The organism is Peribacillus sp. TE19612 (assembly GCF_056279465.1).
The window spans coordinates 1-55,199 of the sequence record NZ_JBWCCL010000017.1 but is presented as its reverse complement, the minus strand read 5'-3'; the positions used below and the strand labels follow the sequence as shown (position 1 = coordinate 55,199).

Below are 55,199 nucleotides of genomic sequence, written 5' to 3'. Positions count from 1 at the left end.
TCCAGTAATGATGAAAATCCCGAGGAAATCATTTTTAGGCTTCAAGAGTTGGCCATGCAGGAAAAACTGGATGAAAGCATTCTTCTTAAGGTGTTGGGCTATCATGGATATATACATCTTGATGAGTCAGTACATCCCCGTGGTTACCGTATTCTTCATAAAATCCCACGCTTGCCGGGTTTAATCATCGAAAATTTAGTGAAACAGTTCGGAAGCTTTAGTGAAGTCAATAAAGCTACGGTTGAAAACCTTGACGATGTGGAGGGTATAGGTGAAGTCAGGGCCAATAAAATTAAAGAAGGACTCCGAATTTTGAAAAATCAGCTGGTCACAAATAGAAGGATGTAAGGTGCAGCCGGCTTTTAAAAAACTCCTGAACGGGCTTGAAATTGATTGGTGTTTATTTTTGACACTCAAAACTCAGGGTGCTAGGCTAATATTACGAAAAAGAGAAGAATTCATATTTGTAAATCCACTAATTCCTTAAGTGAATTTAACGTATATAGTGAAAACGAATTTTCGAAGGTTTCATTTTATTTTATTGGTCAATAATGAGTAGAAGGAGGTGAAAGGGATGTTAAAACGCATTATACAAGCATGCTTCTTAATAGTCGGCGGAACACTTGGTATGTTGCTTATTCCGGAATTATTAATTGTTTTACATGCAGACGATATTGCTTTATTAAACAATCCTTATGTAAGTGTACTGTTGGGTGCCATTATCTTTTATCTTATAACTTTTTGGGCAGTAGATCATGTGATCTACTTTATGAAATGGCTGGAGGAACAGCTTGTAAAGATACCGATTACGGATATAATCTTTGGCAGCGTAGGTCTTTTAGTTGGACTGCTTGCAGCGTTCTTGGTTGGATCCGCATTCAGTGCCATCAAGGTTCCCATTTTGAATACAGTGGTTCCTATCATCCTTACGCTTTTATTTGGATATCTTGGTTTTCAGGTGGGCTTTAAAAAACGTGATGAGCTATTGAGTTTATTCACGAAAAGCAATAAGAAAAAGAACACGGATGGTGAAGCAAGCGAAGAGGATGAAGAGGGGTATAGCAAGCGCCTGAAGATTCTTGATACAAGCGTCATCATAGATGGCAGAATTGCGGATATTTGTCAGACAGGCTTTCTGGAAGGTACCATAGTCATTCCTCAATTCGTATTAAACGAATTGCAGCACATTGCCGATTCATCTGATGCATTGAAAAGGAATCGTGGAAGGCGCGGTTTGGATATCTTGAATCGGATTCAAAAAGACCTACCGATTAAAGTGGAGATGTACGAGGGGGATTTTGAAGACATTCAGGAAGTCGACAGTAAACTGGTGAAGCTTGCCAAAATATCGGGCGGAATGGTCGTTACCAATGATTTCAATTTAAACAAAGTATGCGAGTTTCAAAATGTGGCGGTACTTAATATCAATGACCTGGCCAATGCCGTAAAACCTGTTGTACTTCCTGGGGAAGAGATGAATGTTCAGGTCATAAAGGACGGGAAAGAGCAGAACCAGGGCATCGCTTATTTGGACGATGGCACCATGATCGTTGTCGAGGGTGGCCGTGACCATATAGGGAAACGGATCGATGTACTTGTCACAAGTGTATTGCAAACCTCTGCAGGCCGGATGATATTCGCTAAACCGAAACTATTAGAAAAAGCATTATAAAGAAGAGTAGGAGAAACCGTTATGTTTTATGAAGTAGTGATACCTGCAGCTGGACAAGGCAAAAGAATGAAAGCGGGCAAGAATAAACTTTTTATTGAACTATCGGGTGTCCCGATCATTGTTTATACACTGCGTGTCTTCGAAGAAGATCCTGACTGTCGGGGGATTATCCTTTCGATAAACCCGGCAGAAAAGGATTATTTCAATCAATTGATAGCAGCGAATGGGCTTAAAAAGGTCAAGAAACTGGTCATGGGTGGCAAGGAGCGCCAACAAAGCGTTTATAATGGACTGCAACATGCAGAAGAAGACATCGTCCTGGTCCATGACGGTGCCCGCCCTTTTATTACCCTAGGGCAAATCAGTGAATTGACTACTGCCGCCTCCCTTAATGGAGGTGCCGTAATTGCAGTGCCCGTTAAGGATACGATTAAAAAAGCGGCAAACAAAAAGGTATTGGAAACAGTGGAACGATCAAGCTTGTGGGCGGTGCAAACTCCACAAGCTTTTCGTGTATCCATATTAAAAAGTGCGTATGAACAGGCAGAAGCTGAAGAATTTTTAGGGACGGACGATGCAAGTTTACTAGAGCGGATCAATGAACAGGTAGTTATTATTGAGGGCAATTATGATAATATTAAGATTACGACTCAGGAAGACCTTTATTTTGCAGAAGCGATTTTACATAAACAACAACATGGAAAACGATGATTGGGGAGAATGATATGTTTAGAATAGGACAAGGATATGACGTTCATCAGCTTGTGGAAGGCAGGCCTTTGATAATTGGCGGGATTACGATTCCGTATGAGAAAGGACTGCTGGGTCATTCGGATGCGGATGTCCTTCTGCATACTGTTGCCGATGCCTGCTTGGGGGCAATTGGTGCAGGGGATATCGGTAAGCATTTTCCGGATACCGACCCTGAATTTAAAGATGCCGATTCTGCAAAACTGCTGCAGTATATTTGGGCGATCGTAAAAAAAGAAGGATATTCCCTAGGTAATGCGGATTGTACAATCATTGCACAAAGCCCGAAAATGGCACCGTATATCGAGGAAATGCGAGGCAGGATTGCAGAACTTTTAGATGCCTCGATAGACAGGATTAATGTAAAGGCGACCACTACGGAGAAACTTGGATTTACAGGCAGGGGCGAAGGAATCGCGGCACAGGCTGTTGTCTTATTGGTCAAATCAAACTAAATCGTTTTTAGAGTGGATGCCTTTATCCCAATGAATTTAAATGATAATATAAACAATAGAATAGAACGACTGGGAGGTCTATATATATCATGAGCAGCGATATTCGAGTTCGCTATGCACCGAGTCCGACTGGACATTTACATATTGGTAATGCACGGACTGCTTTATTTAATTATTTATACGCACGAAATAAAGGCGGGAAATTCATCATCCGTATTGAAGATACCGACCAAAAGAGAAATATTGAAGGCGGAGAGGAAAGTCAGCTTAAATATTTGAAATGGCTTGGCATGGATTGGGATGAAGGTGTTGATGTAGGCGGTGAATACGGTCCATATCGTCAATCCGAAAGGAACGACCTTTATCAGGAATTGTATCAAGAGCTTTTGGATAAGGGGTTAGCATATAAATGCTATTGTACGGAAGAAGAGCTGGAAGCAGAGCGTGAAGGGCAGGTCGAACGCAATGAAACGCCAAAATATTCTGGGAAGTGCAAGCATTTAACTGAGGAAGAGCAAGCGGAACTAGTGGCACAAGGAAGAAAACCGAGCATTCGCTTTGCCGTTCCAGCTGGGAAGGTCCTTACTTTCAAAGATATGGTCAAGGATGAGGTTTCATTTGAAACGGATGGCTTTGGTGATTTTGTTATGGTTAAAAAAGATGGCATTCCAACTTATAACTTTGCAGTGGCCGTCGATGATCACTTGATGAAGATTTCCCATGTCCTTCGCGGTGATGATCATATCTCCAATACTCCAAAACAATTGATGATTTATGAAGCTTTCGGCTGGGAACCGCCGGTATTCGGACATATGACGCTGATTGTAAACGAAAGTAGGAAGAAACTGAGTAAACGTGATGAGTCGATCATTCAATTCATTGAGCAATATGAAGAGCTTGGCTATGTACCTGAAGCATTATTCAATTTCATTACATTACTAGGATGGTCTCCGGTCGGGGAGGAAGAGATTTTCACAAAAGAAGAATTCATTAATCTTTTCGATGCTGACCGTCTGTCTAAATCACCTGCACTTTTCGATAAGCAAAAGCTTACATGGATGAATAATCAATATGTGAAGCAATTGGACGTCAATCGTGCAGTGGAATTGTCATTGCCTCACTTAATTAAAGCCGGGAAGGTTTCAGAGACACTGACCGCGGAAGAAGAAGAGTGGGTACATGGGCTTGTTTCACTTTTTCAAGAGCAGATGAGCTATGGAGCGGAAATAGTCGAGCTTTCTGAACTGTTTTTCAAGGATGAGGTCGAGTTCGAGCAAGAAGCTAAGGAAGTGCTGGCTGAAGAACAGGTACCGGAAGTCATGAATGCTTTCCTTCAGGAGATCGAAGGGCTTGAAGAATTTAATGCGGATGAAATCAAGAAGTCAATTAAAGCCGTACAAAAAAGCACAGGGCATAAAGGGAAAAAATTATTCATGCCGATAAGGGCTGCCGTCACGGGTCAAACACATGGTCCTGACTTGCCTAAGGCAATTTCATTACTTGGCAAAGAAAAAATTAAACAGCGTATTCAGAGTATTTTATATTAACAATTTGTCGAAAATGTAATATAGTATTTAATAATCTTACAAAAGAACGCGTAGATGGGGAGAAGTAAGTAAACGAAGCTTTTTAGAGAGAACCATAACCTGCTGAAAGTGGTTCAGGCCTCTCGTTTTCTGAAATGCACCCTTGAGTCCTTTGCTGAACTAACCTATAGTAGGCACAGGCGGAATGTCCTCCGTTACAGGGATTAAAGTTGGGGATGAAAAAACAGGAAAAAGCTTTACCTGGTTCGTACATTCCAAACAGAGTGGAACCGCGCTTCAAGCGTCTCTGTCTATTTGGACAGAGACGCTTTTTTATATGCTTTAAAAGCTTCAAAAGGGGATGTTGGAAAAGGACGGAACATAGGGGGGAATCATTTTGTTAAAGATGTTTAAAGAAGATATCGAAGTGGTTTTTGATCAAGATCCTGCTGCGCGCAGCTATTTGGAAGTCATATTGACGTACGCGGGTTTACATGCGATTTGGAGTCATAGGATGGCTCACGCACTATTTAAGAGGAAATTCTTTTTCCTGGCGAGAAGCATATCTCAAATCAGCCGGTTTTTTACCGGAATCGAAATTCATCCAGGGGCTACGATTGGCCGTCGTTTCTTCATTGATCATGGAATGGGGATCGTCATTGGCGAAACTTGTGAAATTGGCGACAATGTATCCGTCTTTCAAGGTGTAACCCTTGGGGGGACCGGAAAGGAAAAGGGAAAACGTCATCCTACGATAAAGGATAATGTTTTGATAGCTACAGGAGCAAAAGTGCTGGGTTCCATCACTGTTGGGGAAAACTCGAAAATCGGTGCGGGATCGGTAGTTTTAAAGGAAGTGCCACCTAATTCTACAGTGGTGGGCATTCCAGGTAAAGTGGTCATTCAAGATGGCATCAAAATCAATAAAGACCTAAATCATTGTGATCTTCCTGATCCAATCGCTGATCGCTTTAAGGAATTGGATAGTGAAATCAGGGCCTTAAGGGCGAGGTTGGCCGAACAGAAGCAGGAAGAAAGGAGTCTATAATATGGCGATTAAAATATATAACACAGCAACAAGAAAAAAGGAAACCTTCGTCCCGATTGAAGAGGGAAAGGTGAAGATGTATGTATGCGGACCCACTGTCTATAATTACATTCATATTGGCAATGCAAGACCGGCAATCGTATTCGATACCGTTCGTAGGTATTTGGATTACCGTGGATATGATGTGCAATTCGTTTCGAACTTCACGGATGTGGATGATAAGCTGATTCGTGCGGCAAAAGAATTGGGGGAAGATGTCCCGACCATATCTGAGCGTTTCATCAAGGCGTATTTTGAAGACGTGTCGGCATTGGGCTGCAAAAATGCGGATGCTCACCCGACCGTAATGGAGAATATGGATGCAATCATTGAATTCATCTCGGCGTTAATCGAGAAAGGATTCGCTTATGAATCGGAAGGGGATGTGTACTACCGCACTCGTAAGTTTGAGGGATATGGCAAGCTTTCACATCAGTCCATCGATGAGCTTCGAGTGGGGGCACGTATTGAAATAGGGGAGAAAAAGCAAGATGCCCTTGATTTTGCCCTTTGGAAAGCGGCCAAGGATGATGAAATATCATGGGAGAGCCCATGGGGTAAGGGGCGTCCTGGCTGGCATATCGAATGCTCCGCAATGGTCAAAAAGTATTTGGGGGATACCATCGATATTCATGCAGGAGGTCAAGATCTGGCATTCCCGCATCATGAAAATGAAATTGCACAATCCGAAGCATTGACGGGTAAGACCTTTGCGAATTATTGGATGCATAATGGGTATATAAATATTGAGAATGAAAAAATGTCTAAGTCCTTAGGCAATTTCGTCCTTGTGCATGACATCATTCAGAAGCATGATCCACAAGTGTTACGCTTCTTTATGTTATCAGTACATTACCGTCATCCGATCAATTATAGTGAAGAAGTGCTTGAAAATGTAAAAGCGTCCCTTGAACGCTTAAGGACATCATATCAAAATTTAAAGCATCGCCTTCAAGTAAGTGACGGATTGACTGAGAATAATGATGTTTGGTTGGAGAAGCTGAATGATTTACATGAACAATTCATTAAGGAAATGGACGATGATTTCAACACAGCTAATGCAATATCCATGCTTTTTGAACTTTCCAAACAGGCAAATTATTACTTGATGGAGAAAAACACAGACACGGAAGTGATCAATGCTTTCCTTGATAAATTCAACACCTTATTTTCTGTCCTCGGTTTGTCCCTTGAAGAAGAGGGGCTTCTGGATGAAGAAATTGAAGGGTTGATACAACAAAGGATTCAAGCGCGGAAAGACCGCAATTTTGGATTATCTGATGAAATTCGCGATCGCTTGAAAAACATGAATATCATATTAGAGGATACCCCTCAAGGTACAAGATGGAAAAGAGGGTAATTAATGCTTCATTACGATAGTAAGGTAGATGCAAAAATGCTGAACAGTCTTGCTTTAGCATATATAGGTGATGCTGTATACGAAACGTATATACGGCATCACCTCATTCAAAAAGGGGCGGTCAAGCCCAATCTACTTCACAAAAAAGCTACATCTTTTGTAGCTGCTAAAGCGCAAAATAAAATCATCCACTTCTTTCTGGAGTCAGATTGGCTATCGGAAGAGGAATCCGCTGTCGTTCGGCGCGGCCGAAATGCGAAATCCGGTACGGTACCGAAGAATACAGATGTGCAAACGTATCGCTACAGTACAGCCTTCGAGGCTCTTATGGGATTTTTGTATTTATCCGGTCGAATAGAAAGAATGGAAGAACTCATCAAAAAATCCATTGAATACATTGAAGAAGAAAAGGGGAGTAACCCATGAGCGAAGAATATATCATTGGCAGAAACCCCGTATTGGAAGCACTTCGCTCCGAACGGGAAGTTAATAAAATTTGGATAGCCGAGGGCTCGCAAAAAGGCTCGATGCAACCACTTATCGGTCTCGCGAAGGAAAAGAAGGTGCTCGTGCAAATCGTACCGAAGAAAAAAATTGACCAAATGGTAGAAGGCATCCATCAAGGCGTTATCGCACAAGTGGCTGCATATGAATATGTGGAGCTGGATGACTTATTCGCAAAAGCGGCTGAACGGGACGAAGCACCTTTTTTCATGATTCTTGATGAGGTTGAAGATCCGCATAATTTAGGTTCGATTATGAGGACGGCCGATGCAGTCGGGGCCCATGGAATCATCATTCCGAAAAGAAGAGCAGTGGGCTTGACGGCAACAGTGGCTAAAGCTTCGACTGGTGCAATCGAATATATTCCTGTAGCTCGCGTTACAAATTTGGCAAGAGCGGTGGAAGAATTGAAAGAGCGAGGGGTATGGATAGTCGGTACCGATGCGAAAGGCAGCGATGATTATCGTAACATGGACGGAAAGATGCCTATCGGACTTGTTATTGGCAGCGAAGGAAAAGGCATGGCCCGGTTAATGAAGGAGAAATGTGATTTTCTCATCCGTCTTCCAATGGCAGGAAAAGTAACTTCGTTAAATGCATCGGTAGCAGCCGGTTTATTGATGTATGAGGTTTATAGAAAAAGAAATCCCCTAGGGCAATGACGAAATGAATATTCTGTTGGTGGACGGTTATAACATTATTGGAGCTTGGCCGGAACTGAGAGAATTAAAAGAACGGAATCTTGCTGCTGCAAGGGACCGATTGATAGAAATGATGGCGGAATATCAAGCATTTACCGGATACCGTGTAATTGTCGTATTTGATGCTCAATATGTTCAGGGAATTGCCCGCATATTCAAAAATCACAAAGTTGATGTAATTTTTACAAAAGAAAATGAAACTGCGGATGAAAGAATAGAAAAGATGGCCATCGAACTGAATAATATCAAAACGCAAATTCAAGTGGCAACCTCTGACTTCACGGAACAGTGGGTGATCTTTGGCCAAGGGGCCCTAAGGAAATCCGCTCGTGAACTGCTAATTGAAATGGAAGAAATTCAAGGCGAAATCAAGAAAGATGTAAGAAAAACAACAACGATAAGACCTGTTGCTAAAATTCCTTTAAGTGAAGAAGTGGCAGAAATTTTCGAAAAATGGCGCCGGGGTAAAATTTGAACCATTGACGGGTAAAATTTACCTGCTGTATAATATTTCTATCTGAGTCAGGTCAGGGGGATATAATGTGGGTCTCAAATTCGGAATGAAGCTGAACGAAAAGTATCTTCAGTTTGAGGATGATGAATTGATAGGGTTGGTGCACACTGGAGACAGTGAAGCGCTTGATTATTTGATCCAAAAGTATCGTAATTTTGTAAGAGCGAAGGCAAGGACTTATTTCTTGATTGGTGCCGATAAGGAAGACATCGTGCAAGAAGGTATGATTGGTTTATATAAAGCCGTCCGTGATTTTAAAGGGGATAAGTTATCTTCTTTTAAAGCATTTGCAGAACTATGCATTACGAGGCAGATCATTACAGCTATCAAAACAGCAACACGTCAAAAACATATTCCGCTCAATTCCTATGTTTCCCTGGACAAGCCAATTTATGATGAGGAATCGGACCGAACTCTAATGGATATCATATCGGGTACGAAGGTTTTGGACCCGGAAGAACTGATCATCAACCAAGAAGAGTTTGACGATATCGAATTAAAGATGGCCGAGCTCCTGAGTGATCTTGAGAGAAAAGTGTTAGCTCTTTACCTGGATGGACAAACCTACCAAGAAATTTCGGAAGAGTTGAACCGGCATGTTAAGTCAATCGACAACGCCCTTCAGCGGGTGAAAAGAAAGCTCGAGCGCTATCTGGAAGTAAGGGAAATCAGTTTATAATCCCTCCGCTTTTTCCGCTTAATTTCATCTGTCCCTTCTCCACATGGAAGTTTTTTTATTCACTAAGATTTTTAGATGCAAGCCGATGTTTTGATTTACGTTGTCCATAATGGGTGAAACCCGCTTTGATATTGACAATAAAAAACAGTCGTGATAAGGTTTTATGGATATAGTAGATAGGATAGGTGTATCTAATGCGAAAAAAAATAGTTCTTGCCTGCAACGATTGCGGTTCAAGAAATTATAGTTATGAGAGCAAACAATCGACAAGCGGCGAACGGCTGGAAATCAAGAAATTTTGCAGTACTTGCAACTCACACTCGATTCATAAAGAAACGAAATAACCGTTTTATAAATAGATTGACAGAAGCTTCTAATGCTTGGAGGTACATTCATGAAACGTTTTACCGAATTTTTCAGCGGAGTCGCTCGCGAAATGCAAAAAGTAAGCTGGCCGAAACGCAAGGAGCTTACCAAATATACAATCGTGGTGGTAACGACTGTAGTATTTATGGCTTTATTCTTTACAGTGGTCGATTTGGGTATTTCCGAATTAATTCGCTTAGTTATTGAATAAGAGATTCGAAAATAAGGTATAATAGTGATAGAATAATATGTGTCAGCAGAAAAGCCCGGAAACGGGTTTTTTAATTTGTCTTTTTTAATAAGTGAAGAAGTTCAAAAACGAGTGCTGCTGTTATATGAATCATCACAATATATTCTAGTTAAGTTCGGGATGACGCCTGTATGGTTTTTTGGCTAAAACGTTCAAAGATAAAGATTAATAAAGAAAATGATCGATTGCAGGGAGGGAAGGACGTTAAAGTCCTAACACATGGAAAAGAATTGGTATGTAGTTCACACCTATTCAGGTTATGAGAACAAGGTTAAAGCTAACTTGGAAAAACGTGTTGAAACTATGGGGATGGAAGACAAGATCTTTCGCGTTGTAGTTCCAGAAGAAGAAGAAACAGAAGTGAAAGATGGCAAAAAGAAAGTGACCAAAAAGAAAGTGTTTCCAGGTTATGTGTTGGTTGAGATCATCATGACGGATGATTCATGGTATGTTGTCCGGAATACGCCTGGGGTAACAGGTTTCGTGGGTTCGTCTGGAGCTGGGTCAAAACCGACTGCATTGCTTCCGGAAGAAATTGAAGTCGTTCTTAAACGAATGGGCGTAGATGAAAGCAAAATCGAAGTTGATTTTGAAATCGGTGATACGGTTCAAGTTAAAGAAGGCCCATTTGCAACTTTTGCAGGACCGATTGAAGAACTTGATAAAGACAAAGGGAAAGTAAGGGTCCTAGTCAATATGTTCGGCCGTGATACACCGGTTGAACTTGATTTTAATCAAGTGGAAAAATTATAAACGGAAAAAAACTTGAAATTGCCTTTTGAAAGTGGTAAAATTTCAAAGGTCAGTATGTTTCAATTTTTAGGCCTCAACGATACAAGCATTCTTTATTAATATATAAAGAATTCAAGATGAGTGGGAGGGTATTACCCTATTACCACATCACGGACTTATAAGGAGGTGTGTCTCGTGGCTAAAAAAGTAATTAAAATGGTTAAATTGCAAATTCCTGCTGGTAAAGCGAATCCGGCACCGCCAGTCGGTCCTGCATTAGGTCAAGCTGGTGTAAACATCATGGGATTCTGTAAGGAGTTCAACGCTCGTACAGCAGATCAAGCTGGTCTAATTATTCCTGTTGAAATCACGGTATTTGAAGACCGTTCATTTACATTCATTACAAAAACTCCACCGGCTGCAGTATTGCTTAAGAAAGTAGCTGGTATCGAGTCTGGTTCTGGTGAACCTAACCGTAATAAAGTTGCTACAGTCAAGCGTGATCAAGTGCGCGAGATTGCTGAAACTAAAATGCCTGACCTAAACGCTGCAAGCGTTGAAGCTGCAATGCGTATGGTTGAAGGTACTGCTCGCAGCATGGGTATTGTCATCGAAGACTAATCCATGTAATTGCTATTTGTTTCTACGGGGTTGCGATTGATACTCGCAACCTTTATTCGTGGGAGGTCATTCCGTTAAAACCACAATTTAGGAGGATTTATATCATGGCGAAAAAAGGTAAAAAGTATCTTGAAGCGGCTAAGCTTGTAGAAGTTTCTAAGGCTTATGCTGTAACTGAAGCAATCGAAGTTGCTAAAAAAGCAAACTTCGCAAAATTCGATGCGACTGTTGAAGTGGCTTTCCGTTTAGGCGTAGACCCTAAGAAAGCTGACCAACAAATTCGTGGAGCTGTTGTTCTTCCGAATGGTACTGGTAAAACTCAACGCGTATTAGTGTTCGCTAAAGGCGAAAAAGCAAAAGAAGCGGAAGCTGCTGGTGCTGACTACGTTGGCGAATCTGACTACATCAACAAAATCCAACAAGGATGGTTCGAATTCGATGTAATCGTTGCGACTCCAGACATGATGGGTGAAGTTGGTAAACTTGGCCGTGTGTTAGGACCTAAAGGTTTAATGCCTAACCCTAAAACTGGCACAGTAACTTTCGATGTAACGAAAGCTGTTAATGAAATCAAAGCTGGTAAAGTTGAATACCGCGTAGATAAAGCTGGTAACATCCACGCTCCTATCGGTAAAGTATCTTTCGAAGATGCTAAGCTAGTGGAAAACTTCACTACTATCTATGATACATTATTGAAAGTTAAACCTGCGGCCGCTAAAGGAACTTACATGAAAAACGTTTCTGTAACAACTACAATGGGCCCTGGCGTGAAAGTTGATCCTTCTTCTTTCAAATAAATAATTGACATACCAAAACTATTATTGTTATAATAAGTTTTGTTGTGAATAAATGAATACTATTTGTACCGTAGACAGTAGGTGCTCATTACGAGCTTAATTCCCTGCCGAGGTAATTCGATAATAATAGTCCTGGACTATGACTTTTGAAATTACTGCCTTCATGTCTGCAATAGAGATGAAGGCTTTTTCTTTGAAACGGTATAAATGTTTTCAAGCAAATCTACAGGAGGTGTAAGGATGAACGCAATTATTGAACAAAAGCAAAAAATCGTTGCTGAGATTTCTGAAAAGTTAACTTCAAGCCAATCAACAGTAGTTGTTGACTACCGTGGATTGACTGTTGCTGAAGTAACAGAACTTCGTAAGCAACTTCGTGAAGCTGGCGTTGAGTTTAAAGTTTACAAAAACTCTATGACTCGCCGTGCTGCTGAAAGTGCTGAGCTTAGCGCTTTGAACGAATCATTAACAGGTCCAAACGCAATTGCATTCTCAACTGAAGATGTTATTGCGCCAGCAAAAATCCTTAACGATTTTGCGAAAAAACATGAAGCGTTAGAAATCAAAGCTGGAGTTATCGAAGGAAATGTTGCAACTGCTGAAGAAATTAAAGCTCTTGCAGAACTACCTTCACGCGAAGGCCTACTTTCAATGCTACTCAGCGTGCTACAAGCACCTATGCGCGGACTTGCTCTTGCTACAAAAGCTGTTGCAGAGCAAAAAGAAGAACAAGGCGCGTAAGCTAACCGCTTATTTAGCCTGCTGATTCAAAAAAAACCAACCATTTCGAGGAGGAAATAAAAATGACTAAAGATCAAATCATTGAAGCAGTTAAAAACATGACTGTTTTAGAATTAAACGACCTTGTAAAAGCAATCGAAGAAGAATTTGGCGTAACTGCTGCTGCACCTGTAGCTGTAGCTGCTGCTGGTGGCGCTGCTGCTGAAGAAAAAACTGAGTTTGATGTAGTTCTTACATCTGCTGGAGATCAAAAAATCAAAGTTATCAAAGCTGTACGTGAAGTTACAGGTCTTGGACTTAAAGAAGCAAAAGAACTTGTTGACAACACTCCAAAAGCAATCAAAGAAGGCGCTTCTAAAGAAGAAGCTGAAGAAATCAAAGCTAAACTTGAAGAAGTTGGAGCTGGCGTTGAAGTTAAGTAATCTTGCATAAACAAAAAGCTCGCTATCATTGGCGGGCTTTTTTTCTTCATTTTTAAAGAAATGACGGGAACTGGCCGTTAATGGTTTGGTAACGAGGATATCGTTACTGAAACATTCCGGCGTGCAAGCATCCATTCTTCAATTCTCTTCTCTCATTAAATCTTCAATATTCCTTTCTGATAGGGGGAGATGACTCTGACAGAGCATTACTACTCACATAAACCGGATGTCGTAAGCAATCCGAAATTTTGGGATTTCACATTAAAGGGACGTACATTTCGCTTCAAAAGTGATAATGGTGTTTTTTCGAAAAAGGAAGTTGATTTCGGATCGCGTCTTTTGGTTGAGAGTTTTAACCTTAATGAAGCTGTGGAAGGAAATATTCTCGATGTTGGTTGCGGGTATGGACCGATCGGAATATCGATTGCGGCAGCTTATCCCGATAGAACGATAGAAATGATTGATATAAATAGCCGGGCAGTTGAATTGTCAAAAGAGAATGCTGCTTCTAATGGGATTGCAAATGTGAATATTTACGAAAGTGATCGTTTTGACAAAGTTGCCTCCAATCAATTCGCAGCGATTCTTACGAACCCTCCCATTCGCGCAGGTAAAAGTGTAGTCCACGAAATTTTAGAAGAAAGCTATCGCAGTTTGGTAGCTGGTGGAGAATTATGGGTTGTCATTCAAAAAAAACAAGGGGCTCCATCCGCAATGGATAAAATGGAGCAATTATTTGGAAATGTTGAAGTGCCCGTTAAGAAAAAAGGTTACTATATACTATTATCCAAAAAGGTTTGACTCTAAATTTTCACTATGTTAATATTATAAAATGCATATATATAATTCCGTAACTATGCAATTTTTATACCATTGGTGTATAATCAATGGATAATATGGGAAAAATATATAAATAATAGTTCGTTTTATGAGAAATAGTGGTTTTTAAAATAAAAACCATTTTCTTTTTGTCTATGGAAATGATTCCTTTTCCGAGGCAAATGGATCCTTATAACGCTTGATTTAAGGGGTGAATCAGTTGACAGGTCAACTTGTTCAGTATGGACGACACCGCCAACGTAGAAGTTATGCAAGAATCAGTGAGGTTTTGGACCTTCCGAATCTGATTGAAATTCAAACAGCTTCTTATCAATGGTTTCTAGATGTAGGTTTAAAGGAAATGTTCCAGGACATTTCTCCTATTGAGGATTTTACAGGTAATTTATCGTTAGAATTCATCGATTACAGCTTAGCTGAGCCGAAGTATTCTGTGGAAGAAACAAAAGAACGCGATGTTACGTATTCTGCACCACTTCGTGTGAAAGTGCGCCTTGTTAACAAAGAAACAGGGGAAGTAAAAGACCAGGATGTATTTATGGGCGACTTCCCGCTGATGACTGAAACAGGTACATTTGTCATCAATGGTGCTGAACGGGTAATTGTATCCCAATTAGTGCGCTCACCGAGTGTTTACTACAATGGGAAAATGGATAAAAACGGTAAGCTTGGGTTCTCTGCGACCGTTATTCCTAACCGTGGCGCATGGCTCGAATACGAAACAGACGCCAAGGATGTTGTGTATGTTCGAATCGACCGCACCAGGAAATTACCGATCACGGTATTGATGCGTGCCCTTGGATTCGGAACAGATCAAGAAATCATCGATTTGATCGGTGACAACGAATACCTTCGCAACACTCTTGAAAAGGATAACACCGAGAGTGTGGAAAAAGCATTACTAGAAATCTATGAGCGTCTACGCCCAGGTGAACCGCCTACTGTCGAAAACGCGAAAAGTCTTTTAGTATCACGCTTCTTTGATCCGAAACGTTATGATTTAGCTAATGTAGGCCGTTATAAAATAAATAAAAAACTGCATATTAAGAACCGTTTATTCGGACAACGTATTGCAGAGACTTTGATTGATCCTGAAACGGGAGAAATCATTGTTGAAAAAGGTACAATGCTTGATCGTCGGACTCTTGATAGGATTCTGCCTCATATCGAAGGTGGAATAGGATTCAAAACATTCCATCCATCAGGTGGTGTAGTAGAGGAAGAAACTCTTCTTCAACCTATTAAAGTGTTTGCACCAAACGATGCTGAAGGCGAAAAAGTGATCAATATCATCGGTAATGCTTATGTGACCGACCAGGTCAAAAACATTACACCGGCTGATATCATTTCTTCCATCAGTTATTTCTTTAATTTATTGCATGGTGTGGGAATCACGGATGACATTGACCATTTAGGTAACCGTCGTCTGCGTTCCGTTGGTGAATTGCTGCAAAACCAATTCAGAATTGGTTTATCCCGTATGGAGCGTGTTGTCCGTGAAAGAATGTCCATTCAGGATACGAACACAATCACTCCACAGCAACTAATCAACATTCGCCCGGTCATTGCATCCATTAAAGAGTTCTTTGGAAGTTCACAGCTTTCCCAGTTCATGGATCAAACGAACCCGTTGGCTGAGTTGACGCATAAACGTCGTCTATCTGCATTGGGACCTGGTGGTCTGACACGTGAGCGTGCTGGCTTTGAAGTACGTGACGTTCATTATTCCCACTATGGCCGCATGTGTCCGATTGAAACGCCTGAGGGACCGAATATTGGTTTGATTAACTCGTTATCCAGTTTTGCAAAGGTTAACCCATATGGCTTCATTGAAACACCATACCGCCGTGTGGACCCTGAAACAGGTAAAATTACAAGCCAAATCGATTACTTAACAGCTGATGAGGAAGATAACTATGTAGTTGCCCAAGCGAATGTACGACTGTCGGATGACGGCTCATTCCTTGATAACGATGTTGTTGCACGTTTCCGCGGTGAAAATACCGTTGTTCCGCGTGACCGCGTAGATTACATGGATGTATCTCCTAAACAAGTTGTATCTGCCGCGACTGCATGTATTCCTTTCTTGGAAAACGATGACTCCAACCGTGCCCTTATGGGAGCGAACATGCAACGTCAAGCAGTTCCTTTGCTTCAACCGGAAGCCCCTCGGGTAGGAACGGGTATGGAGTATGTTTCAGCGAAAGACTCCGGTGCTGCCGTAATCTGTAAACACCCTGGTATCGTAGAGCACGTTGAATCACGTGAAGTATGGGTACGTAGGGTAAGTGAAGTAGACGGGCAGCAAGTAAAAGGAAATCTTGATAAATATCGTCTATTAAAATTCATTCGTTCCAACCAAGGAACGTGCTATAATCAACGCCCTATCGTAAGTGTTGGCGACAACGTCGTAAAAGGTGAAATTCTTGCTGATGGTCCTTCAATGGAAAAAGGTGAGTTGGCACTTGGACGTAACGTATTGGTAGCCTTCATGACATGGGATGGATATAACTATGAAGATGCCATCATCATGAGTGAACGATTGGTTAAAGATGATGTGTACACTTCCATTCATATTGAAGAATATGAATCTGAATCACGCGATACAAAATTAGGGCCTGAAGAAATCACCCGTGATATCCCTAACGTAGGGGAAGATGCGCTTCGTAATCTTGATGAGCGCGGAATTATCCGTGTGGGTGCTGAAGTGAAAGACGGAGACCTTCTCGTTGGTAAAGTCACGCCTAAAGGTGTAACGGAACTGACTGCTGAGGAACGTCTATTACATGCAATCTTCGGTGAAAAAGCACGTGAAGTAAGGGATACATCACTTCGTGTACCTCACGGCGGCGGAGGAATCGTTCTTGATGTTAAAGTATTTAACAGAGAAGACGGAGATGAACTGCCTCCTGGTGTAAACCAACTCGCACGTGTATATATCGTTCAAAAACGTAAAATCCATGAAGGCGATAAAATGGCCGGACGACATGGTAACAAAGGGGTAATCTCCAGGATTCTTCCTGAAGAAGATATGCCTTATTTACCGGATGGCACTCCAGTCGACATCATGTTAAACCCATTGGGTGTACCTTCACGTATGAACATCGGTCAGGTGTTGGAGCTACACTTAGGTATGGCTGCACGCGCACTTGGCATTCATGTAGCATCTCCTGTATTCGATGGTGCCACTGAGGAAGACGTTTGGGGTACAATTGAAGAAGCCGGGATGTCCCGTGATGCAAAAACTGTCCTTTATGATGGCCGTTCAGGTGAAGCATTCGATAACCGTGTATCAGTTGGTGTCATGTACATGATCAAACTGGCGCATATGGTCGATGATAAACTTCATGCACGTTCAACTGGACCTTACTCCCTTGTTACGCAGCAACCACTTGGTGGTAAAGCGCAATTTGGTGGACAGCGTTTCGGTGAGATGGAAGTATGGGCACTTGAAGCTTATGGTGCCGCTTATACATTACAAGAAATCCTAACCGTTAAATCAGATGATGTCGTGGGTCGTGTTAAAACGTACGAAGCGATTGTCAAAGGTGAAAATGTCCCTGAACCAGGTGTTCCTGAGTCATTCAAAGTATTGATTAAGGAGCTTCAAAGTTTAGGATTGGATGTTAAAATCCTCAATGCCGAAGATCGTGAAATCGAAATGCGTGATTTGGAAGATGAAGATGAAGCCAACCAAGCAGACAAATTAAGCCTTGATTCAGAAACTAAAGATATGGTTGCTTCCGAAGTAGGGGCACCTGTCAAAGAATAAAATTAAATATAAACATATCCAGTAATATATTACCTGCTCTGACTGGCAGCAAGATGTTCATTAGAATATCATGCTGCCTTGTTAGAGCCTTATTGATTCAATCAACCATCATCCGGTGTAAGATTGCCTCATAACGTGACGGCAATCAAGGGTTAAACCTGGAGATTAAAAGGGAGGTAGGCCCCTTGTTAGACGTTAATAATTTTGAGTATATGAAAATTGGTCTTGCTTCACCAGACAAGATTCGTTCTTGGTCCCATGGAGAAGTTAAAAAACCAGAAACAATCAACTATCGTACGTTAAAGCCAGAAAAAGACGGTTTATTCTGTGAGAGAATTTTTGGACCTCAAAAGGACTGGGAATGTCATTGCGGAAAATATAAACGTGTTCGTTATAAAGGCGTAGTCTGTGACCGTTGTGGCGTTGAAGTCACCCGTGCTAAGGTGCGTCGTGAGCGTATGGGTCATATTGAGCTGGCAGCACCAGTTTCACACATATGGTATTTTAAAGGAATTCCTAGCCGTATGGGACTTGTTCTTGATATGTCTCCACGGGCTTTGGAAGAAGTTATTTACTTTGCATCTTACGTAGTAACTGAAACGGGCGATACAACTTTAGAAAAGAAACAGCTTCTTTCTGAAAAGGAATATCGTACATACCGTGAAAAATACGGTAAGAAATTCCAAGCCGCCATGGGTGCGGAAGCTATTAAAAAACTTTTACAAGATATTGATACGGAAAAGGAAGTAGAGTCGTTGAAAGAGGAGCTTAAAACAGCTCAAGGACAACGCAGAACCCGTGCAATCAAACGCTTGGAAGTGCTTGAAGCATTCCGTAACTCCGGAAATGAGCCTTCATGGATGATCCTTGACGTGCTTCCGGTCATTCCACCGGAGCTTCGTCCTATGGTTCAACTTGATGGAGGACGTTTTGCCACATCTGATTTAAATGATTTATATCGCCGTGTTATCAACCGTAATAATCGGTTGAAAAGATTACTGGACCTTGGAGCACCAAGCATTATCGTTCAAAATGAGAAGCGTATGCTGCAAGAAGCTGTCGATGCTCTTATCGATAATGGCCGTCGTGGCCGTCCGGTAACTGGACCAGGTAACCGTCCGTTAAAATCTTTATCTCACATGTTAAAAGGTAAACAAGGCCGTTTCCGTCAAAACCTTCTTGGTAAACGTGTTGATTACTCTGGCCGTTCCGTTATCGTAGTCGGACCAAACTTAAAGATGTACCAATGTGGTCTTCCGAAAGAAATGGCGATTGAATTATTCAAACCATTCGTAATGAAGGAGCTTGTTCAGAGAGGTCTAGCGCATAACATCAAATCCGCTAAGCGCAAAATTGAACGTTTATCTCCTGAAATATGGGATGTCCTAGAAGAAGTTATTAGAGAACACCCAGTACTATTGAACCGTGCACCGACTCTTCATAGACTTGGGATCCAAGCATTTGAACCAACGTTGGTTGAAGGTCGCGCAATTCGTTTACATCCGCTCGTATGTACAGCTTACAACGCTGACTTTGACGGTGACCAAATGGCGGTCCACGTTCCTCTATCTTCTGAAGCACAAGCCGAAGCACGCATGCTTATGCTTGCAGCACAGAACATTTTGAACCCTAAAGATGGTAAACCTGTCGTTACACCTTCTCAAGATATGGTATTAGGTAACTATTACTTAACATTGGAAAGAGAAGGCGCTATCGGTGAGGGTATGATCTTTAAAGATACAAGTGAAGCATTACTTGCATACCAAAACGGATATGTACACTTACATTCCCGTTGTGCCGTACATGCATCGTCACTAAATAATGAAACATTCACTGAAGAACAAAACGGCCAACTTCTAATTACGACTGTTGGAAAATTGATCTTCAATGAAATTTTACCTAAATCATTCCCGTATATTAACGAACCGACACGTTATAATCTGGAAACCAAAACTCCAGAGAAATATTTTGTGGAAAAGGGCGCTAATATCCCTGAATTGATTAAGTCCCAACCTGCTATCGATCCTTTCAAGAAAAAAATTCTTGGAAATATCATCGCGGAAGTCTTTAAACGCTTTAAAATTACCGAAACATCCAAAATGCTTGACCGGATGAAAGATCTTGGATTCAAATATTCGACAAAAGCTGGTATTACCGTTGGTGTGGCTGATATTGTCGTTTTAAAAGAAAAACAAGAAATCATTACTGAGGCTCAAACCAAAGTGGATAACGTCTTGAAACAATTCAGACGCGGTCTTATTACTGAGGATGAGCGTTATGATCGCGTCATTTCAATTTGGAGTGCTGCCAAGGATACCATTCAGTCCAAACTTATGGACTCCCTGGACCGACGCAACCCGATCTTCATGATGAGTGATTCCGGTGCCCGTGGTAATGCTTCCAACTTTACGCAGCTTGCTGGTATGCGTGGTTTGATGGCCAACCCGGCTGGACGTATCATTGAATTACCGATCAAATCAAGTTTCCGTGAAGGTTTAACCGTGTTGGAGTACTTCATCTCTACACATGGTGCGCGTAAAGGTCTTGCCGATACTGCGCTTAAAACGGCCGATTCCGGTTACCTTACCCGTCGACTTGTTGACGTTGCCCAAGATGTCATCATCCGTGATGACGATTGTGGAACGGACCGCGGCTTGAAAATTTCAGCCTTGAGAGAGGGTACTGAAATAATTGAGCATCTTGAAGAGCGCCTAGTTGGCCGTTATGCAAGAAAAGCGATCAGACATCCAGAAACAAATGAAGTAATCGTGGCTGAAAATGATCTTATTACTGAAGATCTTGCTAACTATATTGAATCACTTGGAATCGAAACAGCATGGATCCGTTCTGCCTTTACATGTAACACCAGCCATGGTGTATGTAAAAAATGTTATGGACGCAACTTGGCTACCGGTCAAGAAGTTGAAGTGGGCGAAGCAGTCGGTATCATTGCCGCTCAATCAATCGGAGAACCTGGTACACAGTTGACGATGCGTACATTCCATACAGGTGGGGTTGCTGGGGACGATATCACTCAAGGTCTTCCTCGTATCCAAGAAATATTTGAAGCAAGAAACCCTAAAGGTCAAGCTGTCATTTCCGAAATTGAAGGAACGATTGTTTCCATCAATGAAATTCGGGATAAACAACAGGAAATCGTTGTTCAAGGTGCTGTTGAATCACGCACATATACTGCGCCGTACACAGCACGTTTAAGAGTAACTGTTGATACACCTGTCCGTCGTGGTGAAGAGTTGACAGAGGGTTCCATCGATCCGAAAGAATTGCTGAAGGTTACAGACGTGCTTACTGTTCAGGAATACCTGCTTCATGAAGTTCAAAAAGTATACCGGATGCAAGGTGTTGAAATCGGTGATAAGCACATCGAGGTAATGGTTAGACAAATGATGCGTAAAGTCCGTGTGCTTGATGCAGGCGAAACTGAAGTGCTTCCAGGAACATTATTGGATGTCAACCAGTTCACTACTGCAAACACTGATGCATTGCTGACCAACAAATTACCTGCTACAGGCCGTCCTGTATTGCTAGGTATCACAAAAGCATCTCTTGAAACGGATTCCTTCTTGTCCGCCGCGTCATTCCAAGAAACAACTAGGGTCTTGACTGATGCAGCAATAAAAGGAAAACGTGATGAATTGCTTGGGCTTAAAGAAAATGTCATTATCGGTAAACTTGTCCCTGCAGGAACAGGAATGCTTAGATACAGAAAAGCAAACCCTGTCGTTGTTGACGAAAATGCCGATACAGTAACAGTGGATTAATGGAAAAAGGACCAGCTCAATAATTTAAACTGAAAACCACACTCCCGTTTCCTATTGGAGGAGATGAAGGATCAGAATTTATTGAGCTGGTCTCTCTTATTACTCATGGCCGGCTGAAAAGCCTATGAGAATTTGATAATTTCCGTTTGGGCAAATTGAAAATCTTAATAGAATTATGTAAGGAAAACCTTTTGCTTGAATTATTTTTTTGAAAGAAGTTGACAGTATCCGACTTATAATGATACTATAGCAAAGGTGCTCCTATGTTACCCTGTAACTTTGGAGGATATGGACCATGTCTTATGAAAAAGTAATACAGGCAAAGTCAGTGATTATAGGGACGAAGCAAGCAGTTAGAGCTCTTAAAAACAATTTAATTCAAGAAGTTATCATCGCTGATGATGCAGATATATACTTGACTGGGCGTGTCGTAGAGACCGCCAAAGAATTGGATGTTCCTATCACATATGTTGATTCGATGAGAATGCTTGGCAAAGCATGTGGTATTGATGTCGGAGCAGCAACTGTTGCCATTAAAAAGTAAAAATGTTTTTGCAATAATATTTGCAAAGACTTTGTTTTTACCCATTTATGAACCACCTGGATGTGTGGTACTAGAAATGAAAACGTGAAGGGAGGAAAAATGTAATGCCTACTATTAATCAATTAGTGCGTAAAGGACGCGAGTCTAAAGAGGTTAATTCAAAATCTCCAGCACTTAACAAAGGCTACAACAGCTTTAAAAAAGCACAAACTAACGTATCATCTCCGCAAAAACGTGGTGTTTGCACTCGTGTGGGTACTATGACACCGAAAAAACCAAACTCCGCGTTACGTAAATATGCGCGTGTACGTCTAACAAACGGTATCGAGGTAACAGCTTATATCCCAGGTATCGGTCACAACCTACAAGAACACAGCGTGGTTCTTATCCGTGGCGGACGTGTAAAAGATTTACCAGGGGTACGTTACCATATCGTACGTGGTGCTCTTGATACAGCTGGAGTTAACAATCGTATGCAAGGCCGTTCTAAATACGGTACTAAGCGTCCGAAAGCAGCAAAAAAATAAACTAAAACCAAAATTGAACTTTCTTGAAAGGAGGAAATATAATGCCTCGTAAAGGACCTGTAACGAAAAGAGACGTATTACCAGATCCAATATATAATTCAAAACTTGTGACTCGCTTAATCAACAAATTAATGGTTGATGGACAAAGAGGTAAATCACAAAAAATTCTTTACTCTGCATTTGATTTAATCAAAGAACGTACTGGCAATGAGCCGATCGAAGTTTTCGATCAAGCACTTAAAAACATCATGCCTGTACTAGAAGTAAAAGCACGCCGTGTGGGTGGAGCTAACTACCAAGTACCAGTTGAGGTGCGTCCAGATCGTAAATCGACTCTAGGACTTCGTTGGTTAGTAAACTACTCTCGCCTTCGTGGAGAAAAAACGATGGAAGAGCGTTTAGCTTATGAAATCATGGATGCTGCCAACAATACTGGAGCAGCAGTTAAGAAACGTGAAGATACACACAAAATGGCTGAAGCCAATAAAGCTTTCGCGCATTATCGCTGGTAAGATTAATCACTATAAAATCCTTATAGAAGGAAGGAGAAAGACAAATGGCAAGAGAGTTCTCCTTAGCAAACACTCGTAATATCGGTATCATGGCTCACATCGATGCTGGTAAGACGACAACAACAGAACGTGTTCTATATTACACTGGTAAAATTCACAAAATCGGTGAAACGCACGAAGGTGCTTCACAAATGGACTGGATGGAACAGGAACAAGAACGCGGAATCACGATCACTTCCGCTGCAACAACTGCGCAGTGGAAAGGTCACCGTGTAAACATCATCGATACACCGGGACACGTAGACTTCACAGTTGAAGTTGAACGTTCTTTGCGCGTACTTGATGGAGCTGTAGCCGTACTTGATGCCCAATCAGGTGTTGAGCCTCAAACTGAAACGGTTTGGCGCCAAGCTACAACTTATGGTGTACCACGTGTCGTATTCGTAAATAAAATGGACAAAATCGGTGCAGACTTCTTGTATTCAGTTGGAACAATCCACGATCGTTTACAAGCTAACGCTCACCCAGTTCAGTTACCAATCGGAGCAGAAGATCAATTCTCTGCAATCATTGACCTTATTGAAATGAAAACTCATTTCTACGGCAATGACCTTGGAACTGATATCACTATCGGTGAAATTCCTGAAGAACACCGGGAATTAGCTGAAGAATACCGTGAAAAGTTAATTGAAGCAGTAGCAGAAGTTAATGAAGACTTAATGGAAAAATACCTTGGCGGCGAAGAAATCAGCATTGCTGAATTGAAAGCAGCTATCCGTACAGCAACCGTTAATGTTGAATTCTTCCCAGTTATCTGCGGATCGGCTTTCAAAAACAAAGGTGTTCAATTAATGCTTGATAACGTTATCGACTTCCTTCCTTCTCCATTGGATGTACCAGCTATCAAAGGTACATTACCGGATTCAGAAGATGAAGTTGAACGTCATTCAGATGATTCTGAACCGTTCTCTGCTTTAGCGTTTAAAGTTATGACTGACCCTTACGTTGGTAAACTTACATTCTTCCGTGTGTACTCTGGTACACTAGAATCAGGATCTTATGTAATCAACTCAACTAAAGGAAAACGTGAGCGTATTGGACGTATCCTTCAAATGCACGCAAACAGCCGTGAAGAAATTTCTACTGTATATGCAGGAGATATCGCAGCAGCCGTTGGTTTGAAAGATACTACAACTGGAGATACTCTATGTGATGACAAGAACCAAGTAATTCTTGAGTCCATGGTATTCCCAGAGCCAGTTATCTCTCTATCAGTTGAACCGAAATCAAAAGCAGACCAAGACAAAATGTCACAAGCTTTACAAAAGCTTCAAGATGAAGATCCAACATTCCGTGCGCATACTGACCAAGAAACTGGTCAAACGATCATCGCGGGTATGGGTGAACTTCACTTGGACATCCTTGTTGACCGTATGCGTCGCGAATTCAAAGTGGAAGCAAACGTTGGTGCTCCTCAAGTAGCATACCGTGAAACTTTCCGTGGTTCAGCTAAAGTTGAAGGTAAATTCGTTCGCCAATCTGGTGGTCGTGGACAATTCGGACACGTATGGATCGAATTTGGTCCAAACGAAGAAGGTAAAGGATTCGAATTTGAAAATGCTATCGTCGGTGGTGTAGTACCACGTGAATATATCCCTGCTGTACAAGCTGGATTAGTTGATTCACTTGACCGTGGTGTACTTGCTGGTTACCCGCTAGTCGACATCAAAGCTAAATTATTCGACGGATCTTACCATGACGTTGACTCCAACGAAATGGCATTTAAAATTGCTGCATCTATGGCACTTAAAAATGCAGCATCTAAATGTAGTCCTGTCATCCTTGAACCGATCATGAAAGTGGAAGTAGTTATTCCAGAAGATTACCTAGGCGACATCATGGGAGATATCACATCTCGTCGTGGTCGTGTAGAAGGTATGGAAGCTCGCGGTAACACGCAAATGGTTAAAGCGATGGTTCCACTATCTGAAATGTTCGGATATGCTACATCTTTACGTTCTAACACTCAAGGACGCGGAACATTCTCTATGCACTTCGATCATTATGAAGAAGTACCTAAGAGCATTTCTGAAGAAATCATCAAAAAAAATAAAGGTGAATAATTGATTTTCATCTCTTATTAAAGTATAACTATCTTATGTAAGCTGTGATGGAAGAATTAGTCTTCTTTCGCAGCCCCTATATACTTAATTTTTTATTTATAATTTTAAGGAGGAATTCCTAATGGGAAAAGCTAAATTTGATCGTTCAAAACCGCACGTTAACGTTGGAACAATTGGTCACGTTGACCATGGTAAAACAACTCTAACTGCTGCAATCACAACTGTACTTGCTAAATCTGGTGGAGCAGAAGCTCGCGCTTATGACCAAATCGATGGTGCTCCAGAAGAAAGAGAACGTGGTATCACAATCTCTACTGCACACGTTGAGTACGAAACAGCTACTCGTCACTATGCACACGTTGACTGCCCAGGACATGCTGACTATGTTAAAAACATGATCACAGGTGCTGCACAAATGGACGGCGGAATCCTAGTAGTATCTGCTGCTGATGGCCCAATGCCACAAACTCGTGAGCACATCCTTCTTTCTCGTCAAGTAGGTGTACCATACCTAGTAGTATTCATGAACAAATGCGACATGGTAGATGACGAAGAACTTCTTGAATTAGTAGAAATGGAAATCCGTGATCTTCTATCTGAATACGAATTCCCTGGCGATGACATTCCAGTTATCAAAGGATCTGCCCTTAAAGCTCTTCAAGGAGAAGCTGCTTGGGAAGAAAAAATCCATGAATTAATGACAGCTGTTGATGAGTACATCCCAGAACCAACTCGTGACACTGACAAGCCATTCATGATGCCAGTTGAGGATGTATTCTCAATCACTGGTCGTGGTACAGTTGCAACTGGCCGTGTTGAGCGTGGACAAGTTAAAGTCGGTGACGTTGTTGACATCATCGGTTTCAACGAAGAGTCTAAACCAACAACTGTAACTGGTGTTGAAATGTTCCGTAAACTTCTTGACTATGCTGAAGCTGGTGACAACATCGGTGCACTTCTTCGTGGTGTATCCCGTGAAGATATCCAACGTGGACAAGTTCTTGCTAAACCAAGCACTATCACTCCACACACAAAGTTCAAAGCTGAAGTTTATGTTCTTTCTAAAGAAGAAGGTGGACGTCACACTCCATTCTTTACAAACTACCGTCCTCAGTTCTACTTCCGTACAACTGACGTAACTGGTATTTGTAACCTTCCTGAAGGCGTAGAAATGGTTATGCCTGGAGACAACATCGAAATGACTGTAGAACTTATCGCTCCAATCGCTATCGAAGAAGGTACTAAATTCTCTATCCGTGAGGGTGGACGTACTGTAGGCGCTGGCGTAGTTGCTACAATCCAAGAATAATTGATTGATAAAACAATATTGGAAGGGACGCCTTCCGGAAGAAGCAGATGGGACGCCATCTGCTTCTTTTCTATTTGTAAAGAATATTCATTCTTTCTTCTATTATAACTGGAGTTTATTTAATGGGTTTCTCGATAATTCCAAATGAAGAAAATGGATATGAAAGACCACGTAGAATGTACTTGTAAATACTTGTGATAGTATGTATAATAATAAAAGTGTGTTGCACAAGAAAAATCTAAGTTTGACTTGCATTTCACTTGTGTTATATGTATAATAGACAATGTTGGTCTTTGACTGCGATGATATGGAAGGTTGCTGACACACCCGGCCGCTTTGCCATGGCGAGTGTGTGGGAAATTTCCATTGAGAAGGTCTATTTTAAAATAGGCGAAAAGGAGGGAAAATTATGGCAAAACAAAAAATTCGTATCCGTTTAAAAGCATATGATCACAGAATCCTTGATCAATCTGCTGAGAAAATTGTTGAAACTGCAAAACGTTCTGGTGCGGCTGTATCTGGTCCGATTCCATTACCTACTGAAAGATCGGTATACACGATCCTACGTGCGGTTCATAAATACAAAGATTCTCGTGAACAATTCGAAATGCGTACGCATAAACGTCTAATCGACATCGTTAACCCAACTCCACAAACAGTTGATTCATTGATGCGTTTAGATCTACCATCAGGCGTTGACATTGAAATCAAATTATAATTCATATAAATATGAACAATTACTCTAGGAGGTGTGACTTATGACCAAAGGAATCTTAGGAAGAAAAATCGGTATGACTCAAGTTTTTGCTGAAAACGGTGAACTTATTCCGGTAACAGTTATCGAAGCTGCTAATAACGTGATTCTTCAAAAGAAAACTGTTGAAACTGATGGCTATGAAGCAGTTCAAGTTGGTTTTGAAAACAAACGTGAAAAGCTTTCTAACAAACCTGAAAAGGGCCATGTTGAAAAAGCAAATACTACTCCTAAGCGCTTCATTCGCGAATTCCGCGGAACGGATCTTACTGAATATGAGATCGGTCAAGAAGTCAATGTTAGTATTTTCGCTGAAGGCGATTTAGTAGATGTATCAGGAATTTCAAAAGGTAAAGGTTTCCAAGGCTCTATCAAGCGTCATGGACAATCTCGCGGACCTATGTCTCATGGTTCTCGTTACCACCGTCGCCCAGGTTCAATGGGTCCTGTAGCTCCAAACCGCGTATTCAAAGGTAAACTTTTACCAGGACGTATGGGTGGAGATCAAATCACTGTTCAAAACTTAGCTATCGTTAAAGTTGATGTTGAACGTAACCTACTATTGATCAAAGGTAATGTACCTGGTGCTAGAAAAGCATTGATCAAAGTTAAATCTGCTGTTAAAGCAAAGTAATTTCTGAGAAAGGAGGAGCAATAGAATGCCAAAAGTTACATTGTTCAACCAAACAGGTTCACAAGTTGGCGACATCGAACTAAATGAATCCATCTTTGGTATCGAACCTAATAATCACGTATTATTTGAAGCAATCATCATGCAACGAGCTTCCTTACGTCAAGGAACTCATAAAGTTAAAAACCGTTCTGAAGTTGCAGGCGGTGGGCGTAAACCTTGGAAACAAAAAGGAACTGGACGTGCGCGTCAAGGTTCTATCCGTTCTCCACAATGGCGTGGCGGTGGCGTTGTTTTTGGACCAACTCCAAGATCTTACGCTTACAAGCTACCTAAAAAGGTACGTCGTTTAGCTATTAAATCTGCATTGTCTGCAAAGGCATTGGAAGAGAACATTTTGGTACTTGAAAGCTTGTCTTTCGAAGCTCCAAAAACAAAAGAGTTTGTAGCGGTACTTAAAAACCTTTCTGTAGATACTAAAACGTTAGTCGTTACTGACGGTTTAGATGAGAAAGTTGCTCTTTCTGCACGTAACATCCCTGGTGTTACTGTAGTTGAAGCTGATGGTCTTAATGTTCTTGATGTTGTTTCACACAACAAATTGATCTTGACTAAATCAGCTGTCGAAAAAGTAGAGGAGGTGCTTGCATAATGGATGCACGCGATATCATTAAGCGCCCCGTAATCACTGAACGCTCTTCAGACATAATGGCTGAAAAGAAATATACTTTTGAAGTTGATGTTAGAGCTAATAAAACTCAAGTTAAAGATGCTGTTCAAGAAATTTTCGGCGTTAAAGTTGAGAAAGTAAACATCATGAACTACAAAGGTAAATTCAAACGCATGGGCAAACATGCAGGCTATACTAACAAGCGCCGTAAAGCTATTGTTAAATTAACTGCTGACAGCAAAGAAATCGAGCTATTCGAGGCTTAATTCATTAGAGAAGGAGGGAAATACAAATGGCGATTAAGAAGTATAAACCTACCTCTAACGGTCGACGTAATATGACAACTTCCGATTTTGCTGAGATCACTACAGACAAACCGGAAAAGTCATTACTTGCTCCTTTACACAGCAAAGGCGGCCGTAATAACCAAGGTAAGTTAACAGTTCGTCATCAAGGTGGCGGCCACAAGCGTCAATACCGTATCATCGATTTCAAACGGAATAAAGATGGTATACCAGGACGCGTTGCTACTATTGAGTACGATCCAAATCGTTCTGCAAACATTGCATTAATTAATTACGTTGATGGAGAAAAACGTTATATCCTAGCTCCGAAAAACCTAGAAGTAGGTTTGGAAGTTATGTCAGGTCCAGAAGCTGACATCAAAGTGGGTAACGCACTTCCTCTTATTAACATCCCAGTTGGTACAGTAATTCATAACATCGAGCTTAAACCAGGAAAAGGTGGACAATTAGTCCGTTCAGCAGGTACATCTGCTCAAGTACTTGGTAAAGAAGGCCGTTATGTACTTGTACGTTTAAACTCAGGTGAGGTTCGTATGATTCTTGCTACTTGCCGTGCTTCAATCGGTCAAGTCGGTAATGAACAACATGAACTTATCAACATTGGTAAAGCTGGCCGTAACCGTTGGTTAGGTAAACGCCCAACAGTTCGTGGATCTGTAATGAACCCGAATGATCACCCACACGGTGGTGGTGAAGGTAAAGCGCCAATCGGACGTAAATCACCAATGTCTCCATGGGGTAAACCTACTCTTGGATTCAAAACTCGTAAGAAGAAAAATAAATCCGATAAATTTATCGTACGTCGTCGTAAAAAATAACGGGATTGAGCTACGGTTCATATATAGAACCGTAGAACAGTCACGAAGGGAGGTACTCGCATGGGTCGTAGCTTAAAAAAAGGGCCTTTTGTTGATGATCATTTATTGGTAAAAGTTGAAAAATTAAATGAAGCTGACAAGAAACAGGTAGTAAAAACTTGGTCTCGTCGCTCAACAATCTTCCCGCAATTCATCGGACACACAATCGCCGTTTATGACGGTCGTAAGCACGTGCCGGTTTATGTAACAGAAGATATGGTAGGTCACAAACTAGGCGAATTCGCGCCTACACGCACTTATAAAGGTCACGCAAGTGATGACAAGAAAACAAGACGTTAATGAGAGGAGGGCATCTCATGCAAGCTAAAGCTGTCGCTAAAACAGTTCGTATTGCTCCTCGTAAAGTGCGTTTAGTCGCAGATTTAATTCGAGGAAAACAAGTAGGTGAAGCAGTAGCGATTCTTCGCTTAACACCAAAATCTGCTTCTCCAGTCGTAGAAAAAATTCTGAAATCTGCTATCGCAAATGCAGAACATAACTACGAAATGGATATTAATAACCTAGTCGTTTCAGAAGCATACGTTAACGAAGGACCAACATTAAAACGTTTCCGTCCTCGCGCTCAAGGTCGTGCGAGTGCAATTAACAAACGTACTAGTCATATTACAATCGTTGTATCAGAAAAGAAGGAGGGGTAATCTGTGGGTCAAAAGGTAAATCCAATCGGTATGCGTATCGGGATAATCCGTGACTGGGAATCCAAATGGTACGCTGATAAAGACTACGCAGTTCTTTTGCATGAAGACATCAAAGTTCGTGAATATATCGCGAAACGTCTAAATGATGCTTCTGTTTCAAAAGTTGAAATCGAGCGTGCAGCTAACCGTATCAATGTATCTGTCCACACTGCTAAACCAGGAATGGTTATCGGTAAAGGCGGTACTGAGGTCGAAGCACTTCGTAAAGCTTTGAACCAGTTGACTGGCAAAAGAGTTCATATCAATATCATCGAAATTAAAAGAGCAGATCTTGACGCAAAATTGGTTGCAGAAAACATCGCTCGTCAATTAGAAAACCGTGTTTCATTCCGTCGTGCTCAAAAGCAAGCTATCCAACGTACTATGCGTTCTGGAGCAAAAGGAATCAAAACTCAAGTTTCTGGTCGTCTTGGCGGTGCTGATATTGCTCGTGCTGAACATTACAGCGAAGGAACAGTTCCACTTCACACACTTCGTGCAGACATAGACTATGCTCATGCTGAAGCAGATACTACTTACGGTAAGCTAGGCGTGAAAGTTTGGATCTACCGTGGAGAAGTTCTTCCTACTAAGAAGAAATCTGAGGAAGGAGGAAAATAATATGTTATTGCCAAAACGCGTAAAATACCGTCGTGAACACCGCGGTAAGATGAGAGGGATGGCTAAGGGCGGCACTGAAGTTCACTTCGGAGAATTTGGACTTCAAGCTCAAGAAGCTTCCTGGATCACGAACCGTCAAATCGAAGCAGCTCGTATTGCGATGACTCGTTATATGAAACGTGGAGGAAAAGTTTGGATCAAAATCTTCCCAAGCAAACCTTACACAGCTAAGCCGCTTGAAGTACGGATGGGTTCCGGTAAAGGTGCTCCTGAAGGATGGGTAGCAGTTGTTAAACCGGGCAAAGTTATGTTTGAAATCTCTGGTGTATCTGAAGAGGTGGCAAGAGAAGCATTGCGCCTTGCAGCACACAAACTTCCAATCAAATGCAAGTTTGTAAAAAGAGAGGAAATTGGTGGTGAAACAAATGAAAGCTAATGAAATCAAAGATCTAACCACTGCTGAAATTGAACAAAAACTAAAATCTCTTAAAGAAGAACTATTTAATCTTCGTTTCCAGTTAGCTACTGGACAACTTGAAAATACAGCTCGCATCCGTGAAGTTCGCAAATCGATTGCTCGTATGAAAACAGTTGTTCGTCAAAGAGAAATCGGTGTCACTAATCGATAATGAATGGAGGTTTGCAGAATGAGCGAACGCAACCAACGCAAAATCTACACTGGACGCGTAGTATCCGACAAAATGGATAAAACAGTTACAGTTGTTGTAGAGACCTATAAAAAGCATTCTTTATACGGTAAACGCGTGAAATATTCTAAAAAGTTTAAAGCTCATGACGAGCTAAACGAAGCTAAAGCAGGCGACGTAGTACGTATCATGGAAACTCGTCCACTTTCAGCTACAAAACGCTTCCGTCTTGTAGAAGTAGTAGAAAAAGCAGTAATCATTTAATCTAGTTCGGATTAAGCTAATTCCGAAGGGAGGTACCGTACATGATTCAACAAGAATCTCGTTTAAAAGTCGCTGACAATTCAGGTGCTCGTGAAGTGCTAACAATTAAAGTCCTAGGTGGTTCAGGCCGTAAGACTGCAAACATCGGTGATATCATCGTTTGTACAGTTAAACAGGCAACACCAGGAGGCGTTGTTAAAAAAGGTGAAGTCGTTAAGGCTGTTGTTGTCCGTACAAAACGTGGTATGCGTCGTCCTGACGGTTCTTACATTCGTTTCGATGAAAACGCATGTGTAATTATCCGTGACGATAAGAGCCCACGTGGAACACGTATTTTTGGACCTGTTGCTCGTGAATTACGTGACAATAGTTTCATGAAGATCGTTTCTCTTGCTCCAGAAGTTCTATAATATGTAAAATTTGTATAAAGCCTTTCAAGGAGGTGCCAAGCTAATGCATGTTAAAAAAGGTGACAAAGTCGTAGTCATCTCTGGTAAGGACAAAGGCAAACAAGGAACAATTCTTTCTGCATATCCGAAACAAAATCGTGTACTTGTTGAAGGAATTAACATCGTGAAAAAGCATTCAAAGCCATCTCAACTTAATCCACAAGGTGGAATTATCAGTAAAGAAGCTGCTATTCACGTATCCAATGTAATGCCACTTGATCCTAAATCAGGTAAACCGACTCGTGTTGGATATAAGATCGAAAATGGTAAAAAAGTACGCGTAGCTAAAATATCAGGTGAATCTTTAGATAAATAAGTCATAAATGAAGGGAGGTACACTAAGCAATGAGCCGCCTTAAAGAAAAATTCAAAAGTGAAATTACACCGTCATTGATGGGTAAATTCAACTATCAATCAGTAATGCAAGTACCAAACATTGAGAAAATCGTTATTAACATGGGTGTGGGTGACGCAGTTTCTAACTCGAAAGCTTTAGATACAGCTGTTGAAGAACTTACATTGATCACTGGTCAAAAACCCGTTATAACAAAAGCAAAAAAATCAATCGCAGGCTTCCGTTTGCGTGAAGGTATGCCTATCGGAGCGAAAGTTACATTACGTGGTGAGCGTATGTATCAATTCCTTGATAAGCTAGTATCTGTATCTTTACCGCGTGTACGTGATTTCCGTGGCGTTTCAAAGAAATCTTTTGACGGACGTGGAAACTATACATTAGGCGTTAAAGAACAACTTATCTTCCCTGAGATTGATTACGATAAAGTGAGCAAAGTTCGTGGTATGGACATCGTTATCGTAACGACTGCCAACACTGACGAAGAAGCTCGTGAACTACTTACTCAAGTTGGAATGCCGTTCCAAAAGTAATCTCTAAATAAAGGGAGGCGAAATCGTGGCTAAAAAGTCTATGATCGTAAAGCAAAAACGCGAACAGAAGTTTAAAGTACAAGAATATACACGTTGCGAACGTTGCGGACGTCCACATTCTGTATTACGTAAATTTAAACTTTGTCGTATTTGTTTCCGCGAACTTGCATATAAAGGACAAATTCCTGGCGTTAAAAAAGCTAGCTGGTAAAACCCGAGTTTGGGAAGGAGGTAAAATATAATGGTCATGACAGATCCTATTGCAGATATGCTTACTCGCATCCGTAATGCGAATATGGTTCGTCACGAAAAACTGGAAGTTCCTGCTTCAAAGATCAAAAAGGAAATTGCTGAGATCTTAAAAAGTGAAGGCTTCGTACGTGACTTTGAATTAATCGAAGACAACAAACAAGGTATCATCCGTATCTTCTTAAAATACGGTGCAAACAACGAACGTGTTATCACTGGTCTAAAACGTATCAGCAAACCTGGTTTGCGTGTATATGCAAAAACTGGAGAGGTACCACGCGTTCTTAACGGTTTAGGTATCGCAATTGTTTCTACTTCTCACGGAGTTTTAACAGACAAAGAAGCTCGCTCTAAACAAGTTGGCGGAGAAGTTTTAGCATACGTTTGGTAATACATTTTCACAAGAATGGAGGTGCACATTATGTCTCGTATAGGTAAAAAACCTATTGAAATCCCTGCAGGCGTAACAGTTACTGTTACTGGAAGTGAAGTAACTGTTAAAGGACCTAAAGGTGAATTATCTAGATCATTCAGTCCTGACCTTTCAATCGTTGTTGAAGAGAACGTGTTAACTGTTACACGTCCGTCTGACGAGAAGAATCACCGTTCTTTACACGGTACTACTCGCGCACTTATCTCTAACATGATTGAAGGTGTATCAACAGGTTTCGTAAAATCACTTGAACTTATTGGGGTTGGGTACCGTGCACAAAAGCAAGGTAACAAGCTTGTCCTTAACGTAGGATATTCCCACCCTGTAGAAATAGAGCCAGAAGCTGGCGTTGAAGTCGAAGTTCCTTCTAATACAAAAGTAATCGTTAAAGGTGCAAGCAAAGAACGTGTAGGAGCTCTAGCAGCTAATATCCGTGATGTTCGCCCGCCTGAACCGTATAAAGGTAAAGGAATCCGTTACGAAGGCGAATTCGTTCGTCGTAAAGAAGGTAAAACTGGTAAGTAATGCCGCATAAGTAAACGAAAGGAGTGACGTAAATGATTACGAAGCTTGATAAAAATGCTACTCGTCAGAAAAGACATGCGCGTGTACGTGCTAAGCTTTCTGGAACAGAAGCTCGTCCTCGTTTAAATGTGTTTCGTTCAAACAAACACATTTACGCACAATTAATTGACGATGCAAAAGGCGTAACATTGGCAAGTGCTTCAACTCTTGATAAAGAGATCGGTATCGAAGCAGGTAGCAATGCTGAAGCAGCTCAAAAAGTTGGCGAACTTATTGCGAAACGTGCTGTTGAAAAAGGTTTCAAAGCTGTGGTTTTTGACCGCGGTGGTTACCTCTTCCATGGTCGTGTTAAAGCATTGGCTGACGCTGCTCGTGAAAACGGCTTAGAATTTTAATGGATAAGGAGGGACATAACAGATGCGTAGCATTGATCCTAATAAATTAGAACTTGAAGAACGCGTAGTTACAGTAAATCGTGTAGCTAAAGTTGTTAAAGGCGGACGTCGTTTCCGTTTCACTGCACTAGTTGTTGTTGGTGATAAAAATGGTCATGTTGGATTTGGTACTGGTAAAGCTCAAGAAGTTCCGGATGCTATCCGTAAAGCTATTGAGGATGCTAAGAAAAATCTAATTACTGTACCAATGGTTGGTACTACTATTCCTCACCTTGTGAACGGTCGCTATGGCGCAGGTCACATTCTATTGAAACCAGCTTCTGAAGGTACAGGAGTAATTGCTGGTGGTCCTGTTCGTGCGGTACTTGAATTAGGCGGAGTTAGCGATATCTTGTCTAAATCACTAGGTACTAATACACCTATTAATATGGTTCGCGCAACAATTGAAGGATTGAAGCAATTGAAACGTGCTGAAGACGTAGCTAAGTTACGTGGAAAATCAGTACAAGAACTGTTAGGATAAGGAGGGAAATCGAATTATGGCTAATAAATTAGAAATCACCCTCACTCGCAGCTTGATTGGTCGTCCTGAAGATCAACGTGTTACAGTTAACACTTTGGGTTTACGCAAAATGCATCAAACGGTTGTTCAAGAAGATAACCCTGCGATTCGCGGTATGATTACCAAAGTTGCTCATCTTGTTACTGTAAAAGAACAATAAAATAATTTTTAACTTAACAAGGAGGTGCCAACATGAAACTTCATGAGTTAAAAGCTGCAGAAGGTTCTCGTAAAGAACGTAAACGTAAAGGTCGCGGTATTGGATCTGGTAACGGTAAAACAGCAGGTAAAGGACACAAAGGACAAAACGCTCGCTCCGGCGGCGGTGTGCGTCTTGGATTTGAAGGGGGTCAAACTCCTCTATTCAGACGTTTACCTAAACGTGGATTTACCAACATCAACCGTAAAGACTATGCTATCGTGAACCTTGATACGTTAAATCTTTTCGAAGACGGTACTGAAGTAACACCAGCTCTTCTACTTGAGACTGGCGTTGTAAGTAAAGAAAAAGCAGGAATCAAGATTCTTGCCAAAGGAAGCATTGAGAAAAAGCTTACTGTTAAAGCTCACAAATTCTCGTCTACTGCTAAAGAAGCTATCGAAGCTGCTGGCGGTAATACAGAGGTGATCTAATGTTTCGCACGATCTCCAATTTTATGCGCGTGGGTGAAATAAGGAATAAGATTATTTTTACCCTTCTAATGTTAATCGTCTATCGCATCGGTACATTTATACCTGTACCGCATGTGAATGCCGATTTTCTCGCTGAACAGGACCAGCTGAGCGTCATCGGGCTTTTAAATACCTTTGGCGGCGGGGCACTGCAAAACTTTTCCATATTAGCGATGGGTATCATGCCGTACATCACGGCATCCATCATCGTTCAGCTGCTACAGATGGATGTTGTTCCTAAGTTCACTGAATGGTCTAAACAAGGGGAAGCAGGGCGCCGTAAATTAGCGCAATTCACTCGTTACTTCACTATTATCCTAGGATTTATCCAAGCAGTTGGAATGTCCTATGGGTTCAATAATATGTCAGGTGGACAGTTGATTGAAAATCCTGGAATTGCAACATACTTGCTTATTGCGACTGTCTTAACGGCAGGAACAGCTTTTCTTTTGTGGTTAGGGGAGCTGATTACTGCTAAGGGTGTGGGTAATGGGATTTCCATCATTATCTTTGCTGGTATCGTAGCTAGTTTGCCTACTACGGCAAATCAGATTTACGCACAGCAATTTGAAAATGCCGGTGATCAATTATTCTTACGAATCATAACGATTATCCTCATTGTTTTAGCAGTATTAGCAATCGTGGTTGCTGTTATCTTCATTCAGCAGGCATTACGTAAAATTCCTATTCAGTATGCGAAACGTGCTGCGGTAGGTCGTACGCAAATGGGTGGCCAGTCTACTCATTTACCATTGAAAGTAAATGCTGCGGGGGTTATTCCGGTAATCTTTGCAATGGCATTTATTATTACTCCCACTACAATCGCTTCTTTCTTTGGAAAGAACAGCGTGACTAGCTGGATATCAACAAATCTTGATTACACCAAACCAATTGGTATGATCATATATGTTGCTCTTATCATTGCTTTTGCGTATTTTTATGCTTTCATACAGGTTAATCCTGAACAAATGGCTGAGAATTTGAAAAAGCAAGGTGGCTATGTGCCGGGGATTCGTCCAGGTAAGAGTACACAAGAATATTTAACACGTGTTTTATACCGTTTGACGTTTGTAGGCTCGATATTCTTGGCCATCATTGCCGTTTTACCGGTATTTTTCATTAAGCTTGCTGATCTACCTCAATCTGCACAGATTGGTGGTACCAGTTTGCTGATCGTAGTCGGGGTTGCCCTTGATACGATGAAGCAGCTGGAATCACAACTTGTGAAGAGACACTATAAAGGCTTTATAAAGTAATGAGTTTTGGGAACGGTTTGTTCCCTTTACCCATTATAGAGTTTGAGGGGGAAGAAAATTGAATCTAGTGTTAATGGGTCTGCCGGGTGCTGGTAAAGGCACTCAAGCCGAACAAATCGTAGAAAAATATAATATCCCTCATATCTCTACTGGAGATATGTTCCGAACAGCTATCAAAGATGGAACAGAACTAGGTCTAAAGGCGAAATCATTCATGGACAAAGGCGAATTGGTACCTGATGAAGTTACCATTGGCATCGTACGTGAACGTTTAAGCAAGGAAGACTGCCTAAGAGGATTTTTGCTTGATGGATTTCCACGTACAGTGGCACAGGCAGAGGCACTTGAAAGCATTCTAACTGATTTAGATCGCAATATGAATTTTGTCATTAATATCGATGTTGATAAAAGTATCTTAATGGAAAGATTGACAGGACGTCGTATTTGCAAATCATGTGGTGCGACATACCATCTTGTATTCAATCCTCCTGCTAAAGATGATGTATGCGACCGCTGCGGCGGAGAATTATATCAACGTGCCGACGATAATGCTGAAACGGTTCAAAATCGCTTAGATGTGAATTTGAAACAAACCAAGCCGCTTCTTGATTTTTACGGAGACAAAGGTTACTTGGTCAACATTAACGGACAGCAAGATATTAATAAGGTATTTGAAGATATCGATGTGTTGCTTGGTGCTTTACAAAATTAATCATATGTATTGATTTATGAAATTCATACCATTTTTATAACTTACTAGTTAAACTTGGTGCATTCCTATAATACAAAGGGTATAATGGATTTCGCGAGAGCATTCGCACATTTATTAATCAGGTTCTTGTACTTGGTATTCCCTGAATTGGGCGATTACTTTTTAAGTGATCTTCATGGACATATCCGGTCGGCAAAATTGATGAAGAAATGCAGTGACTCTATTGGGATTCCTAAAGAGTCGTGATATAGAGGGTTGAAAGAAGCTATGTCAGGCGTGCGCCTTTCAAACATCTCCCATGCTATTCAAACCTATGTCGAGACTAATTGCTTCTCTATTTCGAGAGTATGTCGGTCACGGAATCGGTCAAGACTTACATGAGGACCCATAAAATCCTCATTTCGGTCCAACTGATAAAGGTCCTCAGTTAAAGCCTGGTTCTACAAAATGGTGAATACTTGATGCAGAATTGTAAGACTTATGAGGATAATTGGACTGTAGTAATGTTGACGGAAAGATGTGCACCTTTAATAGGTTCACGCATAGAGAAGGGAGAATCACTTTAATGGCGAAAGATGATGTAATTGAAGTAGAAGGCACAGTACAAGAGACTTTGCCAAATGCAATGTTTAAGGTAGAATTAGAAAATGGTCATACTGTTTTAGCTCATGTATCCGGTAAAATTCGTATGCACTTTATTCGCATTTTGCCTGGAGATAAAGTTACGGTTGAGCTTTCCCCGTATGATCTAACTCGCGGCAGAATCACATACCGGTTCAAATAATCCGGTTACGCTCCGATCTGTATAAGGAGGTTAGATAGCAATGAAAGTCAGACCATCAGTCAAACCAATCTGCGAAAAGTGTAAAGTTATCCGCAGAAAAGGTAAAGTAATGGTTATTTGCGAAAACCCTAAACATAAACAAAAACAAGGCTAAATAGAAGGAGGTGCACTCAAGCATGGCACGTATTGCTGGAGTAGATATTCCCCGTGACAAACGTATTGTTATCTCATTAACATATATATATGGTATTGGAAAACAAACAGCGATCAAGATTCTTGCAGAAGCAGGCGTTTCTGAAGAAACTCGCGTTCGTGACTTAACGGAAGACGAATTGAACAAAATTCGTGATATCATTGACAAGCTTAAAGTAGAAGGCGACCTTCGTCGTGAAATCTCCCTAAACATCAAACGTTTAATGGAAATCGGTTCTTACCGTGGTTTACGTCACCGTCGTGGTCTTCCTGTTCGCGGTCAAAATACAAAAAACAATGCTCGTACGCGTAAAGGACCTCGTCGTACTGTAGCTAACAAGAAAAAATAATTAGTAAAGGAGGTTACTTTTCATGGCACGTAAAACTAATACACGTAAACGTCGTGTGAAAAAGAATATAGAAACTGGTATTGCACATATTCGTTCAACATTCAATAACACTATCGTTACGATCACTGACTCTCATGGTAATGCTATTTCTTGGTCAAGTGCTGGAGCTCTAGGATTCCGTGGATCTCGTAAATCCACTCCATTTGCTGCACAAATGGCTGCTGAAACAGCTGCTAAAACATCAATTGAACATGGTATGAAAACTCTTGAAGTTACAGTTAAAGGACCTGGTGCTGGACGTGAGGCTGCCATTCGTGCACTTCAAGCTGCTGGCCTAGAAGTAACTGCAATTAAAGATGTAACTCCAGTTCCACATAACGGATGCCGTCCACCAAAACGTCGCCGTGTTTAATTTTTCTGTATAGATTTTGTATTCCTGTCAATAATGGGATATAATACTGAGTTTGCGTTCTTACAGAGGATTAATTTTCAGTTGTTGCGCACAGCGGGAACGTATACATGGGGAATTTCGGTTTAAGTGACTTCGTTTACTTGCCGGGGTTTTGACGTTTTGAAGGAGGGTTTATTGATGATCGAAATAGAAAAACCAAAAATCGAAACGTTTGAAATCAACGACGATACCAAGTACGGTAAATTCGTCGTAGAGCCACTAGAGCGTGGGTATGGTACTACATTGGGTAACTCCTTACGTCGTATTCTTTTATCCTCACTCCCAGGTGCTGCTGTCACAGCTATACAAATTGATGGAGTGCTACATGAGTTCTCAACAATTGAAGGCGTCGTGGAAGATGTAACATCTATCATTCTAAATGTGAAAAAACTAGCTCTTAAGATTTACTCTGATGAAGAGAAGACGCTGGAAATTGACGTTCAGGGTGACGGAGTCATCACGGCTGCTGATATCACTCATGATAGTGATGTAGAAATTCTTAATCCGGATTTATATATTGCTACAATTGGTAAAAACGGTCATATGCGTATGCGTTTATCTGCACGTCGCGGCCGCGGCTACACTCCTGCTGTTCAAAACAAGAGAGAAGACCAGCCAATTGGTGTAATTCCAATCGATGCTCTTTACACTCCGGTTTCACGCGTATCTTTCCAAGTTGAAAATACACGTGTTGGACAGTTGTCTAACTTTGACAAGTTAACGTTTGATGTTTGGACTGATGGCAGTACTGGTCCGCAAGAAGCGGTAGCACTTGGAGCTAAGATTTTAACAGAGCATTTAAATATCTTTGTTGGTTTAACCGATGAAGCTCAAAATGCTGAAATCATGGTTGAAAAAGAAGAAGATCAAAAAGAAAAAGTTCTTGAGATGACGATCGAAGAATTAGACCTTTCTGTTCGTTCTTACAACTGCTTGAAACGTGCTGGAATCAATACCGTTCAAGAGCTAGCTCATAAAACGGAAGAAGATATGATGAAAGTACGTAATCTAGGTCGTAAATCACTTGAAGAAGTGAAAGCGAAACTAGAAGAATTAGGCTTAGGTCTTCGTAAAGACGACTGATAACATGGCGGAATCAATCCATTATGTTGTGAGCCTTGTTATTGACACACAATATAGAACTTCAACAAAGGAGGGAATCTCTAATGGGTTACAGAAAGTTAGGACGCACTAGCGCACAACGTAAAGCATTACTTCGTGATTTAGCTACGGATCTTATTATCCATGAGCGCATTGAAACTACTGAAGCACGTGCAAAAGAATTACGTTCTGTAGTAGATAAAATGATCACTCTTGGTAAACGTGGTGACTTGCATGCACGCCGTCAAGCTGCATCTTTCATCCGTAACGAAATCGCTGACGCTGAGAATGGCACAGATGCCCTTCAAAAATTATTCAGTGACGTGGCTCCACGTTATGAAGAACGTCAAGGTGGATACACTCGTATCATGAAAGTTGGTCCACGCCGCGGTGACGGTGCACCAGTCGTGGTTATTGAATTAGTTTAATAACAACGATGAAAAAGGGCGGGACAAATGAATATACTCACTTGTTCTATGCCCTTTTTCTTTTTTTAAATAGAAATTCTGTACTTTAGAAATTCGCATTGAGTGTTACGATGGCTGGCGGAACCTGTATCATGCAGGGAGCCTTCACGTCTAGCTCAAGCATCCCTTCCCGCTTTTGATAAGCGATTATAAGATAACCTGTTTTTCGTAACAGGCCCGCTGTTAGCTGCTCTTAATTTACCGAAAATTCTTTCGGTGGAAGGGGTGCAGCGTTTTTTTATATTTTCAGAAGGAAAAACTACTATATTTATATTGGTGAGCAGAGCTTAGTTTAGGCGAGTGCAGTCGAGGATGAGGAGGGCCACATGGTGAAGAAGCTGGTTTCTTTAAATAATATTGTTTTTAAATATGAGGGTCAGTCTCGAAACGCCTTGGATGATGTTTCTTTTGATATTCATCAAGGGGAGTGGCTAGCGATTGTCGGACATAATGGTTCTGGCAAGTCGACATTAGCGAAGTTATTGAATGGCCTTCAGTTCGCTAACTCAGGTACCATTACGATTAATGATCAACTTTTGACGGAAGAATCCGTTTGGGATGTACGCCAGAAAATTGGCATGGTTTTTCAAAACCCAGATAATCAATTTGTAGGCACTACAGTTCAGGATGATGTGGCTTTTGGTTTAGAAAACGCCGGTGTTTCTCAGCAGGTTATGGTGGAGCGTGTTCATGGTGCGTTAAATAAGGTTAAGATGAATGCCTTTCTTAATCAAGAGCCGCACCATCTATCCGGCGGTCAAAAGCAAAGAGTGGCCATTGCAGGTGTAATAGCCTTGCAGCCAGACATAATCATCTTAGATGAAGCAACCTCCATGCTTGACCCAAGAGGCCGTGAAGAAGTGCTTGAAACAGTTAGGGAATTAAAACAGGAAAACGAGATCACTGTCATATCAATCACCCATGATCTTGAGGAAGCTGCGAAAGCCGATCGAATGATAGTCATGAACCAAGGTCGGTTATATCGTGAAGGATCGCCTCAGGATATTTTTGAGTTAGAGGAAGAATTGATTGCTCTTGGACTGGATATTCCCTTTTCAGTGAAACTAACCAAGGAGTTACAAAAAAATGGTGTTCGTGTAGTTGATGGGCATTTGACAGAGGAAGAGTTGGTGAAGGATTTATGCGAATTACACTCGATGATGTAGAATACCGCTATCAGGTGAATACTCCTTTTGAACATCTAGCCCTTCATGATGTCAATATTTCTATGGAGCCGGGAACCTATACCGCAATCATCGGGCATACAGGGTCCGGGAAATCCACGCTACTGCAGCATTTGAATGCTCTTTTAAAACCGACGAAGGGTAGGGTTTTCATTGGGGATCGGACGATTGAAGCCGGAAGAAAAGAAAAGGCTTTGCGGCCAATAAGACAAAAGGTCGGAATTGTTTTTCAGTTTCCGGAACATCAGTTATTTGATGAAACGGTTGAAAAGGATATATGTTTCGGTCCTATGAATTTTGGCGTTTCTGAAATCGATGCAAAGAAACTTGCCAGGAAAGCCATTGCGCAAGTCGGATTGAATGAGGAAGTTCTTGAAAAGTCTCCTTTCGACTTATCCGGCGGACAAATGCGACGGGTGGCCATCGCTGGGGTACTTGCCATGGAACCGGAAGTATTGGTCCTTGATGAGCCTACAGCGGGACTGGATCCGCGAGGACGCAAAGAAATCATGGATATGTTTTATGATCTGCATAAAGCAAGGGGCATTGCAACGATTCTGGTGACCCATAGCATGGAGGATGCAGCCAAGTACGCGGATGACATCATTATCATGCATAAGGGTACGGTGTTCAAAAAAGGAACCCCCCAGGAAATTTTCTCAGAGCCGGAACAATTAATGGAGCTAGGCCTGGATGTTCCTGATACGGTCCGCTTTCAGCTAAAGCTCCAGAAGGAACTTGGTGTTCGATTTGATCATCCATGTCTTAATATCGGTGATTTAGCGATAGAAATAGATAAAGCCATGAAACGGGGGAACCGCTGATGCTGGATAAAATGATTATCGGGCGTTATGTCCCTGCAAATTCATTGATGCATAAGATGGACCCAAGGGCTAAACTGCTCCTCGTGTTCCTGTTTGTTTGTGTCGTCTTTTTGGCGAATAATGTCGTTTCTTACGGTTTGCTTGCTGTATTCACCATCCTTTTGATCAGTCTTTCCAAAATACCGCTTCGCTATCTTTATAATGGGTTGAAGCCAATCTTTTTCTTGATCGTATTTACATTCCTTCTCCATATATTGTTTACGAAGGAAGGGGAATTGCTTTTTGAATACGGTTGGTTTGAAATCTATGAAGGCGGTTTGATTCAAGGTTTTTTCATATCCATTAGATTTACTTTACTAATCCTTGTTACGTCACTTTTAACTTTGACGACATCCCCGATATCCATTACAGATGGGATGGAAGAGCTGTTGGGACCTTTGAAAAAGTGGAAGATGCCTGTACATGAACTGGCATTGATGATGTCCATTGCCCTTCGATTCATCCCAACGCTAATGGAGGAAACGGAAAAAATCATGAAGGCCCAAACTGCAAGGGGCGTTGACTTTTCATCTGGCCCGATAAAGGACAGGGTTAAATCGATTGTACCTCTGCTGGTTCCTTTATTTGTTAGTTCGTTCAAACGGGCGGAGGAATTGGCCACTGCCATGGAATCAAGAGGATACCGTGGCGGGGAAGGCCGCACGAAATATCGCCAATTGAACTGGAAGACGAGTGATAGTCTTTTGATGGTCTTAATAGGTGTTCTAACGGTCATGTTATTTTTATTACGTTCATAATAAGGAAGAGAACTATGCCAAAATATAAATGTGTGATCGCTTATGACGGCACGGATTTTGCTGGCTATCAGGTGCAGCCTGAGAAACGCACCATACAAAGTGAATTCGAGGCAGTCTTGGCCCAAATGCATAAAGGCACAATTATAAAAGTGACTGCTTCAGGCAGGACAGACTCAGGGGTCCATGCAAAGGGGCAGGTACTTCACTTTGAGTCCCCCCTTACATTCCCTACTGAAAATTGGATAAAGGCGTTCAGCGCGCTTCTTCCGACCGATATCATCGTTCTGGAAGTCGATATCGTGCCTGACGATTTTCATGCGAGGTTCCATACTACTGGGAAAGAGTACCGTTATATCGTAGCCCGTTCGAAACTGCGGGATCCGTTTAAGCGGAATTACGCCTATCATTATCCATACCCATTAAATGTGGAGGCGATGAGGGAAGCAATCTCCTATTTGATAGGGACACATGACTTTACAAGTTTTTGTTCGGCAAAAACGGAAGTGGTCGATAAAGTTCGAACCATAAAAGAAATGGATTTTGAAGAGAGCGATGATTTCATGGTTTTCCGCTTCGTTGGCGAAGGCTTTTTATATAATATGGTGCGTATCTTGGTTGGGACGCTCCTGGATGTCGGCAGCGGCAAGATGTCACCCCATGATATGAGCGGAATTTTGGACAAGAAGGACCGCAGCTTTGCAGGGAAAACAGCACCTGCCCAAGGCTTGTATTTATGGAAAGTATTTTACAAATAAAAATATTTTCAAAGTGATACCAGTTTTTTTACAAATGGGTAATGGGCTGAAATCAGTAATGGAGCGGTTTGATGCTATACTGAGCTTTTCATGGAGTTGCAGAGAGTGTTTTATAGACAACTTATCCTAGTGTAACATTCCCTTGACAATGAATCTGGGAGAAGTTAATATAATATGGTATGTATTTTAATCCCACGATAAGCCCCGGAAGTTTATTGTGATTGAAAATAAATATAAAAAATTAAAAAGTTTTTTAGGAGGTTAACCATGCGTACGACATTTATGGCGAAAGCTAATGAAGTAGAACGTAAATGGTATGTGATTGACGCTGAAGGCAAAACTTTGGGTCGCCTTTCTACTGAAGTAGCATCCATCTTACGTGGTAAACATAAACCAACTTTTACACCGAACATTGACACTGGTGATCATGTAATTCTTATCAATGTTGAAAAAATCCATTTGACTGGTAAAAAATTGACTGACAAAATTTATTACCGTCACACTATGCATCCAGGCGGTCTTAAAACTAGAACTGCTCTTGAAATGCGTACAAACTACCCTGAGAGAATGCTTGAACTTGCTATCAAAGGTATGCTTCCAAAGAATTCTCTTGGTCGTCAAATCTACAAAAAATTACACGTATACGCTGGAGCTGAGCACCCACACGCTGCTCAACAACCAGAAGTATACGAATTACGCGGATAATTACTAAGGAGGTTACTATCTTGGCACAAGTTCAATATTATGGTACTGGTCGCCGTAAGAGCTCAGTAGCTCGTGTACGTTTAGTACCAGGCGAAGGTCGCATCGTTATTAACGGTCGTGACATCAATGAATATATTCCTTTTGCAGCATTACGTGAAGTTGTTAACCAACCACTAGTTGCAACAGAAACTACTGGAAATTACGACGTTCTAGTAAACGTTAGCGGTGGTGGATATACTGGTCAAGCTGGAGCAATCCGTCACGGTATCGCTCGTGCATTGCTACAAGTTGATCCAGAATACCGTCCATCTCTTAAAACTGCTGGTTTACTAACTCGTGACCCACGTATGAAAGAACGTAAAAAATACGGTCTTAAAGGCGCACGTCGTGCACCTCAGTTCTCAAAACGTTAATTCTATTACGGTTTCGAAAGGCTCTCAACCATATTGGTTGGGGGTCTTTTTTTTGACCGGAAATATTAAAAAAGCATATCCGTGATCTCCCGGATATGCTTTATTTTAAATATTTCAGTTAACAATCTTAGTTTTGAGATTCACCTTCACTTTTTTTGATTGCGGCTTTTTTCGGCATGAAGCTTGCAATTATTAATGCCACAAAAGATAAGGCTAGCATGAAAACATAGGCATCACTTGAGCCAAGGATGGAAGCTAATGCCTCTAGTTCTATAGCTGTAATGTTTTCATTTTCCATTGATAGTTCAGAGGCATGTGAAGTTGCCTGCATTGTATATACTGTGATGACAACTGCTGTTCCGATGGCACCTGACAATTGGCGAATGGTATTATTTACAGCTGAACCATGGGAACCCAATTCTCTTGGTAAAGCATTCAAGCCTGCTGTATTTAATGGCATGGTAATGAAGCTCAAACCAATTCGTAATATTATGGTACGAACCATGATATAGATATACGTCGTTGATTCGCTTATATCTATGACTCCCCACATCGAAACAATGATGAATACCAAACCTGTAATAAAGAGTGGTTTAGCACCATATTTATCAAACATTTTACCTGTCACAGGGGATAAGAAGGCATTAATTACAGCTCCGGGTAATAGCAGTAAACCTGCTTCAAATGCTGTAAAACCTCGTCCATTCTGCAAGTAGATTGGCAAAAGTATTAAATCCGCATACATGATCATCGTAATTAGTACATTGATGAAGGATGTAAGCGTGAAAACTTTATACTTGAATACAGTTAAATTTAATAATCGGTCGCTCGATTTCATTTGACGTAAACAGAATAGAGTCGACACGGTCATTCCGACGATTATTGCAGTGATGACAACGGGATCTTCCCATCCCTTGCTTCCTGCGCTACTAAACCCAAATAATATACAGCCGAAACCAATCGTTGATAAAATGACACTTGTGATATCCAATTTTGCTTTTGTTGTCTCTGCAACATTCATTAAATATTTGAACGCTAGAACGATGACGATTAGTAAGAATGGGATTAACCCAATGAATAGCCATCTCCATGAAACATATTCAATGATAAAACCAGATAAGGTCGGGGCTATGGCCGGGGCAAAAATTATCGCAAAGCCGATTGTCCCCATGATGCTTCCGCGCTTTTCACTAGGATATAAATATAAAATAACCGTCATCATTAGAGGTATAATAATCCCGGCACCGATTGCTTGTATCATTCTGCCCGTTAACAGCACGCCAAAATTCCCCGCACATGCGCAAAGTACAGAGCCGATGAGCAAAAAGAACATCGAGCTAATAAAAAGCTGCCTTGTTGTAAACCGTTGCATTAAAAAGGCAGTGATTGGCACTAAAACACCGTTCACTAGCATAAACCCTGTAGATAACCATTGTACAGTTGCAGCCGTTACATCAAATACTTCCATTAAACCACTCAATGCAACATTTAATAAAGTCTGATTTAATGTTGATAAAAAACAACCGGCAATCAGTACAATTAATAAAACTTTTTTATTTCTTTCAGTAATGTCCATTCGTAAACTCCTTCATTTTTGACTTGCATTATCAACACCATGTCGATAAAATCGATGGTAACAAAAATATATGTTACTTACCATGAACAGTTTTCTTGAAAGTGTTCACTAATCGACATAGAAATTTATGCTGTTGAGAAAGTTAAAGAAAATCTATAAAGGAGAATAAAATGTCTATACTTAAAAAAGAAGATCCTCGTACAATTCGCTCAAGGGAAATGTTTAAAAATGCTGTCATTGCACTCTTATGCGAGGACCCCATTATTTCAAATTTAACGGTCCGGGAAATAGCAGCCAAAGCAGGGCTGAATCGGACAACATTTTACCTGCATTATCAGGATATTCAAGATTTATTAACGCAAATCACCGATGAGATTCTAAATGAGCTATCTGAGAAAATATTTGCTTTAATACATGCAAAAGACTTATCGGAAAAACAACAGCTAACACAATTGCTTGATAATTTATATATCCATCGGAATTATTTACTTATTTTATTTAAAACGAATCAGTTTGAGGACCAGTTGTTTCTATTGTTAAAGCAATTGGTAGAAATTAGAAGGAAGAATACTGAAAAGGATCTACCTGCTGAATATGTTGACATTGACATTAAAACAGCCTCATTGGTAGGCATTATAATATGGTGGTTAAGAAAGGGGCTTCATTTTAATTCAGATTATATTGCCAATCAAATTTATTTAATGTACAGAGTGCAATGATTCTTAAACCGTTAGAATGAATTTGAATTTCATTGGCCACATCATGCTCCATGAACCCTTCTGCGTCATGATATAAATCCTTCCAAGTCCCCAGCCACAATGCGATTTAACGCCGTAGGGAGGGTGCTTCGGATGTTGGGGATGATAGGTCCCATTTGTTTACACATGAGTTTATTTGTGGAATACAGAATTATTTGTAAAATCGATATTTATTAAGTCTCTGTTTAGGAGTATGATAATACTTAAAAAAAGAAAGAGGACTTCATATGAATTCAACATACTCACCGATTGAAACAACTAAAACAAAAGCTTTGGTCATCAATGCGCTATTCATTGCATTAACCCTTGTAGCGACAATGTTCATCAACATCAAGCTCCCGATAATGGGTAACGGCGGCCTGATCCACCTGGGCAACGTCCCCCTTTTTATAGCAGCATTGGTATATGGGAAAAAAACAGGGGCGATAGCAGGTGCCTTCGGTATGGCCTTCTTCGATCTTTTCTCCGGCTGGGCAGCATGGGCACCGTTTACATTCGTCATCGTCGGAACAATGGGCTTTCTAGCAGGCCTAATATCCGAAAAGGTACCGGGCAAAAGAGAACTTGTATACACGATCGCCGTTGCCGTTGCATTGATCATTAAAATCGTCGGCTACTATTTTGTCGAAGTTATTCTTTATGGTAACTGGATACAGCCATTTGGCTCCATCCCCGGAAACGTAATGCAGGTCGTAATAGCCGGAATAATCGTCGTGCCTCTAGCTGGCCGGTTAAAGAAAAGGGCTGGACAGGTATAAAGTGAAACGAATATAGGAAGCCATTCAAACTTTGTGTAGTACCAGCGACTGGATATTGTACTGTGCTTTATGAACCTCTGGCAGTTCATCCTGCCAAGTAGGGATGTATTAAATGACTTCGCTATCATAAAATGTTATATCATGTTAGAAAGGGACATCCGTTTACCACGGATGTCCTTTTTATCAATAGATCACAAAGCCTGAAGGTGCCTGAGGGGTGGCTGGCTTGAATTTAAGGAAGAACACAACATGAATAATCAGTTGTGATCAATGTAAGACATGCGCAGTGAGCTACCCAAGTCGCAAGGCCTGCCTCGGGTAGCATCCTAAAGTGACGGGTTACGGGTGATAGTACCAATTTTTTCTGCAAGTAAACATCATCCGAAATGTTTGGGCTGTCCTTTTAAGCTTCTTATGGAAGATAGCCTAGGATAGGCATTTCAATTACCTGCCGAACCTATCCTCATTAATTTTTGCCAATGGAATAAATGAATGGTTCAAAATAGAACGCTAAAACTAAATTATGTCTTGGGAAATAATTTTGGGAAATGGGGAATTGCCCCGGAGGTGAATTATGGCTGTGATATTAGGTTTACAGGAGATGCAAAGGGAAAGGCAATTGAAGTTCGAACGCAGGTTGCTCAGGGAACTTTCTATCGAGGATATGAAGGGGAGGATTCAGCGTTATTTCGGACAGGATTTGATGGATGTTTTGGAGGAAGGCTACTTCGATGTTGCCATCGAGGCTTATTTATTAGGAGCGAACTATAGTAAGTTTGGCTATTATGGGGAGTCGGAAGATGATGTAAGGTCCAGGTGCTGGAAGGAAGAGAAGTTTTTGGTCGATACTCTTTTTAACTTTATTTTGTATTGGCGGGAAGTTACAGCGAATAACGCTTTCGATGAAGGATTGTTTTATTGTTGTGAAGGATTTGTAGGCGATTGGTGGCTGGACGGTTTTAAGACTGGAGAAAAACGATATAAAATGAAACTGCATTAAGAAGGCAAAATCCCATTCCTTGTTCTAATTCCATGGTTTGTCCCATACTTTTTAGTAGAGAGATCATGGAAGGGGAACGGTCATGCGCAGAAAGCTGAAATATACAGGAATCGCTATGGGATTGTTTGTCCTTTTTTTAATTGTGACTTTTAAATTCGTTGAAGATGATTCTTGGGACTCCTGGAACCTTCCGTTGGCAGGGAAGGTCATCATTCTTGATGCAGGCCACGGAGGAATGGACGGCGGGGCAAATGTACAAGACATAATGGAAAAGGAAATTGCCCTTTCCGTTTCATTAAAGGTCAGGGACTATTTGCAGGAACAAGGTGCACTTGTCATCATGACCCGTGAGAAGGATGAGGATCTGGCACAGGGTAATACAAAGGGGATCCGCCAGCGAAAACAGGAGGACTTACGGAATCGGGTTAAAATGATCAATGATTCGGAAGCGGACTTATTCTTAAGCATTCATTTGAACTCTTTTCCATCGGCGTCATCGAAAGGTGCCCAAACCTTTTATACAAGCAGGTTTGAGGAAAATGAACAGGTGGCTAAATTCATTCAGACTGAAATCATCAGAAACCTGGAAAATACAAAGCGTGATGCAAGAACGATTAATCATGTGTATTTGATGAATTATGCTAAGAAACCAGGAGCGCTTGTGGAAATTGGCTTTCTTTCCAATTCTGAGGAAAGGGAACGCCTTATCAGCGATAAATACCAGGAAAAGATTGCTAGTTCGATTTATATGGGGATTTTACGGTACTTCACAGAAGAAAAACTATCGGATGACGAGTGATGTCGGGGTCTTGTAAGGTACAAGGCCTTTTTATCATGGGGAAATAATCTGGTCTCGCATGCAAGGCAGATAATAAGTTTTCTTTCGGTAATATGTTATACTGAAAAATGGGAAAATAAAATTCAAAGGGGTGCTCGACTTGTTAACAGAAGAGAAAGTACTGAATTTATTAAAGGATCTTAAAGACCCTTTTCTACATAAAAATCTTGAAGAGACAAATGGAATTATAGAAATCAAAATAAAACCTGAAAAGAATCATGTAAGCGTTAAACTTGCGATTGCGAAAACGGGGACTGCCGAGCAAATGCAAATGCAATCCGAAGTTGTGGACTTGCTGAAAACGAACGGAGCGGAATCGGTAGGCATCCGTTTCACGGAACTTTCAGAAGAGGAATTAGCCAAGCATCGTGAGAGCATTCCCCAGGGTGAGGCGGACCAAGGTTTGCTTGGACCTAACAGCAAGACACAATTCATCGCGATCGCCAGTGGTAAAGGCGGAGTGGGAAAATCTACGATCTCAGTGAATTTCGCCACTTCACTTGCTCGTTTAGGCAAAAAGGTCGGACTGGTTGATGCCGATATTTACGGATTCAGCGTACCTGATATGATGGGGATAACAAAACGACCGGTTGTTCGCGGGGAAAAAATCATTCCTGTGGAACGGTTTGGCGTCCAAGTTATCTCAATGGGCTTTTTTGTAGAGGATAACGCGCCAATCATCTGGAGAGGGCCGATGCTGGGTAAAATGCTTAACAGTTTCTTTAATGAAGTGGAATGGGGAGATTTGGACTATTTGGTCCTTGACTTACCGCCGGGTACAGGCGATGTTGCATTGGACGTGCATACGATGCTCCCTTCATGTAAAGAAATCATTGTTACGACACCGCATCCGACTGCAGCCTTCGTTGCTGCAAGAGCTGGTGCCATGGCCATCAAGACAGAACACGAAGTCATTGGTGTCATAGAGAATATGTCATTTTTCGAAAGTAAAACGACCGGTGAAAAGGAATATGTATTCGGAAAAGGCGGCGGAGAGAAGCTTGCAGAAGAGCTTCGTACAGAAGTTTTAGGTCAACTTCCCCTGCAACAGCCAGATTGGAACGAAGAGGACTTTGCTCCATCCATCTACGCAGCGGACCACAGGCTTGGCAGGATTTACGAAGATATTGCTAAAAAGGTCATTGAAAAACTGCAATAAAAAGAAGGCTGATTCCGATTGGGAATCAGCCTTCTTTCATTCTTTTTACTTTTTCTCCTTCTCGGCCGCTTTTGTGGCTGCTTTATCCAATTTCTCTTGCATTTTCGCTTGGACGAGAGGACTCTCCATGGTCTCGATGATCAGCTCTTTATAGACCGATCGCATTTCCTTGGTTTTTAATAATTTATTCATTTCTTTTTCCATATCCGGTTCTTTCATTATTTCCATGAGCATTCCACGATACTGAGGATCAGCAGTTAAGTCCTTCAATACCTTTTTATGTTCGTCTTCTAATGCTTTAGCATAAGCGGAAGCAAATTCAGGATCACTAAATGTCTTTTTCCAAAATTCCTTCCCTTTATCTGAAGTGACCATATCTTCAATGGATTTCTTAATGGCATCCGAATCCATAATAAGTTCAGCTTTCGTTTTATCATCAGTAATGATATCCTGGATGGCTTTTTTTCCATCATCTGTCTTCAAGATATCGACGACCATTTTCTTTGTCTCTTCGTACTCCATTTTTTCTGCGCCTGTTCCATTTTGAGCACAACCGGAACAAACGAGTAAGAATGACGTGAAAAGCAAAGCAACTCCCACTCTCATACGCAGGGCCCCTTTCATCCTTCTTACTGTTAATATGGTTCCAATCGTCGATATTATTCCTTGGTGGAATAAGTGGATTTTTCCAAATTTGGTTGGTACAATTAAGGAAATGAAATAGAAATGTATGGAGGAAAACAATGAACAGCCGTAATTTAGTTAAATTGTTTTTAACAACATTGCTTATAGGTGGCGTAACTGGCGGAGTTGTAGGGTTCTTGGCTCGATGGAGTGAGTTTAAGCCTTATTTTTCTTCTTTTGAAGTCAGTGCCATCCTATCAACTTTTATTTGGTTATTCGGTGTTGGATTAATTTTCAGTGTCATAAGCCAAGCTGGCTTTTTTGCCTATTTAACGATACATCGTTTTGGTCTGGGGATATTTAAAAGCGCTTCCTTATGGAATGCGGTTCAACTTGTACTCATTCTTTTTGTTGTATTCGATCTTGTTTACCTGCGATATCTTAGCTTTGGTTCAGGCGAGGGACTCAGTTCGTATATCGTGTTAGCATTGGTTGTATTGGCCGCAGGGCTTATTACAGCTTATTTCAAAATGAAACAAACGAATAAACAGTCTTTCATACCGGCCTTGTTTTTCATGGTCGTGGTCACGGTATTGGAGTGGGTACCTGTCCTGAAAACCAATGATGAAGGCTGGCTTTACTTCATGCTGTTTCCATTGCTAGTCTGCAATGCTTATCAATTATTGGTCCTTGGCAAATTGATTGAAATTTCACAAAAGGAATTGGCCGATAGAAGAGAGCGTAAGCAAACTCCAGCAAAGGGAAAGATGAAAGCCGGTCAATTAGGTAAAGGCAGCTAACCTATATGTAGGCCGGACCTTACATAAAGAAATCAAAACAGAAAAACTGCGTACTAAAGGTTCAAGGAGACCATTAGTACGCAGTTTTTTCAGTTAGCGGACTTCCTCACTGCTTGCTGAGGAATTGGAAATCATCTCTGAAACGTTAACGAAGTTTAAATTTTTTGATCGAAGTTCACTTAATAACTCCGGTAATGCTTTATTCGTTTGTTTTGCTGAGTCTGAAGCATGTAATAAAATGATATCACCTTTTTGGGCCTTGGTGATGTTCTGTACGATCCGATCCACACCTGGATTGGTCCAATCCTTCGAATCGATGCTCCAATGGACAACGGTATATCCAAATTTCTCGCTGATCTTCAAGAGTCGTTTATCAAAGTGGCCGGTGGGAGCGCGTAAAAGTTCTATATTCTTTACATTAAGTTTTTTAAATGCTTCCTGGGCTTTAGAAATATCCCGGATGATTTCTTGATCTTCCATTTCGGTATAATCCTTATAATCGTAACCAAGCATGCCGATTTCATATCCTTCTTTCACAATTTCAGCTACTATGTCAGGGTGGCGTTCTGCCCAAGATCCCGAAAGGAAAAAAGTGGCCGATTTAATCTTTTCTCTTTTTAATGTCTCTATTATCGGAGCGGCTTTCTCATCACCCCAGCCAATATTGAACGTGATCGCAACATTCTTTTCCCCTTTATAAACCGCTTTCGGCCCATCTTCCGTTGAAAAAACGGGGGCATGAAGAATGTTTTGTACAAAAAGAAACCAAGCGGTAAAAAGTGCGGTAAGCAAAATTAACGAATAATACTTGATGTTCTTGGCTTGAAGCACCATGAAAAATTTCATTAATCCATCCCCTTGTCCAAAGTACTCTTGTCTTCAAATTTATGCGCGAGGATTATTGTTATGCAAAAAAACGGGTTGAAAATTCATAAAATTGATGGGAATGGGGAATGATGTCTGATGGAGGTGTGAACCATGCTCGGTTTATTGATCAATGACAAAGAAAAAATGGAATTGGAGTACCTTTTAAAAAGAGAGATGGATGAAATACTATTCGATTTGCAGGATGACAGAATCGATCACATAGTCAAAAGGGCAATAAACGAGAAATATAACATCCTTTTCAGGCTGTTTAAAAGGGTGAGCACCGAGGAGGAGATCCTAATTTATATGAAGGGGAAATCGAATTTATCCAAGTGGAATCAGTCATGAAATTTAAAAGTGAATTAAATTCAAAAAACCTATTGACTATTGATTTATACGCTGGTATATTATAAAAGTTGCTGCAACGTCAAAGCATTTGAAAAAGAATGATAAAAACTTTTTTTAAAAAAGTTGTTGACGAAGTGGTAATAAGATGTTAAGATATTAAAGTCGCTAAGAGAGATGGCGAACAAATTGCTCTTTGAAAACTGAACAAAACAAAGCGCCAACGTTAAATTTTAAGTGAGCACACACTATCAAAAAAGCAAATGAGCAAGTCAAACATTTC

The 55,199-nt window shown here is 41.1% G+C and carries 71 protein-coding genes, 1 pseudogene and 2 other annotated features (1 of these 74 running past the window's edge); of the genes and pseudogenes, 69 read left to right on the top strand and 3 right to left on the bottom strand.

The annotated features are described in order from the left end of the window. The 62 genes and pseudogenes from disA to rpsI form a co-directional block, all read left to right on the top strand. Positions 1–348 carry the 3' portion of a DNA integrity scanning diadenylate cyclase DisA gene (gene disA, locus ACZ9AO_RS23340; RefSeq protein ID WP_063595517.1) on the top strand. The gene continues 726 nt to the left of window position 1, outside the view, so the window shows 348 of its 1,074 coding nt (coding positions 727–1,074); its start codon lies beyond the left edge, outside the window; it ends in the stop codon at positions 346–348. A gap of 226 nt (positions 349–574) precedes the next feature. Then, positions 575–1,672 (top strand): PIN/TRAM domain-containing protein, encoded by a 1,098-nt coding sequence (locus ACZ9AO_RS23335; protein ID WP_063595516.1) that lies wholly within the window; start codon positions 575–577, stop codon positions 1,670–1,672. A 21-nt stretch (positions 1,673–1,693) separates the two neighbouring features. Beyond that, positions 1,694–2,383: a 2-C-methyl-D-erythritol 4-phosphate cytidylyltransferase gene (gene ispD / locus ACZ9AO_RS23330; RefSeq protein WP_063595515.1), complete on the top strand. Its 690-nt coding sequence runs from the start codon at positions 1,694–1,696 to the stop codon at positions 2,381–2,383. Between the two features lie 14 nt (positions 2,384–2,397). After that, a complete protein-coding gene (gene ispF, locus ACZ9AO_RS23325; RefSeq protein ID WP_034305078.1) occupies positions 2,398–2,877 on the top strand; it encodes a 2-C-methyl-D-erythritol 2,4-cyclodiphosphate synthase in 480 nt (159 codons plus the stop codon). Between the two features lie 89 nt (positions 2,878–2,966). Beyond that, positions 2,967–4,424, top strand: a complete 1,458-nt coding sequence (gene gltX / locus ACZ9AO_RS23320; protein WP_476110698.1) for a glutamate--tRNA ligase — start codon at positions 2,967–2,969, stop codon at positions 4,422–4,424. Positions 4,425–4,466: 42 nt separating this feature from the next. Beyond that, positions 4,467–4,715: a binding site (T-box leader), on the top strand. A gap of 85 nt (positions 4,716–4,800) precedes the next feature. Further along, a complete protein-coding gene (gene cysE, locus ACZ9AO_RS23315) occupies positions 4,801–5,451 on the top strand; it encodes a serine O-acetyltransferase (protein ID WP_034305073.1) in 651 nt (216 codons plus the stop codon). A 1-nt stretch (position 5,452) separates the two neighbouring features. Next, positions 5,453–6,850 carry a cysteine--tRNA ligase gene (gene cysS, locus ACZ9AO_RS23310; RefSeq protein WP_476110696.1) on the top strand — a complete coding sequence of 466 codons (1,398 nt, stop codon included), beginning with the start codon at positions 5,453–5,455 and terminating at the stop codon, positions 6,848–6,850. Positions 6,851–6,853: 3 nt separating this feature from the next. Continuing rightward, positions 6,854–7,276 carry a Mini-ribonuclease 3 gene (locus tag ACZ9AO_RS23305; protein WP_034305071.1) on the top strand — a complete coding sequence of 141 codons (423 nt, stop codon included), beginning with the start codon at positions 6,854–6,856 and terminating at the stop codon, positions 7,274–7,276. Further along, entirely contained in the window at positions 7,273–8,016 is a 744-nt protein-coding gene (gene rlmB, locus ACZ9AO_RS23300) for a 23S rRNA (guanosine(2251)-2'-O)-methyltransferase RlmB (protein ID WP_034305069.1), read from the top strand. The genes ACZ9AO_RS23305 and rlmB overlap by 4 nt, the downstream gene beginning before the upstream one ends. Positions 8,017–8,020: 4 nt before the next feature. Next, on the top strand, positions 8,021–8,530 hold the full coding sequence (locus tag ACZ9AO_RS23295) for an NYN domain-containing protein (protein WP_476110694.1): 510 nt from the start codon (positions 8,021–8,023) through the stop codon (positions 8,528–8,530). 85 nt (positions 8,531–8,615) lie between these two features. Beyond that, positions 8,616–9,248 carry an RNA polymerase sporulation sigma factor SigH gene (gene sigH, locus ACZ9AO_RS23290; RefSeq protein ID WP_094246690.1) on the top strand — a complete coding sequence of 211 codons (633 nt, stop codon included), beginning with the start codon at positions 8,616–8,618 and terminating at the stop codon, positions 9,246–9,248. Between the two features lie 194 nt (positions 9,249–9,442). Next, entirely contained in the window at positions 9,443–9,592 is a 150-nt protein-coding gene (gene rpmG / locus ACZ9AO_RS23285) for a 50S ribosomal protein L33 (RefSeq protein ID WP_072273931.1), read from the top strand. 50 nt (positions 9,593–9,642) lie between these two features. Continuing rightward, positions 9,643–9,825, top strand: coding sequence for a preprotein translocase subunit SecE (gene secE, locus ACZ9AO_RS23280; RefSeq protein WP_034305062.1), 183 nt, complete (start codon positions 9,643–9,645; stop codon positions 9,823–9,825). A 258-nt stretch (positions 9,826–10,083) separates the two neighbouring features. After that, positions 10,084–10,617 carry a transcription termination/antitermination protein NusG gene (gene nusG / locus ACZ9AO_RS23275; RefSeq protein ID WP_048677866.1) on the top strand — a complete coding sequence of 178 codons (534 nt, stop codon included), beginning with the start codon at positions 10,084–10,086 and terminating at the stop codon, positions 10,615–10,617. A 174-nt stretch (positions 10,618–10,791) separates the two neighbouring features. Then, positions 10,792–11,217 carry a 50S ribosomal protein L11 gene (gene rplK / locus ACZ9AO_RS23270; RefSeq protein ID WP_034305057.1) on the top strand — a complete coding sequence of 142 codons (426 nt, stop codon included), beginning with the start codon at positions 10,792–10,794 and terminating at the stop codon, positions 11,215–11,217. A 104-nt stretch (positions 11,218–11,321) separates the two neighbouring features. Beyond that, positions 11,322–12,014, top strand: a complete 693-nt coding sequence (gene rplA / locus ACZ9AO_RS23265) for a 50S ribosomal protein L1 (RefSeq protein WP_048677868.1) — start codon at positions 11,322–11,324, stop codon at positions 12,012–12,014. 50 nt (positions 12,015–12,064) lie between these two features. Then, positions 12,065–12,215: a sequence feature (ribosomal protein L10 leader region), on the top strand. A gap of 39 nt (positions 12,216–12,254) precedes the next feature. Then, positions 12,255–12,755, top strand: a complete 501-nt coding sequence (rplJ, locus tag ACZ9AO_RS23260; RefSeq protein ID WP_048677870.1) for a 50S ribosomal protein L10 — start codon at positions 12,255–12,257, stop codon at positions 12,753–12,755. Positions 12,756–12,817: 62 nt separating this feature from the next. After that, positions 12,818–13,177 (top strand): 50S ribosomal protein L7/L12, encoded by a 360-nt coding sequence (gene rplL, locus ACZ9AO_RS23255; protein WP_048677872.1) that lies wholly within the window; start codon positions 12,818–12,820, stop codon positions 13,175–13,177. Between the two features lie 195 nt (positions 13,178–13,372). Further along, entirely contained in the window at positions 13,373–13,978 is a 606-nt protein-coding gene (locus ACZ9AO_RS23250; RefSeq protein WP_053537440.1) for a class I SAM-dependent methyltransferase, read from the top strand. A gap of 238 nt (positions 13,979–14,216) precedes the next feature. Next, a complete protein-coding gene (gene rpoB / locus ACZ9AO_RS23245; protein ID WP_048677874.1) occupies positions 14,217–17,786 on the top strand; it encodes a DNA-directed RNA polymerase subunit beta in 3,570 nt (1,189 codons plus the stop codon). 185 nt (positions 17,787–17,971) lie between these two features. Then, on the top strand, positions 17,972–21,568 hold the full coding sequence (rpoC, locus tag ACZ9AO_RS23240; protein WP_048677876.1) for a DNA-directed RNA polymerase subunit beta': 3,597 nt from the start codon (positions 17,972–17,974) through the stop codon (positions 21,566–21,568). 295 nt (positions 21,569–21,863) lie between these two features. Then, the gene (locus tag ACZ9AO_RS23235) at positions 21,864–22,112 is read left to right on the top strand and encodes a 50S ribosomal protein L7ae-like protein (protein WP_034305040.1); all 249 of its coding nucleotides are present in this window, start codon (positions 21,864–21,866) and stop codon (positions 22,110–22,112) included. A gap of 104 nt (positions 22,113–22,216) precedes the next feature. Next, positions 22,217–22,639, top strand: coding sequence for a 30S ribosomal protein S12 (gene rpsL, locus ACZ9AO_RS23230; RefSeq protein WP_034305038.1), 423 nt, complete (start codon positions 22,217–22,219; stop codon positions 22,637–22,639). A 41-nt stretch (positions 22,640–22,680) separates the two neighbouring features. Further along, positions 22,681–23,151 (top strand): 30S ribosomal protein S7, encoded by a 471-nt coding sequence (gene rpsG, locus ACZ9AO_RS23225; protein ID WP_048677878.1) that lies wholly within the window; start codon positions 22,681–22,683, stop codon positions 23,149–23,151. Positions 23,152–23,195: 44 nt separating this feature from the next. Then, complete coding sequence (gene fusA, locus ACZ9AO_RS23220; protein ID WP_048677880.1) at positions 23,196–25,274, top strand: elongation factor G; 2,079 nt, start codon at positions 23,196–23,198, stop codon at positions 25,272–25,274. A gap of 121 nt (positions 25,275–25,395) precedes the next feature. Further along, entirely contained in the window at positions 25,396–26,583 is a 1,188-nt protein-coding gene (gene tuf, locus ACZ9AO_RS23215) for an elongation factor Tu (RefSeq protein WP_054398381.1), read from the top strand. Between the two features lie 409 nt (positions 26,584–26,992). After that, positions 26,993–27,301 carry a 30S ribosomal protein S10 gene (rpsJ, locus tag ACZ9AO_RS23210; RefSeq protein WP_019244375.1) on the top strand — a complete coding sequence of 103 codons (309 nt, stop codon included), beginning with the start codon at positions 26,993–26,995 and terminating at the stop codon, positions 27,299–27,301. A 40-nt stretch (positions 27,302–27,341) separates the two neighbouring features. Then, the gene (gene rplC / locus ACZ9AO_RS23205; protein WP_476110688.1) at positions 27,342–27,971 is read left to right on the top strand and encodes a 50S ribosomal protein L3; all 630 of its coding nucleotides are present in this window, start codon (positions 27,342–27,344) and stop codon (positions 27,969–27,971) included. 25 nt (positions 27,972–27,996) lie between these two features. Then, positions 27,997–28,620 (top strand): 50S ribosomal protein L4, encoded by a 624-nt coding sequence (gene rplD, locus ACZ9AO_RS23200; RefSeq protein WP_034305025.1) that lies wholly within the window; start codon positions 27,997–27,999, stop codon positions 28,618–28,620. Further along, positions 28,620–28,904 carry a 50S ribosomal protein L23 gene (rplW, locus tag ACZ9AO_RS23195; RefSeq protein ID WP_034305023.1) on the top strand — a complete coding sequence of 95 codons (285 nt, stop codon included), beginning with the start codon at positions 28,620–28,622 and terminating at the stop codon, positions 28,902–28,904. Before rplD ends, rplW begins: the two co-directional genes overlap by 1 nt. A 26-nt stretch (positions 28,905–28,930) precedes the next feature. Beyond that, positions 28,931–29,761, top strand: coding sequence for a 50S ribosomal protein L2 (gene rplB, locus ACZ9AO_RS23190; RefSeq protein WP_034305021.1), 831 nt, complete (start codon positions 28,931–28,933; stop codon positions 29,759–29,761). A 60-nt stretch (positions 29,762–29,821) separates the two neighbouring features. Then, complete coding sequence (gene rpsS, locus ACZ9AO_RS23185) at positions 29,822–30,100, top strand: 30S ribosomal protein S19 (RefSeq protein ID WP_034305018.1); 279 nt, start codon at positions 29,822–29,824, stop codon at positions 30,098–30,100. Between the two features lie 17 nt (positions 30,101–30,117). After that, the gene (gene rplV / locus ACZ9AO_RS23180) at positions 30,118–30,459 is read left to right on the top strand and encodes a 50S ribosomal protein L22 (RefSeq protein ID WP_034305017.1); all 342 of its coding nucleotides are present in this window, start codon (positions 30,118–30,120) and stop codon (positions 30,457–30,459) included. A gap of 3 nt (positions 30,460–30,462) precedes the next feature. Further along, positions 30,463–31,119 carry a 30S ribosomal protein S3 gene (gene rpsC / locus ACZ9AO_RS23175; protein ID WP_034305014.1) on the top strand — a complete coding sequence of 219 codons (657 nt, stop codon included), beginning with the start codon at positions 30,463–30,465 and terminating at the stop codon, positions 31,117–31,119. 1 nt (position 31,120) lies between these two features. Further along, on the top strand, positions 31,121–31,555 hold the full coding sequence (gene rplP / locus ACZ9AO_RS23170; RefSeq protein WP_034305012.1) for a 50S ribosomal protein L16: 435 nt from the start codon (positions 31,121–31,123) through the stop codon (positions 31,553–31,555). Then, positions 31,545–31,748 carry a 50S ribosomal protein L29 gene (rpmC, locus tag ACZ9AO_RS23165; RefSeq protein ID WP_034305010.1) on the top strand — a complete coding sequence of 68 codons (204 nt, stop codon included), beginning with the start codon at positions 31,545–31,547 and terminating at the stop codon, positions 31,746–31,748. Before rplP ends, rpmC begins: the two co-directional genes overlap by 11 nt. A gap of 18 nt (positions 31,749–31,766) precedes the next feature. After that, positions 31,767–32,030 carry a 30S ribosomal protein S17 gene (gene rpsQ / locus ACZ9AO_RS23160; RefSeq protein ID WP_048677887.1) on the top strand — a complete coding sequence of 88 codons (264 nt, stop codon included), beginning with the start codon at positions 31,767–31,769 and terminating at the stop codon, positions 32,028–32,030. A 41-nt stretch (positions 32,031–32,071) separates the two neighbouring features. Continuing rightward, on the top strand, positions 32,072–32,440 hold the full coding sequence (gene rplN / locus ACZ9AO_RS23155) for a 50S ribosomal protein L14 (RefSeq protein WP_034305005.1): 369 nt from the start codon (positions 32,072–32,074) through the stop codon (positions 32,438–32,440). A gap of 43 nt (positions 32,441–32,483) precedes the next feature. Next, complete coding sequence (gene rplX, locus ACZ9AO_RS23150) at positions 32,484–32,795, top strand: 50S ribosomal protein L24 (RefSeq protein WP_034305002.1); 312 nt, start codon at positions 32,484–32,486, stop codon at positions 32,793–32,795. Between the two features lie 29 nt (positions 32,796–32,824). After that, on the top strand, positions 32,825–33,364 hold the full coding sequence (rplE, locus tag ACZ9AO_RS23145; protein WP_048677889.1) for a 50S ribosomal protein L5: 540 nt from the start codon (positions 32,825–32,827) through the stop codon (positions 33,362–33,364). Between the two features lie 25 nt (positions 33,365–33,389). Next, positions 33,390–33,575, top strand: a complete 186-nt coding sequence (locus ACZ9AO_RS23140) for a type Z 30S ribosomal protein S14 (RefSeq protein ID WP_034304998.1) — start codon at positions 33,390–33,392, stop codon at positions 33,573–33,575. A gap of 30 nt (positions 33,576–33,605) precedes the next feature. Further along, complete coding sequence (gene rpsH / locus ACZ9AO_RS23135; protein ID WP_034304995.1) at positions 33,606–34,004, top strand: 30S ribosomal protein S8; 399 nt, start codon at positions 33,606–33,608, stop codon at positions 34,002–34,004. A 30-nt stretch (positions 34,005–34,034) separates the two neighbouring features. Continuing rightward, positions 34,035–34,571, top strand: a complete 537-nt coding sequence (gene rplF / locus ACZ9AO_RS23130; RefSeq protein WP_476110682.1) for a 50S ribosomal protein L6 — start codon at positions 34,035–34,037, stop codon at positions 34,569–34,571. A 32-nt stretch (positions 34,572–34,603) separates the two neighbouring features. After that, entirely contained in the window at positions 34,604–34,966 is a 363-nt protein-coding gene (gene rplR / locus ACZ9AO_RS23125) for a 50S ribosomal protein L18 (protein WP_034304989.1), read from the top strand. Between the two features lie 22 nt (positions 34,967–34,988). Beyond that, positions 34,989–35,489, top strand: a complete 501-nt coding sequence (gene rpsE, locus ACZ9AO_RS23120) for a 30S ribosomal protein S5 (protein ID WP_034304987.1) — start codon at positions 34,989–34,991, stop codon at positions 35,487–35,489. A gap of 16 nt (positions 35,490–35,505) precedes the next feature. Then, entirely contained in the window at positions 35,506–35,688 is a 183-nt protein-coding gene (gene rpmD, locus ACZ9AO_RS23115) for a 50S ribosomal protein L30 (RefSeq protein WP_034304984.1), read from the top strand. 32 nt (positions 35,689–35,720) lie between these two features. Continuing rightward, positions 35,721–36,161, top strand: a complete 441-nt coding sequence (gene rplO / locus ACZ9AO_RS23110; RefSeq protein WP_034304982.1) for a 50S ribosomal protein L15 — start codon at positions 35,721–35,723, stop codon at positions 36,159–36,161. Beyond that, positions 36,161–37,456 carry a preprotein translocase subunit SecY gene (secY, locus tag ACZ9AO_RS23105; protein ID WP_034304981.1) on the top strand — a complete coding sequence of 432 codons (1,296 nt, stop codon included), beginning with the start codon at positions 36,161–36,163 and terminating at the stop codon, positions 37,454–37,456. The genes rplO and secY overlap by 1 nt, the downstream gene beginning before the upstream one ends. 58 nt (positions 37,457–37,514) lie before the next feature. Continuing rightward, on the top strand, positions 37,515–38,168 hold the full coding sequence (locus ACZ9AO_RS23100; protein WP_063595510.1) for an adenylate kinase: 654 nt from the start codon (positions 37,515–37,517) through the stop codon (positions 38,166–38,168). 71 nt (positions 38,169–38,239) lie between these two features. Continuing rightward, a pseudogene (locus tag ACZ9AO_RS23095) lies at positions 38,240–38,691 on the top strand (M24 family metallopeptidase); the annotation flags it as partial. A gap of 42 nt (positions 38,692–38,733) precedes the next feature. Next, the gene (gene infA / locus ACZ9AO_RS23090; RefSeq protein WP_028390440.1) at positions 38,734–38,952 is read left to right on the top strand and encodes a translation initiation factor IF-1; all 219 of its coding nucleotides are present in this window, start codon (positions 38,734–38,736) and stop codon (positions 38,950–38,952) included. Positions 38,953–38,992: 40 nt separating this feature from the next. Beyond that, positions 38,993–39,106, top strand: coding sequence for a 50S ribosomal protein L36 (rpmJ, locus tag ACZ9AO_RS23085; protein WP_003156543.1), 114 nt, complete (start codon positions 38,993–38,995; stop codon positions 39,104–39,106). A gap of 22 nt (positions 39,107–39,128) precedes the next feature. Beyond that, entirely contained in the window at positions 39,129–39,494 is a 366-nt protein-coding gene (rpsM, locus tag ACZ9AO_RS23080) for a 30S ribosomal protein S13 (protein ID WP_034304978.1), read from the top strand. 22 nt (positions 39,495–39,516) lie between these two features. Next, positions 39,517–39,906, top strand: a complete 390-nt coding sequence (gene rpsK, locus ACZ9AO_RS23075; protein ID WP_028390438.1) for a 30S ribosomal protein S11 — start codon at positions 39,517–39,519, stop codon at positions 39,904–39,906. Between the two features lie 177 nt (positions 39,907–40,083). Beyond that, entirely contained in the window at positions 40,084–41,028 is a 945-nt protein-coding gene (locus ACZ9AO_RS23070; RefSeq protein WP_476110676.1) for a DNA-directed RNA polymerase subunit alpha, read from the top strand. Between the two features lie 83 nt (positions 41,029–41,111). Next, positions 41,112–41,474 carry a 50S ribosomal protein L17 gene (gene rplQ / locus ACZ9AO_RS23065; RefSeq protein ID WP_034304973.1) on the top strand — a complete coding sequence of 121 codons (363 nt, stop codon included), beginning with the start codon at positions 41,112–41,114 and terminating at the stop codon, positions 41,472–41,474. Between the two features lie 365 nt (positions 41,475–41,839). Further along, positions 41,840–42,679, top strand: coding sequence for an energy-coupling factor ABC transporter ATP-binding protein (locus ACZ9AO_RS23060; protein ID WP_034304970.1), 840 nt, complete (start codon positions 41,840–41,842; stop codon positions 42,677–42,679). Then, on the top strand, positions 42,655–43,521 hold the full coding sequence (locus ACZ9AO_RS23055) for an energy-coupling factor ABC transporter ATP-binding protein (protein ID WP_476110674.1): 867 nt from the start codon (positions 42,655–42,657) through the stop codon (positions 43,519–43,521). The genes ACZ9AO_RS23060 and ACZ9AO_RS23055 overlap by 25 nt, the downstream gene beginning before the upstream one ends. Beyond that, positions 43,521–44,318 (top strand): energy-coupling factor transporter transmembrane component T family protein, encoded by a 798-nt coding sequence (locus ACZ9AO_RS23050; protein WP_476110672.1) that lies wholly within the window; start codon positions 43,521–43,523, stop codon positions 44,316–44,318. Before ACZ9AO_RS23055 ends, ACZ9AO_RS23050 begins: the two co-directional genes overlap by 1 nt. Before the next feature lie 14 nt (positions 44,319–44,332). Then, entirely contained in the window at positions 44,333–45,073 is a 741-nt protein-coding gene (gene truA, locus ACZ9AO_RS23045; RefSeq protein WP_048677922.1) for a tRNA pseudouridine(38-40) synthase TruA, read from the top strand. A gap of 267 nt (positions 45,074–45,340) precedes the next feature. Continuing rightward, positions 45,341–45,778 carry a 50S ribosomal protein L13 gene (gene rplM, locus ACZ9AO_RS23040; protein ID WP_034304960.1) on the top strand — a complete coding sequence of 146 codons (438 nt, stop codon included), beginning with the start codon at positions 45,341–45,343 and terminating at the stop codon, positions 45,776–45,778. A gap of 20 nt (positions 45,779–45,798) precedes the next feature. Then, entirely contained in the window at positions 45,799–46,191 is a 393-nt protein-coding gene (gene rpsI / locus ACZ9AO_RS23035) for a 30S ribosomal protein S9 (RefSeq protein ID WP_034304957.1), read from the top strand. 127 nt (positions 46,192–46,318) lie between these two features. Here rpsI and ACZ9AO_RS23030 read toward each other — a convergent pair whose 3' ends face one another. Further along, a complete protein-coding gene (locus ACZ9AO_RS23030) occupies positions 46,319–47,767 on the bottom strand; it encodes a DHA2 family efflux MFS transporter permease subunit (RefSeq protein ID WP_476110669.1) in 1,449 nt (482 codons plus the stop codon). A gap of 170 nt (positions 47,768–47,937) precedes the next feature. Here ACZ9AO_RS23030 and ACZ9AO_RS23025 point away from each other — a divergent pair, with 170 nt between their 5' ends. From ACZ9AO_RS23025 to ACZ9AO_RS23005, 5 genes are all read left to right on the top strand, one after another. Further along, complete coding sequence (locus ACZ9AO_RS23025) at positions 47,938–48,486, top strand: TetR/AcrR family transcriptional regulator (RefSeq protein ID WP_476110667.1); 549 nt, start codon at positions 47,938–47,940, stop codon at positions 48,484–48,486. A 266-nt stretch (positions 48,487–48,752) separates the two neighbouring features. Continuing rightward, a complete protein-coding gene (locus ACZ9AO_RS23020; RefSeq protein ID WP_251543572.1) occupies positions 48,753–49,283 on the top strand; it encodes an ECF transporter S component in 531 nt (176 codons plus the stop codon). 574 nt (positions 49,284–49,857) lie between these two features. After that, positions 49,858–50,283 carry a DUF2521 family protein gene (locus ACZ9AO_RS23015; protein WP_034304952.1) on the top strand — a complete coding sequence of 142 codons (426 nt, stop codon included), beginning with the start codon at positions 49,858–49,860 and terminating at the stop codon, positions 50,281–50,283. Between the two features lie 82 nt (positions 50,284–50,365). Next, positions 50,366–51,082: an N-acetylmuramoyl-L-alanine amidase CwlD gene (gene cwlD / locus ACZ9AO_RS23010; RefSeq protein ID WP_251543570.1), complete on the top strand. Its 717-nt coding sequence runs from the start codon at positions 50,366–50,368 to the stop codon at positions 51,080–51,082. A gap of 139 nt (positions 51,083–51,221) precedes the next feature. Beyond that, a complete protein-coding gene (locus ACZ9AO_RS23005) occupies positions 51,222–52,280 on the top strand; it encodes an Mrp/NBP35 family ATP-binding protein (RefSeq protein WP_048677927.1) in 1,059 nt (352 codons plus the stop codon). A 45-nt stretch (positions 52,281–52,325) separates the two neighbouring features. Here ACZ9AO_RS23005 and gerD read toward each other — a convergent pair whose 3' ends face one another. Then, positions 52,326–52,886: a spore germination lipoprotein GerD gene (gene gerD / locus ACZ9AO_RS23000; protein WP_063595505.1), complete on the bottom strand. Its 561-nt coding sequence runs from the start codon at positions 52,884–52,886 to the stop codon at positions 52,326–52,328. Positions 52,887–53,023: 137 nt separating this feature from the next. Between gerD and ACZ9AO_RS22995 the strand changes: the two genes are divergently transcribed. Next, complete coding sequence (locus ACZ9AO_RS22995) at positions 53,024–53,704, top strand: KinB-signaling pathway activation protein (RefSeq protein ID WP_251543566.1); 681 nt, start codon at positions 53,024–53,026, stop codon at positions 53,702–53,704. Between the two features lie 93 nt (positions 53,705–53,797). Here the strand turns inward: ACZ9AO_RS22995 and pdaB are convergent, their stop codons facing one another. Beyond that, positions 53,798–54,550 (bottom strand): polysaccharide deacetylase family sporulation protein PdaB, encoded by a 753-nt coding sequence (gene pdaB / locus ACZ9AO_RS22990; RefSeq protein WP_048677930.1) that lies wholly within the window; start codon positions 54,548–54,550, stop codon positions 53,798–53,800. 132 nt (positions 54,551–54,682) lie between these two features. On the opposite strand from pdaB, the gene ACZ9AO_RS22985 reads away from it, so the two are divergent. Next, on the top strand, positions 54,683–54,919 hold the full coding sequence (locus ACZ9AO_RS22985) for a hypothetical protein (RefSeq protein ID WP_251543564.1): 237 nt from the start codon (positions 54,683–54,685) through the stop codon (positions 54,917–54,919). The last annotated feature ends 280 nt before the right edge of the window (positions 54,920–55,199 follow it).

Excerpts from the sequence above, each read along its gene's own strand:
- nusG (WP_048677866.1), top strand. The coding sequence starts at position 10,084 with ATGGAAAAGAATTGGTATGTAGTTCACACCTATTCAGGTTATGAGAAC.
- ACZ9AO_RS23020 (WP_251543572.1), top strand. The coding sequence starts at position 48,753 with ATGAATTCAACATACTCACCGATTGAAACAACTAAAACAAAAGCTTTG.
- ACZ9AO_RS23025 (WP_476110667.1), top strand. The coding sequence starts at position 47,938 with ATGTCTATACTTAAAAAAGAAGATCCTCGTACAATTCGCTCAAGGGAA.
- ACZ9AO_RS23055 (WP_476110674.1), top strand. The coding sequence starts at position 42,655 with ATGCGAATTACACTCGATGATGTAGAATACCGCTATCAGGTGAATACT.
- ispD (WP_063595515.1), top strand. The coding sequence starts at position 1,694 with ATGTTTTATGAAGTAGTGATACCTGCAGCTGGACAAGGCAAAAGAATG.
- rplA (WP_048677868.1), top strand. The coding sequence starts at position 11,322 with ATGGCGAAAAAAGGTAAAAAGTATCTTGAAGCGGCTAAGCTTGTAGAA.
- rpsS (WP_034305018.1), top strand. The coding sequence starts at position 29,822 with ATGGGTCGTAGCTTAAAAAAAGGGCCTTTTGTTGATGATCATTTATTG.
- cwlD (WP_251543570.1), top strand. The coding sequence starts at position 50,366 with ATGCGCAGAAAGCTGAAATATACAGGAATCGCTATGGGATTGTTTGTC.
- pdaB (WP_048677930.1), bottom strand. The coding sequence starts at position 54,550 with ATGAAATTTTTCATGGTGCTTCAAGCCAAGAACATCAAGTATTATTCG.
- fusA (WP_048677880.1), top strand. The coding sequence starts at position 23,196 with ATGGCAAGAGAGTTCTCCTTAGCAAACACTCGTAATATCGGTATCATG.
- ACZ9AO_RS23235 (WP_034305040.1), top strand. The coding sequence starts at position 21,864 with ATGTCTTATGAAAAAGTAATACAGGCAAAGTCAGTGATTATAGGGACG.
- rplV (WP_034305017.1), top strand. The coding sequence starts at position 30,118 with ATGCAAGCTAAAGCTGTCGCTAAAACAGTTCGTATTGCTCCTCGTAAA.
- rpsM (WP_034304978.1), top strand. The coding sequence starts at position 39,129 with ATGGCACGTATTGCTGGAGTAGATATTCCCCGTGACAAACGTATTGTT.
- infA (WP_028390440.1), top strand. The coding sequence starts at position 38,734 with ATGGCGAAAGATGATGTAATTGAAGTAGAAGGCACAGTACAAGAGACT.
- ACZ9AO_RS23030 (WP_476110669.1), bottom strand. The coding sequence starts at position 47,767 with ATGGACATTACTGAAAGAAATAAAAAAGTTTTATTAATTGTACTGATT.
- rplJ (WP_048677870.1), top strand. The coding sequence starts at position 12,255 with ATGAACGCAATTATTGAACAAAAGCAAAAAATCGTTGCTGAGATTTCT.
- secY (WP_034304981.1), top strand. The coding sequence starts at position 36,161 with ATGTTTCGCACGATCTCCAATTTTATGCGCGTGGGTGAAATAAGGAAT.
- ACZ9AO_RS23305 (WP_034305071.1), top strand. The coding sequence starts at position 6,854 with ATGCTTCATTACGATAGTAAGGTAGATGCAAAAATGCTGAACAGTCTT.
- tuf (WP_054398381.1), top strand. The coding sequence starts at position 25,396 with ATGGGAAAAGCTAAATTTGATCGTTCAAAACCGCACGTTAACGTTGGA.
- sigH (WP_094246690.1), top strand. The coding sequence starts at position 8,616 with ATGAAGCTGAACGAAAAGTATCTTCAGTTTGAGGATGATGAATTGATA.
- rplE (WP_048677889.1), top strand. The coding sequence starts at position 32,825 with ATGAGCCGCCTTAAAGAAAAATTCAAAAGTGAAATTACACCGTCATTG.
- rpmD (WP_034304984.1), top strand. The coding sequence starts at position 35,506 with ATGGCTAATAAATTAGAAATCACCCTCACTCGCAGCTTGATTGGTCGT.
- rpsL (WP_034305038.1), top strand. The coding sequence starts at position 22,217 with ATGCCTACTATTAATCAATTAGTGCGTAAAGGACGCGAGTCTAAAGAG.
- rpsG (WP_048677878.1), top strand. The coding sequence starts at position 22,681 with ATGCCTCGTAAAGGACCTGTAACGAAAAGAGACGTATTACCAGATCCA.
- rplR (WP_034304989.1), top strand. The coding sequence starts at position 34,604 with ATGATTACGAAGCTTGATAAAAATGCTACTCGTCAGAAAAGACATGCG.
- gltX (WP_476110698.1), top strand. The coding sequence starts at position 2,967 with ATGAGCAGCGATATTCGAGTTCGCTATGCACCGAGTCCGACTGGACAT.
- rpsE (WP_034304987.1), top strand. The coding sequence starts at position 34,989 with ATGCGTAGCATTGATCCTAATAAATTAGAACTTGAAGAACGCGTAGTT.
- rpsH (WP_034304995.1), top strand. The coding sequence starts at position 33,606 with ATGGTCATGACAGATCCTATTGCAGATATGCTTACTCGCATCCGTAAT.
- ACZ9AO_RS23295 (WP_476110694.1), top strand. The coding sequence starts at position 8,021 with ATGAATATTCTGTTGGTGGACGGTTATAACATTATTGGAGCTTGGCCG.
- rpmC (WP_034305010.1), top strand. The coding sequence starts at position 31,545 with ATGAAAGCTAATGAAATCAAAGATCTAACCACTGCTGAAATTGAACAA.
- gerD (WP_063595505.1), bottom strand. The coding sequence starts at position 52,886 with ATGAGAGTGGGAGTTGCTTTGCTTTTCACGTCATTCTTACTCGTTTGT.
- rpmG (WP_072273931.1), top strand. The coding sequence starts at position 9,443 with ATGCGAAAAAAAATAGTTCTTGCCTGCAACGATTGCGGTTCAAGAAAT.
- rplD (WP_034305025.1), top strand. The coding sequence starts at position 27,997 with ATGCCAAAAGTTACATTGTTCAACCAAACAGGTTCACAAGTTGGCGAC.
- ACZ9AO_RS22985 (WP_251543564.1), top strand. The coding sequence starts at position 54,683 with ATGCTCGGTTTATTGATCAATGACAAAGAAAAAATGGAATTGGAGTAC.
- rplC (WP_476110688.1), top strand. The coding sequence starts at position 27,342 with ATGACCAAAGGAATCTTAGGAAGAAAAATCGGTATGACTCAAGTTTTT.
- rplW (WP_034305023.1), top strand. The coding sequence starts at position 28,620 with ATGGATGCACGCGATATCATTAAGCGCCCCGTAATCACTGAACGCTCT.
- ACZ9AO_RS23050 (WP_476110672.1), top strand. The coding sequence starts at position 43,521 with ATGCTGGATAAAATGATTATCGGGCGTTATGTCCCTGCAAATTCATTG.
- rpmJ (WP_003156543.1), top strand. The coding sequence starts at position 38,993 with ATGAAAGTCAGACCATCAGTCAAACCAATCTGCGAAAAGTGTAAAGTT.
- rplX (WP_034305002.1), top strand. The coding sequence starts at position 32,484 with ATGCATGTTAAAAAAGGTGACAAAGTCGTAGTCATCTCTGGTAAGGAC.
- ACZ9AO_RS23335 (WP_063595516.1), top strand. The coding sequence starts at position 575 with ATGTTAAAACGCATTATACAAGCATGCTTCTTAATAGTCGGCGGAACA.
- truA (WP_048677922.1), top strand. The coding sequence starts at position 44,333 with ATGCCAAAATATAAATGTGTGATCGCTTATGACGGCACGGATTTTGCT.
- rplL (WP_048677872.1), top strand. The coding sequence starts at position 12,818 with ATGACTAAAGATCAAATCATTGAAGCAGTTAAAAACATGACTGTTTTA.
- ispF (WP_034305078.1), top strand. The coding sequence starts at position 2,398 with ATGTTTAGAATAGGACAAGGATATGACGTTCATCAGCTTGTGGAAGGC.
- rplF (WP_476110682.1), top strand. The coding sequence starts at position 34,035 with ATGTCTCGTATAGGTAAAAAACCTATTGAAATCCCTGCAGGCGTAACA.
- rplP (WP_034305012.1), top strand. The coding sequence starts at position 31,121 with ATGTTATTGCCAAAACGCGTAAAATACCGTCGTGAACACCGCGGTAAG.
- secE (WP_034305062.1), top strand. The coding sequence starts at position 9,643 with ATGAAACGTTTTACCGAATTTTTCAGCGGAGTCGCTCGCGAAATGCAA.
- rpsQ (WP_048677887.1), top strand. The coding sequence starts at position 31,767 with ATGAGCGAACGCAACCAACGCAAAATCTACACTGGACGCGTAGTATCC.
- rplO (WP_034304982.1), top strand. The coding sequence starts at position 35,721 with ATGAAACTTCATGAGTTAAAAGCTGCAGAAGGTTCTCGTAAAGAACGT.
- rlmB (WP_034305069.1), top strand. The coding sequence starts at position 7,273 with ATGAGCGAAGAATATATCATTGGCAGAAACCCCGTATTGGAAGCACTT.
- ACZ9AO_RS23015 (WP_034304952.1), top strand. The coding sequence starts at position 49,858 with ATGGCTGTGATATTAGGTTTACAGGAGATGCAAAGGGAAAGGCAATTG.
- ACZ9AO_RS23060 (WP_034304970.1), top strand. The coding sequence starts at position 41,840 with ATGGTGAAGAAGCTGGTTTCTTTAAATAATATTGTTTTTAAATATGAG.
- rpsK (WP_028390438.1), top strand. The coding sequence starts at position 39,517 with ATGGCACGTAAAACTAATACACGTAAACGTCGTGTGAAAAAGAATATA.
- rplM (WP_034304960.1), top strand. The coding sequence starts at position 45,341 with ATGCGTACGACATTTATGGCGAAAGCTAATGAAGTAGAACGTAAATGG.
- rpsJ (WP_019244375.1), top strand. The coding sequence starts at position 26,993 with ATGGCAAAACAAAAAATTCGTATCCGTTTAAAAGCATATGATCACAGA.
- ACZ9AO_RS23070 (WP_476110676.1), top strand. The coding sequence starts at position 40,084 with ATGATCGAAATAGAAAAACCAAAAATCGAAACGTTTGAAATCAACGAC.
- ACZ9AO_RS22995 (WP_251543566.1), top strand. The coding sequence starts at position 53,024 with ATGAACAGCCGTAATTTAGTTAAATTGTTTTTAACAACATTGCTTATA.
- rplQ (WP_034304973.1), top strand. The coding sequence starts at position 41,112 with ATGGGTTACAGAAAGTTAGGACGCACTAGCGCACAACGTAAAGCATTA.
- rplN (WP_034305005.1), top strand. The coding sequence starts at position 32,072 with ATGATTCAACAAGAATCTCGTTTAAAAGTCGCTGACAATTCAGGTGCT.
- cysS (WP_476110696.1), top strand. The coding sequence starts at position 5,453 with ATGGCGATTAAAATATATAACACAGCAACAAGAAAAAAGGAAACCTTC.
- rplB (WP_034305021.1), top strand. The coding sequence starts at position 28,931 with ATGGCGATTAAGAAGTATAAACCTACCTCTAACGGTCGACGTAATATG.